The sequence below is a fragment of the Streptomyces niveiscabiei genome (assembly GCF_033794345.1).
In the GTDB taxonomy this organism is placed as follows: Bacteria; Actinomycetota; Actinomycetes; order Streptomycetales; family Streptomycetaceae; genus Streptomyces; species Streptomyces niveiscabiei.
In genome coordinates, this window is sequence record NZ_JARAYJ010000004.1 from 114,433 (window position 1) to 171,596 (window position 57,164).

The window sequence follows — 57,164 nt, forward strand, 5'->3', positions numbered from 1 at the left end:
CGGGCTTCCCGCTGCCGAGCCCGTCGGCCGTGTCGGCCAGCCCGTCGAGGTGCAGCCCCCGGGTCAGCGCGGCGGGAACGGCCACCGAGGCGACGGCGGCCACCATCGGCCCCGTACCCAGCGCCAGCAGCACCGCTCCGAGCGCCGCCGCGCACCCCCCGACCACGACCCCCACCAGCGGCGCCCAGGTCATTCCGCCGCGCGCGGCCTCCCGGTCCCACCGGGACACGCGAACCGGGATCACCGTCAGCGTGCCGAAGGCGAACCGCGGGCCGTGGAGGGGGAAACTGTCGGACATCGAGGGCATCGGCGCAGATTATCCGACGGTCGCACCGAGCCCCGCCCTCGACACCGGGCCCCACCGCCGACAGGGATGAAGTACGCACATGGGACATTGGCTGCAACGGAACATCGTGGAACCGGGCAAGCTCCCCCTCCTCCTGGCTCTCACGGCGTTCGTCCTGACGTTCCTCCTCACCCGCCTGGTGACCCGTCTGATCCGCGCGGGCAAAGGCCCGTTCGGCAACGTCAACGCGGGCGGCCTGCACATCCACCACGTCGTACCCGGCGTGGTCCTCACGGTCATCGGCGGCTTCGGCGCCATCGCGACCGGCACGCACGGCGCGGGCGCCTGCGCCGCGGCGGTCTGCTTCGGCACCGGCACGGGCCTGGTCCTGGACGAGTTCGCGCTGATCCTGCACCTGGACGACGTGTACTGGACGGAGGAGGGCCGCAAGAGCGTGGAGGTGGTCGTCCTGACGGCCGCCCTGGTCGGCCTGGTCCTCCTCGGCTACTCGCCCCTGGGCGTGGACGACCTCTCGAACGACGAGGTGGCGGGCAGGGGAGTGGCCCTGACGACGGTCGTCGTCAACTTCCTCCTCTCCCTGATCGCCCTCGCGAAGGGCAAGGCCCGCACGGCCGTCTTCGGCGTCATCGTCCCCGCGGTCGCCCTGATCGGCGCGCTGCGCCTGGCCCGCCCCAAGTCCCCCTGGGCCCGCCACTTCTACACCCGCCGCCCCCGCGCCAGAGCCCGCGCCGAACGCCGGGCGGAACGCGGCGACCGCCGCTGGTCACGCGTACGACGGTGCGTGGAGGAACTGGTGGGAGGCAAACCGGATCCGTCGTCACGGTGACGAGCGAGCGGACCCCCCGGCGGCTCGCCCCGCACGGCCCTCTCTCCCCACCACGCCCGCACCCCCACCAGCACCCCCACCGCGACGATCGCCGCCACGTGCTCCTTCCCCGCGAGGTTCGTCTTGACGGCCACCTCCACCAGCATCGCGAGCACGACCACCGCCCCGGTCACGTACGCCCGGTACCGCCACGCCAGACACACCGCGAGCCCCACGACGGCGGCCGACGGCCCCGTGTCGACGACCTTCGCGTCCGAGGCGGGCAGCCCCAGCACCGGCACATCGGGCCCCAGCGCGACACCCACGCGCGCGTACAGCGTCCCGGCGAGGGTCGCGGCGTACGCGACGGCCAGCGTCCGCCACCACCCCAGACAGATCTCCGCGAGCCCGAACACCAGCAGGATCTGGGCCAGCGCACCCCAGACCGGCAGGTCGAGCGCGGGGACGAAGAGGGAGAGCGGCGTACGGAGCAGGGCGAGGTACAGGGGGTCCCGCGCGCGGACCGCGCCGAGGTCCTGGACGACCTGGTACCCCCAGTCGAGGTTCTGCACGGCTTGCAGCACCGACGTCGTACAGACCGCGGCGACCGTCATCACCGGTACGGCCCACCGCCGCCGCACGGCGAGCCACAGCGGACCCCACTCGGTACGGGCCCACCGGACGAGGACGTTCATCGGCGGCCTCCCGGCAACCATCCCGGCACTTCCAAGAACCCCTCCGCCCGAGCAGACGCCAGCCCGATCCGGGGCAGGTCCGCGCTCTTCTCGAAGAGCAGGAACCGCGGCTCCCAGATCGGCCGGTACTTCGCGTTGGCCCGGTAGAGGGACTCGATCTGCCACCACCGGGAGCAGAAGCTGAGCAGGGACCGCCACAGCCGCAGCACGGGCCCGGCACCGAGCCGCGCCCCGCGTTCGAAGACGGACCGGAACATCGCGAAGTTGAGCGAGACCTGAGTGATCCCGATCTCCCCGCCCCGCCGCAGGAGTTCGATGACCATGTACTCCATCAGCCCGTTGTCGCTGCCGCGATCACGCCGCATGAGGTCGAGGGAGAGCCCGCGGGGGCCCCACGGCACGAAGGACAGCAGCGCCCGGGGCACCCCGTCCGCGTCGAAGCACTCGACGACCACGCACCGCCCGTCCCGGGGGTCCCCGAGCCTGCCGAGCGCCATGCTGAACCCGCGCTCGGTGTCCCCGTCCCGCCACGCGTCGGCCAGCCGTACGACCCCGGCCATCTCGGCGCCCGGAACCTCCTCGTGCCGCCGGATCCGCACGGTGTACCCAGCCCGCCGCACCCGGTTGTACGCCTGCCGCACGGTCCGCATCGCCCTGCCCTCCAGCGTGAACTCGTCCACCTCCACGATCGCCTCGTCCCCGAGTTCCAGCGCGTCGAGCCCGTGCCGCCGGTACACGTTCCCCGCCTCTTCCCCGGCCCCCATGACCGCCGGAATCCACCCGTGCGCCCGCGCTTCGTCGAGCCACGGCACAATCGCCCCCGGCCACGCCTCGGGATCTCCGAGCGGATCTCCTGAGGCCAGCGAAACACCCCCGACGACCCGATAGGCGACCGCGGCTTTGTACGTCGGCGACCACACGACGCTCTTTTCCCGGCGCAAGGAGAAATAGCCGAGCGAATCCCGCTCGCCATGCTTGTCGAGGAGTTCCCGGAGCCGTTTCTCGTCCTCGTGGTCCAGCGGATCGACGACCCGGCGGGAACGGAACGCGGCGTACAGCACGGCGAGCACGAGGACGGTGCTCATCCCGTTGACGGCGACATCGACCCAGGTGGGCGGCGCGACCCCCGACTCCTCGGCGGAGACCGACGCGAGCCGCAGGGTGCCGTACCACCACTGCTGCACGAAGCTGCCGCCCGCTGTGTCGGTGAGCGCGACCAGCCCTCCGGCCAGCAAAGACGCGCCCAGCAGCCCGCCCCCGCCGACCAGGGCCGCGAGCTTCGGGTTGGCCCGGTCGCCCTTGGCGTAGAACTCCCGCCGCCCGAGAATCAGCGCCACGACGAATCCGGCGGTGATCCCGTAGGAAACCCAATTCTGCGGACAACTCCGGACCTCGGGCAGCAGAATGGCCACCGAGAAAAGCAGCAGAAAAGCCCCGCTGAGCACCAGATTGAGAATCCAGGCGGCCCGCTTACGCCTCCGCGCCATCACGGCGAGAAACGTGGCGAAAACCCCGGAGGAAAACCCGGCGGTCAAGAGATACGGCGTGAAGAGATCCGCCTGATTGTGCTGCCGGACATCCTGCCCGAACGACACCCACACCCCACTGAGGAAGTTGACGAACGCAACCACCCGCAGATACCAGACGACAACAGCACCAGCCCGAACGCGTCCCATGCGTCGGGATGCTATGTCCCGTTATGCGCAAACCTGACGATCACCGCGCAAGGGCGCAGCCCGACCCGACGGGACTGCGCCCACCGCCCCTACGCCTCGGAAGCCTCCGGTTCCACGGCCTCGTCCGCAGGCTTCTCCTCGGCCCGCTCCTCAGCCTTCTCCGGCAACTCCGCGGCGAGCGCGGCGGCGGCCTGCACCAGCGGCAGCGCCAGCACACCCCCCGCACCCTCCCCGACCTGCACGTTCTGCTCCAGCAGCGGCTCCAGCGCCATCCGGTCGAGCGCCTTCGCCTGCCCCGGCTCCCCGGTCCTGTGCGCGGCCAGCCACCAGTCCGGCGCCCGGAAGGCGACACGCTGGCCCACCAGCGCACACGCGGCGACCACCACCCCGTCCAGCACGACCGGCAGCTTCCGCACGGCGCACTGGAGCAGGAACCCGGTCATCGCGGCGAGATCCGCGCCGCCCACGGTCGCCAGCAGCTGAAGCTGGTCCCCGAGCACCGGCCGGGCCCGCCGCAGCGCGTCCCGGATCGCCGCGCACTTCCGCATCCAGGCGAGGTCGTCGATGGCGAGCCCGCCACGCCCCGTCACGACCGAGGCGTCCGTCCCGCACAGCGCGGCGATCAGCACACCGGCCGCCGTCGTCCCGCCCACGCTCACATCACCCAGCACCACGAGGTCGGTCCCCGAGTCCGCCTCCTCGTCGGCGACCGCCACGCCCGCGCGGAACGCCGCCTCCGCCTCCTCCAGAGTCAGCGCGTCCTCGATGTCGATACGGCCGCTGCCCCGCCGCACCCGGTGCCGTACGACATCCGCCGGGAAGGCGTCCGGCTCGCAGTCCAGGGACATGTCCACGACCCGCACCGGGACCCCGGCGCGGCGCGCCAGCACGGAAACGGGGCGACCGCCCTCCAGGACCGCCCGCACCAGCTCGGCGGCGGTACCGGCCGGCCGCGAGGAGACGCCCAGTTCGGCGATCCCGTGGTCCCCGGCGAACAGCACGACCCGGGGGCGGTCGACCGGGCGCACCGGGACCACGCCCTGCGCCGCCGCCAGCCACTCACCCAGGTCGTCGAGGCGCCCCAGCGCACCGGGCGGCACGATCTGACGCTCACGCCGCGCCTCCGCGTCGCGCCGTACCCCGCCGTCGGGGCGCTCGATCAGATCGGTGAAGTCGTCGAGATTAAGCGAGCTCATTCGCCGAACAGTACCGGCCCCGGTCGAACAGTTTCCGCGCCACATCTCCCCGCCGGGGGTGCGGCGTCGTTGCACGCAAGATCGCCATCCCATACGTTCCGTTTCGCGAAGAATGTCGCCCACCGGGGAGCGCTCATGCCGGACGTCCAGGAACCACACAGCGCCGACTGCCCCTGGTGCGCCTCCAAACAGATCCGTACCGGGCGCCACGCCGGGTACGCCGAGTGCGCGGACTGCGGGCACGGTTTCCGTACGACGGCGGGTGCCGTACGGGGCCCCCTCCTGGACCGCGCCCTCGCCGCACGCACGACCCGGCGCCGCCTCCGCGCCACCGCCCACGCGATGACCCCGTTCCCGGAGCCCGAGAGCTGGCTGGACATCGGGACGGGAGACGCGGACTTCCCCCAGGCGGCCAAGGAACTCTTCACGTACACGTCCTTCGACGGGGTCGACGCGACGCCCCGCGTGGACCGGGCGCGCTCAGCGGGCCGCGTGGAGGAAGCGCACCGGGCCCTGGGACCCGCCCTCGACTCCCGCTACGACGTGGTCAGCGTCCTCCATCACCTGGCCCACGCCCCCGACCCCCGGGCCGAACTCTCCGCAGCCCTCCGCACACTCCGCCCCGGCGGCCACGCCCTCCTCGAACTCCCCGACCCCACATCCCCGAACCCCTGGCGCACCCCCCACCTCATCCCCCTGGAAAACCTCCGCACAGAACTGGAGACCCAGGGCTGCGAAGTCCTGACGGCGGACCGGCGCGGCGCACACATCCCGTACGACGTATCGACAACAGCGGCGCTACTCCTGACGCGTTACGTCCCACCCCGAACGCTGCCCCTAGCGAGCCCCCTGATGCTTCTGGCGACGGCGCTGGACCACACCCTCGCCCCGCTGCTGCGCCGCACCCGCTTCGCGAACACGTACAGGGTGATCGCGAGAAAGAGGAAGGGGGTGGCGTAGGGGAGTGCTTCGCCTGCGGCCCGGTGGGGCTCGCTCGCGCAGTTCCCCGCGCCCCTAAAAACACCGACGGTGACCGCGCATCGACACAGCCCCGCACCCTGGAAACTACCGTCACCGTAGGTTTTCTAGGGGCGCGGGGCTGTGTCGATGTGTGGCTCTGCCGCGTGGGCGCGACCAGTCCTCGCCGCGCTCGCAGCGGACAGCGACCCACGTCTTTTAGGGGCGCGGGGCTGTGTCGATGTGCGGCTCTGCCGCGTGGGCGCGACCAGCCACAGATCACCCGCAGCCGCCCCGCCCCCCTCAGCCCCGTAGGACCATCGCCTGGCCCGCCACCACCAGCACGACCTGTTCGCACTGCCCGGCCACCCCCGCGTTGAGCCTGCCCAGCTCGTCCCGGTATCTGCGGCCGGAAGCCGTGGCGGGCACGATGCCGGAGCCCACCTCGTTGGACACGAGGACCACTGTCCGCCGGGTTGCCCGCAGGGCCTCCAACAGCTCGCCTACCCGCTCGCGGAGTGCCTTCTCGCCCCCGTCCGCCCACACCGCGTCGTCCCACGCCCCGACGGAGTCCATCGTGTCGGTGAGCCACAGGGACAGACAGTCGATGAGCAGCGGCGGGCCCTCCTCGACGAGCAGCGGCACCAGATCGCAGGTCTCGGCGGTACGCCAGGAACCGGGCCGGCGTTCGCGGTGGAGGGCGACCCGGGAGGCCCACTCCGTGTCGCCGCCCCGGGTGCCGCCCGTCGCGACGTACAGGACGTCGGGGAACGCCTCCAGCCGGCGTTCCGCCTCGACGGACTTGCCCGAGCGCGCGCCGCCGAGGACGAGGGTGCGGCGGGGCACGTCGGGTACGTCCTCGTAGACGCCGACGGTGAGGGTCGTACCGTCCGGCACGGCCCGCGCCCCGACCGCGGCGAGCCGGCGCCGCAGCTCACGGCCGGGGGGAACGTCGTGGTCCAGGTGGACGGCGATCACATCGGTCGTGGCGCCGACCGCACCCACCGCCCGCAGCCGGGCCAGCGCGTCCGGCCGCCCCACGACGTCCAGCAGCACCATGTCGTACCGCTGCTCCCCGCCCTCCTCCAGCCCCGCGGGCGCCCCGCCGGGCGGCAGGTACAGCACCCGCTGGCCGTCGGTTCCGGTGACGGCGTACCCCGTACCCCCCGCGTCCATGGCGACGGCCCGCACCCGATGCCCGGTCAGCAGGGCCAACTCCCGCCCGTCGGGCACCCGTCCGGGCCGGGGGAGGCCGAGCGGCACCTCGACGGCGGGCCCGTCGTGGGGGTGGGACAGCAGCACCTGCCGCACCCCGCCGAGCGACTGCCCCGCACGGGCGGCGGCGAAGGCGGCACCGGGAGTGAGGTCGAGCAGCAGGGCCCCGTCGACCGACACGGACGTGGCCGCCCGGACCTCCTCCCCCAGGGACACGGCACACACCGCGCAAGCACAGTCGGGACGGGGAAGTCCCGCAGGGGCACCGGTACCGAGCAGAGTCAATTCCACGGATCGATTTTCACCCGAAGGGAAAGCGGACGCGCGACATGAGCGAAGGACTCGCGGGGTAACCGCCGACATCCTGAGGGCATCGCAACCCCGAAGCCCTCTACGACCGGCACCCCGAACCGCATACGCTGGGCCACCGGACCAAGATCAGACCCCGGTCACACCAGGAGGCGTACATGGCGGCATGGACGTGGCGGTTCGAGAAGGCCGACGGGACGGAGGTCCAACCCGCCGTGGAACCGGAGGAGTTCACCACGCAGGGGGACGCCGAGTCCTGGATCGGCGAGCAGTGGCAGGCCCTCGCGGACGGCGGCGCCGACCAGGTCCGCCTCTTCGAGGACACCACGGAGATCTACGGCCCGATGAGCCTGCACCCGGCAGGGTCCTGAGCCAGGGGAACCGCACCGCCCGGTGGGAACCCCTCACCGGGCGGTGCCCCGAACGGCTGTCAGCCCCGCACGCCGCACAGGTGGACGAGCGCGGCGACCCCCCGATAGGGATCCGTACGCCCGGCCCGCTCCTCGGCGGCGAGCAGCGGCCCCAGATCCTGCGGCACGACCGCGTCGTCGGGAGCCGCGTCCGTGAACACCCGGACCCCGTACCAGGCCTGGAGCGGCGCCCCGATCCCGGCGAGCGCGTCGGTCAGCGTCGCCAGCCGGTCCGCCCGTACGTCGAGCCCGAGCCGGTTCGTGTAGTCGACGGAGTCGAACGCGGCCTGCGCGGTGGCCCAGTCCCCGGAGAGCCCGGGCCGCATGGCGAGGGCGTCGCCGTTGCGGACGAGGAGCGACACCATGCCGCCGGGCGCCAGCATCCGCCCGAGCCCGGCGAGGAGCGCGTCGGGATCGGGAACGTACATCAGCACCCCATGACAGAGCACGATGTCGAAGCTGCCCGGCAGGAAGTGGACACCCGTCTCCCGCCCGTCGCCCTCTATGATCCGCACCCGCTCACGGATGCCCTCGGGCTCACGGGCCAGCGCCTCGCGCGCGGTGGCCAGCATCAGCGGATTCTGTTCGAGCCCGGTCACCTCGTGACCGAGCCGGGCGAGCCGCAGGGCCTGCGTACCCTGCCCCATCCCGACGTCGAGGACCCGCAGCCGCCGCCCGACGGAGTACCGCCCCGCTATCTGTTCGTCGAGCTGGCGTGCCACCAGTTCCTGTCGTACGACGTCCCGCAGCCCGCCCAGCCGGTCCAGCCAGGCCTCGGCCGCGTCCCCGGAGAACGACGGCGTGGCACTCAGAGCTTCGCACCCCGCTTGACCTGCGGCTTCGGCAGGCGGAGCCGGCGGACCTGGAGGGAGCGCATGAGGGCGTACGGGACGGCGCCCTTGTGGCGCTCCTCGGGGAAGCGGGCCGTGAGCTGCTTGCGCAGCCGGAAGGTGATCACGAACGAGTCGAGCACGATCAGCACGATCAGGACCAGCCACAGCAGCAGCGAGAGCGTCTGGAGCTCGGCGACGCGGACGATGCTCATCGCGAGGATGACGACGGCCATCGGCAGGAACGTCTCCGCGACGTTCAGCCGGGAGTCGATGAAGTCGCGGGTGAACTTGCGGACCTTGCCCTGGTCGCGGGCGGGCAGGTAGCGCTCGTCGCCACCGGCGAGAGCCTCGCGCTGCTTGTCCAGCGCGCGCCGCCGCTCTTCGCGCTGGCGCTTGGCCGCCTCCTTCCGCGTCATCGGCGTGTTGGAGACGCTGCGCCGCTGGGAGCGGGCCTCACTGCGCTTCGGCGTGGGCCGGCCCTTGGGGGCCTGCGGGTCTCGGGTCAGCTTGGAGTCGGTCGTCGGCGCCTCGTCGGCGACGGCGGCCTTCTCGTCCTTGGTGGCACGGCTACGGAACACAAAACCCAAGGGTAAGCGTTCCGGGCGCATGGACCCCAGTCGGGCGGGGAACGATCCGGCAACGCCGGTCGTCTTGTAAGCAAGGGGTTCACCTACTCCTTACGCCGGATCGGGGGCGGGCACAGTCGTCCTTGGGGAGGAGCGCATCCGTCCCGGAACAGTGCGTCAATGGAGGCAGGGCCCGTACTGTGGGTTCTGTCGCAGATCGTGAGCTGGAGTCTGTCAGAAGGGGGCGCGCGAAGCCCATGAGCGGTGTCATGAAGCGTATGGGGATGATCTTCCGCGCGAAGGCGAACAAAGCCCTTGACCGGGCCGAGGACCCGCGCGAAACCCTCGATTACTCGTATCAGAAGCAGCTGGAGCTGCTCCAGAAGGTCCGCCGGGGCGTGGCCGACGTCGCCACCTCCCGCAAGCGCCTCGAACTCCAGCTCAACCAGTTGCAGTCCCAGTCGTCCAAGCTGGAGGACCAGGGCCGCAAGGCGCTCGCCCTCGGCCGCGAGGACCTCGCCCGCGAGGCGCTGTCCCGCCGCGCCGCGCTCCAGCAGCAGGTCACCGACCTGGAGACCCAGCACTCCACGCTCCAGGGCGAGGAGGAGAAGCTCACCCTCGCGGCCCAGCGCCTCCAGGCCAAGGTGGACGCCTTCCGTACGAAGAAGGAGACCATCAAGGCGACGTACACGGCGGCCCAGGCCCAGACCCGCATCGGCGAGGCGTTCTCCGGCATCTCCGAGGAGATGGGGGACGTCGGCCTCGCGATCCAGCGCGCCGAGGACAAGACCGCGCAGCTCCAGGCCCGCGCGGGCGCGCTCGACGAGCTCCTCGCCTCGGGTGCCCTCGACGACCCCACCGGCCTCGCCAAGGACGACATCCAGAGCGAGCTGGACCGCCTCTCCGGTGGTACTGATGTAGAGCTGGAACTCCAGCGCATGAAGGCCGAACTGGCCGGGGGGCCGTCCGCCTCCCAGCAGGCCATCGAGGGCGGCGCCGGTCAGTCCCAGCCACAGCAGCAGTCACAGGACACCCCCCGCTTCGACAAGCAGTAGGGGTCACGCCAAGGAGGTCGTCATGATCGTACGGATCATGGGTGAGGGGCAGCTGGAACTCTCGGAGACCCACCTCCCAGAACTGAACAAGCTGGACGACGACCTCCTGACGGAACTCGAATCCGCCGACGAGCAGGCCTTCCGCCGGACCCTGACGGCCCTCCTGAACGAGGTCCGCCGCCTCGGCACCCCCCTCCCGCCCGACGCCCTGCACCCCTCCGACCTGATCCTCCCGGGCCCGGACGCGACCCTCGCGGAAGTCCGGGCCATGCTCAACGACGACGGCCTGATCCCCGGCTGACCCGTCACTTCCTCGCCCCCGGCGGCCTCTCCTCCCCGAACACCCACGGGGCCAGCACCACCAGCCACCCGTCCGGATCCTCGAAGAGGACCGCGCCGTGCTCGTCCCAGTAGGGGTTGGCCGGTGCCACCGGGGCGTGCCCGTGTTCCGCGAGCCGTGCCGCCGCCGCGGCCACCGCCTCCGGCCCCCGCAGGTACAGCACGAGCTGGTTCTCCGGGTGCGCCTCGGGGATGCGGGGCGACTCCCCGTACTGCAACAGCTCCATGTTCACGGGCGCGCCCGGCAACCCCAGCACGACCCCGTCGTACCCACTGTGCCCCCGCCACTCCGCGAGGACGGGCAACCCGAGAGCATCCCGGTAGAACACGAGGACGTCGTCGTAGTGAGCGGTGGGCCGGGCGAACCGGACGGCGCCGACGTCGAGATGGGAGGGCCAGGTGTGAGTCATGGGGGCATGCTCACATGCCCCGGCGGGACCCTGGATCGGACCACAGCAGTAACCGGCCGGGGGAGGGACCTAGGACTTACGGCACAGGCGCCCGGCTCGGACCTGGCCCTGGCCCGGAACGCGGCTCATCCCTGAACCGACTCGCACTTGGCCTCGGCCCGACTCGCGCCCGCCTCCCGGCCTCGGCCCGCGCCCGGCCCCGGCTTGTGCCCGTCTTCTGGCCTGGTTCGTGCCCGCTTCCTGGCCTGGTTCGCGCTCGGCCTTGGCTTGTGCCCGTCTTCTGGCCTGGTTCGTGCCCGCTTCCTGGCCTGGTTCGCGCCCGGCCTTGGCTTGTGCCCGTCTTCTGGCCTGGTTCGTGCCCGCTTCCTGGCCTGGTTCGCGCTCGGCCTTGGCTTGTGCCCGTCTTCTGGCCTGGTTCGCGCCCGCTTCCTGGCCTGGTTCGCGCCCGGCCTTGGCTTGTGCCCGTCTCCCGGCCCGGCTCGTGCCCGTCTCCCGGCCCGGCTCGTGCCCGGCTTCGGCCCGGCTCGCGCCCGCCTCCCGGCCTCGGCTCGCGCCCGGCCCCGGCTTGTGCCCGTCTTCTGGCCTGGTTCGCGCCCGCTTCCTGGCCTGGTTCGCGCCCGGCCTTGGCTTGTGCCCGTCTCCCGGCCCGACTCGCACTTGGCCTCGGCCCGACTCGCGCCCGCCTCCCGGCCTCGGCCCGCGCCCGGCCCCGGCTTGTGCCCGCCTCCTGGCCCGGCCCGTGCCCACCCCCGGGCCCGAAACGCACCCCCGCCCCCGAACCGGAACGCACCCCCGATGACGCTCCCCCCGCCCCCGCCGTACCTTGGCAGCGTGAGCACACGCACCCGTACCCTCGATCGAGCCCGCGGCGGTGTCAGCGCGCATCCTCTCGCCCTGGACGCGGCGATCGCGGCCGGGGTTCTCGTGTGCATGCTCGCCGGCAGCTTCGTGGAGCCGCACGGGGACCGGGGGGTGAGCTGGGGTGTCAGCACGCCTGATCCGTTGAGCCTCGTTCTGATGACGCTCGGCGCGATTGCGCTGATCTTCAGGCGCCGGGCCCCGATCAGGGTCCTCGCGGCGACGTCCGGCGTGTCCCTCGCCGAGTGTCTGACGGCCGGTGATCCGAGGGCACCCGTGGTGATGTCGGCCGTCGTCGCCCTGTTCACGGTCGCCGCGTCGACGGACCGCTCGACCACCCTGCGCCTGGGCGTCCTGACGGTCACGGTCCTCACCGGCGCCGCGATGCTGGCGGGCCCCCTGCCCTGGTACGCGCAGGAAAACCTCGGCATCTTCGCCTGGACCGGCATCGGGGCGACGGCCGGTGACGCCGTGCGCAGCAGGCGGGCGGTGGTCCAGGCGATCAGGGACCGGGCGGAGCGGGCGGAGCGCACCCGGGAGGAGGAGGCCCGCCGGAGGGTCGCCGAGGAGCGCCTGAGGATCGCGCGGGACCTGCACGACGTGGTCGCGCACCACATCGCCCTGGTGAACGTCCAGGCGGGAGTCGCGGCGCACGTCATGGACAAGCGCCCCGACCAGGCCAAGGAAGCCCTCGCGCACGTCCGCGAGGCCAGCCGCTCGGCGTTGAACGAACTCCGCGCCACCGTGGGCCTGCTGAGGCAGTCCGGCGACCCGGAGGCCCCCACGGAACCCGCCCCGGGCCTGGGCCGCCTGGACGAACTCGCGGACACCTTCCGCAACGCGGGCCTGAAGGTCGAGGTCGCGCGGGCGGACCAGGACACGACCCTCCCCGCGGCCGTGGACCTCGCCGCGTACCGGGTCATCCAGGAAGCCCTGACGAACGTTCGGAAGCACGCGGGAGCCGACGCGAAGGCGGAGGTCAGCGTCGTACGGGTGGGCCCGAACGTGGAGATCACGGTGCTGGACAACGGCGCGCCGCCCGCGGACCGGCCCGGGGAGACCGGCGGGGGCCACGGCCTGCTCGGTATGCGGGAGCGGGTCACCGCCCTGCGCGGGACCCTCACCACCGGCCCCCGTTACGGCGGCGGCTTCCGGGTCCATGCGATCCTGCCGGTCAAGACGACCAGCAAGGCGGAGAACTCCCTATGACACCGATCCGGGTCCTGCTCGCCGACGACCAGGCGCTGCTGCGCAGCGCGTTCCGCGTGCTCGTGGACTCGGAGCCGGACATGGAGGTCGTGGGCGAGGCGTCGGACGGCGCGCAGGCGGTACGCCTGGCGAAGGAGGAGCGCGCGGACGTCGTCCTCATGGACATCCGCATGCCGGGGACGGACGGTCTCGCGGCGACGCGGATGATCAGCGCCGACCCGGCGCTCGCGCACGTCAGGGTCGTGATACTGACGACGTTCGAGGTGGACGACTACGTCGTGCAGTCGCTGAGGGCGGGCGCCTCCGGCTTCCTCGGCAAGGGCAGCGAACCGGAGGAACTGCTCAGCGCGATCCGGGTCGCGGCGGGCGGCGAGGCCCTGCTGTCCCCGGCCGCGACGAAGGGCCTGATCGCGAGGTTCCTCGCACAGGGCGACGACGACCCGGGCGACCCGGTCAGAGCGGCCCGCCTGGAGGCACTGACCGTCCGCGAGCGCGAGGTCCTGGTCCAGGTCGCCGGGGGCCACTCGAACGACGAGATCGCGGAGCGGCTCGAAGTGAGCCCGCTGACCGTGAAGACGCACGTCAACCGGGCCATGGCCAAGCTGGGCGCCCGGGACAGGGCCCAACTCGTCGTCATCGCCTACGAGTCGGGCCTGGTACGCCCAAGGGTGGAGTGACGTTCGTACGGTCGTACTGCGGCCGGAGTATGCGGGGGATAAGGAACGGGACCTCGGGTCTACGAAACCGCCCCCGAGGATGAACCAGGGTTACCAGGGACCACTTCTGCCGCTCACAGGAGAGAGAACTCCCGCTTATGTCCTGGCTGTCCAGGTTCAGCCTCGCCCAACGCGCCCTGATCGGGCTGATGTCGCTGGTCGCGCTCGTCTTCGGGCTGATTGCGATACCCCAGCTCAAACAGCAGCTCCTGCCCACCATCGAACTGCCCATGGTGTCGGTGATCGCGCCGTACCAGGGCGCCTCTCCCGACGTCGTCGAGAAGCAGGTCGTCGAGCCGATCGAGAACAACCTCGAAGGCGTCGACGGCATCACCGGCGTCACCTCGACCGCGAGCGAGGGCAACGCCGTCATCATGGCGTCCTTCGACTACGGCAACGACACGAAGCGCATCGTCGCCGACGTCCAGCAGGCCGTGAACCGCGCCCGCGCGGGGCTCCCGGACGCCGTCGACCCGCAGGTCGTCGCGGGGTCCACGGACGACATCCCGACCGTCGTCCTCGCCGTCACCTCCGACAAGGACCAGCAGGCCCTCGCCGACCAGCTCGACTCGACGGTCGTCCCCGCGCTGCGGGACATCGACGGCGTCGGCCAGGTCGCCGTCACGGGCGTGCGCGACCTGAGGGTCACCGTCACGCCGGACGACGCGAAGCTCGCGGCGGCCGGACTGACCGTCCAGTCCCTGGCGCAGGCCCTCCAGGCGGGCGGCGTCACCCTGCCGGGCGGCTCCTTCGACGAGGCGGGCGCGAACCGGACGGTCCAGATCGGGGGCGGCTACACGTCGGTCCGGCAGATCGCGGATCTCCGTATCCCCGGTAAGTCCGTCAAAGTCAGCGACATCGCCGCCGTCCGCGAGGAGGAGGCCCCCGCCGACTCCATCACCCGCACCGACGGCAAGCCCAGCCTCGCCGTGACCGTCACCATGGCCCACGACGGCAGCGCGGTCACCATCTCCGACGCCGTCGAGGACAAGCTCCCCGCGCTGCGGGGGGACCTCGGCGCCGACATCACCGTCGTCAGCGACCAGGGCCCGGCCGTCTCCAAGTCCATCAAGGGCCTCACCACCGAGGGCGCGCTCGGCCTGCTCTTCGCGGTGCTCGTGATCCTCGTCTTCCTCGCGTCGGTCCGTTCGACGCTGGTCACGGCCGTGTCGATCCCGCTGTCCGTGGTCCTCGCGCTGATCGTCCTGTGGACCCGCGACCTGTCGCTCAACATGCTCACCCTCGGCGCGCTGACCATCGCGATCGGCCGTGTCGTCGACGACTCCATCGTCGTCCTGGAGAACATCAAACGGCACCTCGGCTACGGCGAGGAGCGCCAGGCGGCGATCCTGACGGCCGTCCGCGAGGTCGCGGGCGCGGTGACGTCGTCGACGCTCACCACCGTCGCCGTGTTCCTGCCGATCGGGCTGGTCGGCGGCATGGTCGGCGCCCTCTTCGGCTCCTTCAGCCTGACGGTGACGGCGGCCCTGCTCGCGTCCCTGCTGGTGTCCCTCACCGTCGTACCCGTCCTGTCGTTCTGGTTCCTGCGCGCCCCCAAGGGCACGCCCGAGGACGCCGCCGAGGCGCGCCGCGTCGCGGAGGAGAAGGAGGAGAACAGCAGGCTCCAGAAGCTGTACGTCCCCGTCCTGCGGTTCGCGACCCGGCGCCGGCTGCTCAGCGTGGCCATCGCCGTCGTCGTCCTGCTCGGCACGTTCGGCATGGCGCCGCTGCTCAAGACCAACTTCTTCGACCAGGGCGAGCAGCAAGTCCTCACCGTCAAGCAGGAGTTGAAGCCGGGTACGAGCCTGGCGGCCACCGACGCCGAGGCGAAGAAGGTCGAGGCGCTGCTCGCCAGGACCGAGGGCGTCAAGGACTACCAGGTCACCATCGGGTCCTCCGGGTTCCTCGCGGCGTTCGGCGGGGCGACCGACAGCAACCAGGCGTCGTACCAGGTCATGCTGGAGGACTCCGCGTCGTACGACGACGTCCAGAAGCGCGTCGAGGACGGTCTGAAGAAGCTCGACGGCGCCGGTACGGTCACCGTCTCCGCCGGGGACGGGTTCGGCGCGCAGGACCTCAGCGTCGTCGTGAAGGCGTCCGACGGGGACACGCTGCGCACGGCGTCCGAGGAGGTCCGCAAGGCGGTGGCGTCGCTGGACGACGTCACGGACGTCACGAGCGACCTCTCCCAGAGCGTCCCGCGCATCTCGGTGAAGGCGAACTCCGCCGCTGCCGCCGCCGGCTTCGACGACCAGTCCCTCGGCCTCGCCGTCGCCCAGGCGGTACGCGGTACGACGGCCGCCAAGGCCGTCCTCGACGACACCGAGCGCGATGTCGTGATCACCTCCGCGAAACCGGCGAAGACGCTGGCGGAGCTACGGGGTCTGTCGCTGGGCACGGTGAAGCTGGGTGACGTGGCGACGGTCCAGGTCGTCGACGGCCCGGTGTCCATGACCCGCATCGACGGTCAGCGCGCCGCGACGATCACGGCCAAGCCCACCGGCGACAACACGGGCGCCGTCAGCACGGCCCTGCAATCCAAGATCGACGCGCTGAAGCTCCCCGAAGGCGCCCGCGCCGAGATCGGCGGCGTGTCCTCGGACCAGGACAGCGCGTTCAAGAACCTCGGGCTGGCCATGCTGGCGGCCATCGCGATCGTCTTCATGCTGCTCGTCGCGACGTTCCGCTCATTGGCTCAGCCACTGATCCTCCTGGTCTCGATCCCGTTCGCGGCGACCGGCGCGATCGGCCTCCTCCTGATCACCGGCACCCCGATGGGCGTCCCCGCGATGATCGGCATGCTGATGCTCATCGGCATCGTGGTGACCAACGCGATCGTCCTGATCGACCTCATCAACCAGTACCGGGCTCAGGGGTACGGCGTGGTCGAGGCGGTCGTGGAGGGTGGCCGCCACCGTCTGCGCCCCATCCTCATGACGGCACTGGCAACGATCTTCGCCCTGCTCCCGATGGCCCTCGGGGTGACCGGCGAGGGCGGCTTCATCTCGCAGCCGCTGGCGGTCGTGGTGATCGGCGGCCTGATCACATCAACGCTGCTGACACTGCTCCTCGTCCCGACGCTGTACGCGATGCTCGAACTCCGCAAGGAGAGGCGGGCGGCGAAGAAGGCGGGCCCGGTGGCCGAGGAGACACCGGTGGAGGAGCCGGTGACCGTGTGACCCAGAAAGGGCCGGGTTCCCTCACGGGGCCCGGCCCTTTCGCACGCTCAGAGGAACTCGGAGGTCTCCAACTCGAACCCGAAGGGCTCGGGGAGGGGGAGGGGCTTACCGAAGGGCAGGGTGATGTGCTGGCGGTAGTCCTCGTTCTCCGGGTCGCTGAAGAGGGTGATGGAGGAGGTGTCGCGGTCGGTCAGGAGGTAGAGGGGGATGCCGGCGCGGGCGTAGCCGTGGCGCTTGGTCTCGCGGTCGGACCTGGGCTTGGTGGAGGTCACCTCCAGGACCATGGCGACACCGTCAGGAGGCATCCAAGGATCGGCTCCACGGTAGAGGCGCAGTGCCAGGGGCGCGAAGGTGCCGTCCGGAATCACGTGGTTCTTCGGAGCGCTGAACCCCAGCTTCAGCCCCTTGTTGCCGGAGAACTGCATGTCGACCCGCGATTTCCTGAGCACTTGGCTCACGATCAGGCCGATGTAGTCCTCATGGTCCCCGTCCGGCGGCGGCGTCACAACGATCTCCCCCTCGATCAGCTCTGCCCGGAAACCCTCCGGGGTGTCCAGGGCGAGGAAGCCTTCCAGCAGAACGTCTGCCTGCACGGACAGCTCATGGGCCATGGCAGTCATGTCACGTCCCTCCCTTTTCTGTCGCTCGCCAGACTGGGACACCGGAAGATCACCTGTCCAAGAGATCTGAGACCGTTCCCTCGATCGTGGCACACGACGACGTCGAGGGCACGCAACCGTCAACGTCCCTCCACGGGCACCCGGTCCCACGCCCCCCACGCTTTGCATATCCTGTGACCTCGAACTGCTCTGCGGGTGAGAGGTGAACGGGGAGGTGGCACTGCACGACGGCGACCCCAGGGAACTCGGCGGTTATCAGATCGTCGACCGGCTGGGTGCCGGGGGGATGGGGGTCGTCTACCGCGCGCGGTCCCGCTCCGGGCGTGAGGTCGCCGTCAAGGTCGTCCACGACCAGTACGCCGCCGACAGTGTGTTCCGCGCCCGTTTCCGCCAGGAGATCGCCGCCGCCCGCAAGGTCAGCGGCGCGTTCACGGCGGCCGTCGTCGACGCGGACCCGGACGCCGACCGCCCCTGGATGGCGACCCAGTACGTCCCGGGCCGCTCCCTCGCGGCCCGCGTCCGCGACGACGGCCCCCTGCGCGGGACCGAACTGCGCCGCCTGGCCCTCGGGTTGGTGGAGGCGCTGCGGGACATCCACCGCGCCGGGGTCGTACACCGCGACCTGAAACCGGCGAACGTCCTGATGGCCGACGACGGCCCCCGGGTCATCGACTTCGGCATCTCCCGCGCGGCGGAGAACCAGCAGCTCACCGAGACCGGCCACATGATGGGCACGCCCCCGTTCATGTCCCCGGAGCAGCTCACGGACGCGCGCACGGTCGGCCCGGAGTCGGACGTGTTCTCGCTGGCCGCGCTCCTGACGTTCGCGGCGACGGGCAAGGGCCCCTTCGACGCGGACAGCCCGTACATCGCGGCGTACCAGGTCCTCACCGACGCCCCGGACCTGTCCGGCGTACCCGAGGCCCTGCGCGAAACGCTGGTCCGCTGCCTGGCGAAGGACCCGAAGGAACGCCCCGCCCTCGACACGCTCGCCCCCGCCCTGGCGACGGCGTTGCCGGACGGCGACGGCCCCGACGAGATGCCGACGGTCCCGCACCGCCCCCCGAACCCGGTACCGACCCAGCTCCCCCCGGCCGCCCCGCGCCGCAGATCCCGCCGCCCGCCTCTGCTGGCGGGCGTGGCCGGTGCCCTGGTGATCGCGCTGGGCGTCTTCCTGGTCCCGCTGTTCAAGGAGGGCGGTACGGCGGACCAGAAGCCGAAGCCGTCCCCGTCCCCGACGCGCTGGGCGGCCGTACCCACCGGCTGGCGCCCCTGGCAGACGACCGTGTTCGCGACGGCCGGGGCAGGCGTGAAACAGGTGTCGAAGCCGAAGGCCGACGGCTACACGTACCCGTCCTGCGTCCTGGACACCGGCTCCGTCTACTGCGCGGGCAACAACACCCTCCCCGTCCGCGTCGACGCCACGACCGGCCGCATCCTCTGGCGTGTCGACCCCGGCACCCCGGTCGCCCGCTACGGCGCCGAGGTCATCGGCGTGCACGCCGGCGTCCTGCTCCTGCGCGAGAGCGTCGGGAACACGGACAACACCGACACGACGACCAGCGTCACCGCGTACGCCACCGCCGACGGCGCACGCCTGTGGACCCGCGGCCTCCAGGAGCGGTACGCGCCCCCGACCCTGTTCGGCGACCTGGTCCTCGTGGCGGACGGCGCGACGGTCACGGCCCGCGACCCGAGGACCGGCAAGGCCCGCTGGCGTACGACGCTCCCCACCGAGTACCGCTGCGAGTTCCGCGTCGGTTTCGCGGAGTGCACCAACTACCACACCGCGTCCGGCGCCGATCGCCTCCTCCTCTCCGTCGACGCGACCGACGGCACGACCCGCCGCCTGCGTACGGCTCCGCCGGTCAACTCCGAGTACACCGGTCTCCTGGACGGCCGTCCCGTGTACGTCGCGCTGCGCGAGGACTCCCGCTCCACGAAGGCCCTGGTCATCGACCTGAAGGCGGACACGGTCCGGACGACGGAACTGGCCCAGCCGCAGGACGGCAGCATGGCCCTGACGAACGGCGCCCTGACGTTCGCGACGTCCAGCGGCCGGGTGACGGCGGTGTCCCCCCTCACCGGCAAGCGCCTGTGGCAGACGGCGACCACCCTGGAACGCCCCGCGAAAGCCGTCCCCGACAGCCGGGGCTCCCTCTTCCTCGCGACCCCCACCGGCCGGGTGGCGGCACTGGACTCCCGTACGGGCGCGCTCCTGTGGGAGACGCACCCCCGGGTGACCGTCGAGAGCCTGCTCTCCGGCATGCCCACACGCCTGCTGCTCGACAAGGGCGCGCTCCTGGCCGTGGCCCCCGAGGGCACCCTCTTCGGCATCGACCCCGCGAACCCCGGCGCCTGACCCCGTCCCCCTCTGGCCGGAACAAGCCTCACCACCCACGCCCCGGCGTGCCACGCTCTTTGCCGTCAGTCCCGCACCACGTGGACCGGGCGGAAACGCTCCGGCGGCATGCCCGTTCCCGATGGTGCCGTCGAGCGACGCCCTGAGCCGCGGATTCCTCTTTCCCGACCAGAAAGCAGGGCACTCGCATGGGTAATCTCCGACGTCTGATGGCCTCCACCGCGCTCGCGGCCGTACTCGTCGCCGCACCGGGCCTCAGCCTGACCGCCCCGGCCACGGCAGCCCCCACGAAGACCGCCGCGATCCAGGTCTCCCCGTACGGCTCCTCCATCGGCTCCGCGAGAAACGCCGACGGCAGACTCGCCCTCTTCGGCACCAACAGCGCCGACAACATCTGGCACCGCGCCCAGACCAGCATCGGCGGCGCCTGGAACGCCTGGACCCAGTTCGACGGCGCCCTGCGCTCCATCGCCGCGGAGACCAACGCCGACGGCCGCATCGAGGTCTTCGGCGTCAACGGCGCGGGCCAGATCTGGCACCGCTCGCAGGTCACCCCCGGTGGCGCGTGGTCGTCCTGGGTCCAGTTCGACGGCGCCCTGACCTCCATCGCGGCGGCCCGCAACGCCGACGGCCGTCTCCAGATCTTCGGCTCCAACAGCGCGGGCCAGGTCTGGACGCGCTCGCAGACGTCGATCGGCGGCGCCACCTGGTCCAGCTGGGTCCAACTCGACGGCGGCCTGGCCCAGGTAGCGGCGGAAACCAACGCGGACGGCCGCATCGAACTCTTCGGCGTCAACAGCGCCGGCCAGGTCTGGCACCGCTCGCAGGTCACGCCGGGTGGCGCGTGGTCGTCCTGGGTCCAGTTCGACGGCGCCCTCGACTCGATCGCGGCGGCCCGCAACGCGGACGGCCGCTTGCAGATCTTCGGCTCCAACAGCGCGGGCCAGGTCTGGACGCGGTCCCAGGTGAGCATTGGCGGCGCGTGGTCGAGTTGGGTACAGCTCGACGGCGGCCTGACCCAGGTCGCGGCGGAGACCAACGCGGACGGCCGCATCGAGCTGTTCGGCGTCAACAGCATCGGCAACGTCTGGCACCGCTCGCAGAGCACACCGGGCGGTGCCTGGTCGAGCTGGGTCCAGTTCGACGGCGCGCTGAGGCCGTAACTCCCTGAGCTGGAGCGGGGGCAGTGCCGAGAGGGCACTGCCCCCGTCAGAACTCCCTTGCCCGATAGAACACGTGTGCGTACGCTGAGCCGACGCCGAGCGGACCCTGACCAGTTCCGCTCGCGCGTCGGGTAGTTGGCGACCGGGGGGCCGGTGTCGTCGGGGGCGGATTCCTCGGCGCGATGCCGTGTGTCGTTTTTTCGCGCCCCCTGTTCGCTTCGCCGTTAAGACGCGATGTGACCGGGGGTTTTGTGCGTTCCAGACCTGTTGCTTCTCTGCCTCGCAGACGTGGGTTGTCCACGCGGCTGACGCTGCTGCTGGGTGCCGCCGCGACGCTGGCGTCGCTGGTGGTGCGGCCCGAACTCGCCGTGGCCGATACGGCCGTGGCGAGTTCGAGTGACCGGCCGGACGACTGGTTCGAGACGACGGCCGCTGAGCAACTGCGGTTCGACCAGTGCCTGATGAACGACGCGGTGCGGCTGGGCGGTCGGCAGATGCACGACTTCGCGCAGAACGCGCTCAATCAGACGCCGGGGAAGCTGCGGGAACTCGCGACTCTGGACGGTGCTCATGACGGTCCGCTGAGGGAGGTGCACGAGAAGGACCAGGCCGCCGCGATACGCGATTCGCAGCGGCGGGGGACGGTCATGAGCGGCTGGGGGGTGCCTCTCAAGGGACTGGAGACCCCGGACGGGTTCGCCTCCAGCGCCGACTTCTACGACGTGCCGAGCACCGCGGAAGAGGGCGGTAACTTCTTCGAACGGACGGGAGTGGGCAACTGGTCCGGCATCCCTAACTGGGAGAGGACGTTCGACTTCTACGACCCGACTCCGGAGTTCGACGCGGCTACGGAGAAGGCCGTCAAGGATCTCGGTACTCCGCTGTACGGCAAGGAATCGCTTGGTGGGTGGAACCGTGCCTACTACGAGAAGCAGGCGTTCGAGTACCTGACCGACGGGTTCTACGGCCGTGGTGCCGACGACGCCCGGATCTTCCTCGCGTCCGGCGGCTGGCCCGCGACCGCCCCCGAGCCGGGGACGGCGGAGTACCGGATCGCGGTGGAGGACCTCAAGACCCGGTTCGCCGCGTGCACATGGCGTGACCCCATCGACCCGAACAAGACGTTGCGTGTGGTGGAGGACACCGCGGCGGCGGAGTGGCAGCAGGAGATCGCCTCCCAAGCGGTCCAGCGCAACCAGATCCTGACCGCCGGCCAGGATGCCACCCGGGCGCTGGTCACTGGCGCCGAGACGGTGGCCGACCTGCTGGGCCAGTCCTGGATCGCCGACCACCTGACCCGCTGGCAGGACTACTGGAGCCCCGGCGGTCTCGGGCCGATCGGGGACGACGGGCGGGTCGTCGTCCAGGTGGAAGCGGCCAAGGGCAAGTGCCTGGACGTCGCGAACGCGGGGAAAACGAACGGCACCCCCGTACAGATCACCACCTGCAACAAGAGCGTCGCGCAGAACTGGCAGCTCGTTCCCCACCGGGATGGGTACGCCCTGCTGAACTGGAACGCGGAGAAATGCCTGGACGTGTCGGGCAGCAACCCGGCCAACGGCACGAAGATCCAGGTCTACACCTGCAACAGCAGCCCGGCGCAGCAGTGGACGTTCGACATCCGCGCCGGGGGCGAACTGCGCAATGTCGTCACGGACAAGTGCCTGGACCTCGCGAACTTCACCAACGGAACCGACGCCCGCCTGTGGGCCTGCACGGGCGGCAACTCGCAGAAGTACCGGGTCGTCCCCATGGAGCAGAAAGGCAAGGTCCCGCCTGCGGCCCAGTTCGACCAGGCCAAGCGGGGCATCACGGCGGCTCAGGCACAGGCGAAGAAGCAACTAGCCGTCCTGAAAGCCCAGTTGGAGCCCGCCCGCAAGGCAGCCGCCGCGTCCGACGCCGCCGTCCAGGCCGCGTACGGCATCGCCGACGCCTCCGGCGCCCCGCGTGGCCGCGGCCTCCTGGCCGCCCAGCAGAAGGCACAGGTCACCAAGGGCGTCGTAGCCGCGCTGACGGCGTTGGTGAAGGCGGGCGAGACCGCCGAGGCGGCCACGCGTGCCTCCGGCGCTGACAGCAAGACCATCGCGCAACGGGCGCTGGCGCAGGCCGCGCAGTCGAAGGCAGAGTTCCGCAAGGAGGCCGCCCGCGTCGCCGAGTTGCAGGCGAAAGCAGCCTCGGACGCCGCGAAACTGCACCGCGACAACGCGAAGAAGGACAAGGAGACGGCCGAGGCGAAACTCGCCGTCGCGCTGAAGGCCGAGGGCAACGCGAAGGCCGCCGCAGCAGACGCGCACGCCAAGCGGCTCGCCGCCGAGGCGGAGGAGAAGACGGCCCTCGCGGAGCAGAAGAACGCCGCCGCGAAGCAGGCCGAGGCGAACCGGTTCAAGGAGACGGCCCAGACCGAGGCGGCCAACGCGCAGACGGCCCGCGATCAGGCTTCGGCCGCCGAGGCGACGGCATCCGCGCGCCGCGACGACGCGGTGAAGGCCCGAGACAACGCGAAGGCGAAACGCGACGACGCCTGGGAGGCGGAGCAGAAGGCCGACGCCCTGCGCGCGAAGGCGGACGCGAAGGAGGCGTACGCCCAGTCCCTGGATGCCGGTGACGCCGCGACCGCCGCCCGCACCGCCGCCGACGAGGCCGACCGTCACGCCGGGGACGCGGAAGCGGCGGCGGGCCGCGCCCGTACGGCCGCCGACGCGGCCACCCAGGCCGCAGCCGACGCCGACGCGGCAGCCACCCGCGCGGAGGCCGCCGCCAAGCGCTCCCGCGCGAACGCCGACGGCGCCCAGGCGGCGAAGCTGCGCGCCGACGCGGCGGTGAAGACGGCGACGTCGGCTGTCGCGGACGCCATCGAGGCAGCCCGGCACGCCGCCGAGGAGGCCGACGCGGCTGTCGCCCAGGCCGAGGCGGCGGAGACGCTGGCGCGCACGGCGAAGTCCGAGGCGAACGGGGCACGCGAGGAGGCCGCCAAGGCGCTCGCGGCGTCGGCGAAGGCGGCAGGCTTCGCGTACGTCACCGCCCAGGCCGCCGCCGACGCCGGCGCGGCTGCCGCCCAGGTCGCCGACCCCGCCAACGACGCGATCCAGATCGGCTCCGCCTACCAGGAGAAGGACTCGGTCGCCTCCCTGATCGTCCTGACCGGCCAGGCATCCAAAACGATCGCCGAACAACAGAAAGCCGTAGCCGACGCCCACGCCAAGAACGCCGCAGCCGAGGCCGCAGCGGCAAAGAACCTCGCGGACCAGGCGAAGGGCGACGCGAAACAGGCATACATCCACGCCGCTGGTGCCGCCGGACACGCCTCGACAGCCCGCGCCTACGCCAACGAGGCCCTCGGCTACTCGGCGGACGCGGCAAAGGCCGCCGCAGCGGCCTCCACGTCCCTGACCCGCACGATCGAGTACGACCGCCAGGCGACCGCGGACGCCTCCGCCGCCGACGCCGCTGCGGGCCGGGCGGAGGGATACGCCACCTCGGCCCGAGCCTCCGCCGACCAGGCGGCCCTCGACGCCTCCGCCGCACGGGCCGCCGCAGCTCAGGCCGAACAGGCAGCCAAGGAGGCCCGCGCCGCCGCCGACCGGGCGAACGTGGCCGCGACCGAGGCCGAACAGGCCGCGAAGGACGCGGACAAGTACGCCAAGGAGGCCCAAGAAGCGGCTGACTCCGCTGAACGGAAGGGCGCCAACGACCAGGTCAAGAACGGTGCCGGTACCGGTCTCGGCGGCATCTTCTACGTCGTCGACGAGAACGACGTCGAGGTCACCGACGCCAAGCAGGACAACCCCTGCGAGCTTCCGCCGGGCATCGGCACGAGCTGCACCGTCACCTTCACGTTCACGTTCGACGCGAAGGTCGACTTCTACCTGTGCACCAACCCGGATGTCCCCGCCACGGAATCAGGCTGCCCGACCGCCGACACGGTGTTCCTGTCCACCCAGCCCTACAAGGGCCTGACCAAGAAGGTGACTCGCACCTTCAGCCAGCTCGACATCCTCAAGGGCCTCATCGAGACCTACCTCACGATTGGCAAGGACCTGCTGGTCCAGGACTTCATCGACTGCTGGCACGGCAGCGCGGGGGGTTGTGCCTGGGCGGCATCGAACTTCATCCCCGGCAAGGCGTTCGAGAAGATCGCTGAAGGGATCCGAGCACTGGACGCGGCGATGCACACCGGAGTTGGTGTCGCGGACGCGTTCAAGGCGCTCAAGGCGTTGGACGGCATCGACCCGGCGACGCTGGCCAAGATCGAGGTAAGCGTGAACGCTTACGAGGACGTCATCACGACGTGCAAGGTCAACAGCTTCCCGGGTGACACTCTCATACTGATGGCCGACGGTACTCGCAGGGCGATCCGTGACGTAGGGGAAGGGGAGATGGTCATGGCGGCCGATCCCTTGACCGGACGGCTGTGGGCTGAACCCGTTACCGATACGTTCCAGCACAACACCGACCGACTGGTGACCATCAACCTGGTCGGGGGCAGCAGCCTGGAGACCACAGCCGGTCACAAGGTCCGCACCACCGAACGAGGATGGGTCCTCGCCTCCGAACTGCGTCCGGGTGACCGGCTGATCAGCCCGGACGGGACGCTCCACGCAGTCACAGACATGCGTGACCGATCCTCCCTTGCACCACGCCAGGTGTACGACCTCACCGTGGACGGCCTTCGCACGTTCTACGTGCGCACCAAGGGCGGCGAAGCGGCGGACGTGATGGTTCACAACTGTCTGAACCTGGGCGACGAGGACCTCAAGGCCCTGGAGAAGTACAAGGACGAGATCCACACACTGAAGGAGCACGTGAATCCGGACGTGAACAGGGCGTTCGCACTCGCCAGGCTGAAGGGCAGACCCAACACTGTCTGGACCAATCAGGACATTGCCCAGCAGGCCGTTGACCGGGTCGTGGGCGACTACTTCAGCAAGCGGGCCGCGAACGGCCAGAAGGTCTTCGACCACGAGAAATGGCAGAAGTTCCAGAACTGGGCGGCGAAGGCCAGAGATGGTGAGCAGTACCAGACCATCACCGGAACCTGGGACGCCTACCCCTCGCTGGGTAAGCGATATCACCCGGACGGAAGGACGATCGAGGATGCCGGCAACGAGGTCGTGGTGATCCTGATGAAGGTCAAAGGCCATAACGGCCAGGGCAAGTACGGATTCGTCGTCAAAACCGCATACCCGAAGTAGGGCACGATTCATGCAACAGGGCCGTTCAGCGTACGTCGAACTGGGTTACTCCGATGATTTCGGACTCACCGGCCTGGCAGAGCAGTTGAGCTCTCGCCCCGCTGCGGAGCTCCCCGCTGCGCTCGCGGTAGCCGCCGAGCTGGCGGACGGTTCCGACGGAGAGGACGCCGTGGAACTCGGGGAGGACGCCCGGCGTCTGCTGGACGCCCTGCTGCCGGAGGAGGTCCTTCGCACTGTGTGGCTGGCTGCGGTCGGCGGGGTTTTCGACCCGGCCGACCATGGCATGGACACCCGTGCCTGGCTGCGGACGGTGTCGGAGCTGGCCACGGACCGCCTCCGCCGGAACAGGCGCTCTTACACCCCGCCTCCGGTCCGGCCAGTGCGGGACGAAGACCTGTGCGGGGAAATCGTGGCCGAGGTGCGCGCGCTGAGCGCGGATCTGGGCCGTGTCTCCGCCGCGTCGGACCTCGCCGCAGATCTGGAGCTGGTGGTTGTGCTGGCCGACGCCGATGTCGGCTTCCGGCTCTTCCTGCGAGCTTTGAAGACGCACTCCGCGCGCGTCTCGAAGGAGCGTTACGACAGGTTTCTCGGGCTCGGCGAGCGGCTCGGGTACCACGTCGCGGTAGTCCGGGACGGTCTCACCGTCGACTGGCCACCGATCGACACTACGCACCGTCAGACGTCGTGGGACTTCGGGTTCTCCCGGCTCGCCGGAAAGGCTCACCAGGACTGGCGTCCCGAAGCGGCTGCGGACGAGGTCCACATGGTCGCTGACGCGGACGAGCCCCATCAGTCCCCGGGTACGTCGGCCGCTCTGTTGCTGGAGGATGCGCTCCGACTGTTGCGCTCCCCGTTGCCCGACGACGTGATCACCGAGTTGTGGATCGCCGTATCGGATGCGGCACTTCGCATCGACGGACGCGACTGGTTGCGGCTGATCACGACCGTGTGCGAAGAACGGCTGCGGGAAGTCGCCCCCGCGTACACCCCTGTGATCCCGCCCGCTCGAACAGACCTGACGGACACGGTGCTGGCTGAGCTGAGGGAGATCGCGCTCGTAGTGGGAGACAAGGCCATCAGCCCCTACTGGCAACCCCTTCCAGCCGCGAACGCCATGACCGCACTGGAACAGGTCATCGAACGGGTCGATCCTGATCTCGGGTTCCGGCTCTTTCTGCGCGTGCTGTGGACGCTGTCCGTGCGGATCACGCGGGAGCAGTACCAGCGGTACGAGGCGATCGGTGAGCGGTTCGGGTACGGCGAGTACCACGTCAATGACGTTGAGGGCCTCGTCGAATAGACGGTTGCGAACGGCCGGGTCCCACGCGCTTACGGGACTCGGCCGTTCGTTCTCGGCTATGCCTTGAGGGAGCGGACGAACGCGTCCCAGACCGGCGTTGGGACAGTGAGCGTGGGGCCGCCGGGGTTCTTGCTGTCGCGGATCGGGACGAGGTTGGGGAGGTGGTCGGCGACCTCGACGCATTCGCCGCCGTTGGTGTTGCTGTAACTGCTGCGGCGCCAGCGGGTGTTGAGCGGCGGCATGGAATCCCCTAAGACTTGAGGGAACGGACGAACGTGTCCCAGGCGAGGGTTGGGACAGTGAGCGCGGGGCCGTGAGGGTTCTTGCTGTCGCGGATGGGGACGATTCCAGGGAAGTCCTCAGCGATCTCGACGCAATTCCCCCCGTTGGTGTTGCTGTAGCTGCTCCGGCGCCAACGGGCCGTGCTCAGCTCGGGGGTGTGTCGCATGTCTAGTAGTCCTCCATCGCCTGTTGGATCAACTCCGCCGAGGCGGCCATCGGCAGGGCGTTGGCGCGCAGTACCTCGTACTGGCGACGCCACTTCTTCACCGAGTCCTGGTCCTCGTAGAGACGACCGACCTCGATGCCCTCTTCGTAGGCCATGGTGGAGCCGTTGGGAAGGGTCAGCAGGGTCAAGGAGCCACCCATCAGCGAGTGCGGACCCGAACTGAAAGGCAGCACCTGGACCTTACTGTCCGAAGTATCCACCTGTTCGAGCAGGTGGGCCAGTTGGTTGCGCATGCACTCCCGGCTCCCGACCTGCCGCCGGAGGATGGATTCGTCGATGATCGCCCAGCGCATGGGACGTTGAGGCGTGTGCAGGCGGTCCTGCCGGGACAGCCGACCGGTGACGCGTTCCTCGATCTGCTCCGAGGTCAGATCCTCTTGGACCCTGAGCAGGCCGTGGGCGTACTCCCTGGTCTGCATCAGCCCGGGAATGATCTGCAACTCGTAGTTCTCAATTGCCTCCGCCCGCGCCTCGAAGTCCATGAACCTCTGGTACTGGTCGGGGTGGGCCTCACGCCGCGCCAACTGGTACAGGGTGCAGTACTTGTCCCCTGTCCCGAATGCCGCGTCCAGGTGCGGCGGAAGATCCGGCGGCGGCATCAACTCCGCAGTCTCGATCCGCGCCAACGTGCTCTTGCTGGATGCCACGATGCCCGCGAGCTGGACGAGCGACATGCCGGCGCGCTCGCGGTCGCGCCGCATCTCCGCTCCGAAGTAGTGCCGCGCTGACAGGAAAGGGGTCAGCTCCTGTGGCGTGAACGTCATTGTTCGAACCCTCTCTTTCAACCGGTGTCCCATTCCCAACGGCGGGACCGGAAAGCCGGGTTGGAGTTTCCGCCGGACAGCAATGATGGTGGCACAGAAGGTGATCCTGCGAAGGAAAGAGAGAAAAGAACGTGCGAGATTCGAGTGGACGTCCGATGCGGCTCCTGCCGTGGGTCTCGGACAAGGGCATGCCGTGTTACCTGAGCACGGACAACCCGGAGAGCAGGATGAGCCGGCTCGCGGACAGGGTGGAGGCCGAACTCCTGGACTCCGCGAGGGACGTACTGGGCCACGCGAAGGACCTGTTGCGCGACTCGGCCCCCAAGTACAGGGAGTTGGCCTTCGCCGGGAAGCAGCTCGCCGCCGCGCTGGAGGACGCGCTGAGGGTCGCGAAGAGCCGTGGGGGACGGCTGAACCCGGAGGAATAGCGGAATCGTTGGCCAAAGCTCATGGCCCACAAAAGGAAACGCACAGGGCGCCCCCTCGATAACCACCGAGAGAGCGCCCCGCGTACTGCGCGATAAAGACGTTTACGGCAGCGCCAGCATCCGCTCCAACGCCACCTTCGCGAACTTCTCCGTCTCCTTGTCGACGGAGATCTGATTGATCAGCTTCCCTGCGGCAAGGGACTCCAGCGTCCACACCAGATGCGGCAGATCGATCCGGTTCATGGTCGAGCAGAAGCACACCGTCTTGTCGAGGAAGACGATCTCCTTGCCCTCGGACGCGAACCGGTTGGCGAGCCGCCGGACGAGATTCAGCTCCGTACCGATGGCCCACTTGGAACCGGCCGGCGCAGCCTCCAGCGCCTTGATGATGTACTCGGTCGAACCGACGTAATCAGCCGCAGCCACGACCTCGTGCTTGCACTCGGGGTGGACGAGGACATTCACGCCGGGGATCCGCGCCCGCACATCCTCCACGGACTCCAGCGAGAAGCGCCCGTGCACGGAGCAGTGCCCCCGCCAGAGGATCATCTTCGCGTCGCGCAGCTGCTCGGCGGTGAGCCCGCCGTTCGGCTTGTGCGGGTTGTAGACGACACAGTCGTCGAGGGACATCCCGAGGTCCCGGACGGCGGTGTTGCGCCCGAGGTGCTGGTCGGGAAGGAAGAGGACCTTCGCCGAAGGACGCTGCTCGAAGGCCCACTCCAGCGCCCGCTGGGCATTGGACGACGTACAGATCGTCCCGCCGTGCCGCCCGGTGAACGCCTTGATGTCGGCGGACGAGTTCATGTACGAGACGGGTACGACCTGCTCGGCGACCCCGGCGTCCGTGAGCACGTCCCAGCACTCGGCGACCTGCTCCGCCGTGGCCATGTCGGCCATCGAGCACCCGGCGGCGAGGTCGGGAAGGACGACCTTCTGGTCGTCGGAGGTGAGGATGTCGGCGGACTCGGCCATGAAGTGGACGCCGCAGAACACGATGTACTCGGCTTCCGGCCGAGCGGCGGCGTCCCGCGCGAGCTTGAAGGAGTCGCCCGTGACGTCGGCGAACTGAATGACCTCGTCGCGCTGGTAGTGGTGGCCGAGGACGAAGACCTTGTCGCCGAGCTTCTCCTTGGCCGCGCGGGCCCGCTCGATCAGGTCGGGGTCGGACGGCGAGGGCAGGTCGCCGGGGCACTCGACGCCTCGCTCGCTCCGGGGGTCGGCCTCGCGGCCGAGCAGCAACAGGGCGAGCGGAGTCGGCTGTACGTCGAGCTCCGTGGTCTGGGCGGTGGTCACGGCACGCACCCTTTCTACTTTTCGTCGATCTGACGTTATCTATGATAACGCGATTAGTGTCACTTTGACGATGGTCATAGCGTCGATGTGACGTGAATCCCTGCGGGCACCCCGATACCCCCGCCGAGGCATTTTCCGTGCCGCGAGGCATGTGCGAGCATGAAGAAGAAACGTCAGACCCGGAATGAATCCGGGACCCCGTCGGTTGCAACCGTCGGCAAGCAGTCTCCGTACAACCCGGGAGAGATGTAGATGTCCGTATCGGACGAGACCAGCACCGCCACCGACGGCATCATCCTGAGTGACGCCGCCGCGGCCAAGGTGAAGGCCCTGCTCGACCAGGAAGGCCGGGACGACCTCGCGCTGCGCGTCGCCGTCCAGCCCGGTGGCTGCTCGGGCCTGCGCTACCAGCTCTTCTTCGACGAGCGCTCGCTCGACGGCGACGTGGTCAAGGACTTCGACGGCGTCAAGGTCGTCACCGACCGCATGAGCGCCCCGTACCTGGGCGGCGCGTCCATCGACTTCGTCGACACCATCGAGAAGCAGGGCTTCACGATCGACAACCCGAACGCGACGGGTTCCTGCGCCTGCGGCGACTCGTTCAGCTAAGCGGTACGAAAATGGCGGCACCCCCTGAAGAAGGGGGCGCCGCCATTTTTCCGTACGCGCCTACCGCACCGTTTCCGGCAGCCGCGCCCCGGGCTTCACGATCGGGATCGCGGCCCCGTCCGACCCCACGACCTTCCGGTCACCCAGCGCCTTCTCCAGCTTCACCGTCCGGTCGTACTCCTTGGCGATCATGATGCAGACCTTGTCCTGCCACGGCGTCTCCGTCACGGTGACGGTCACCTGCGCGGCCGTCTCCTTCGCGCTCACGCTGTAGTCCCCGCACACCCCGCCCGTGAACCGCACGGTCAACTCGTCGCCGGAGGCGGTGTATCCGTCGACCTTCACGTTCCGCGGCAGCGACCTGCCCGGCGAGGACGGTGCCGGAGTCGCCTCCCCGGCAAGGTACTTGGGGTCGACCGCCGGATAGCTCACGACGTACGGCGTCGCCGCGTCCACGGTGAACAGCCAGGACGGCACGAGGAGTTGCTTCCCCCGCGAGGTGTGCGCGGCGAGCCCGAACGCCGCCCCCGACACCTTCGCGACCGACTGCTCAGGCCCCTCGGCCGTCGTCCCCTTCCGGCACGGCTGCTCCAGCCGGTCCTTCAGCGGCACGGGCTCCGCGCAGCCGCCGATGCCCATCCGATGCGTGGTCCCCTGGGCCGAGTTGAGCAGCTCAAGCGTCCGCGCCGCGCTCAGCACCGGGTACGACGCACCCTTCTCCGGCGCCGCCAACTGCCCCGTGCCGCTGACGACTTCACCCTGGCCGCTCACGGTGATCCCGGTCGTCCAGCCGTTCGTGGGCAGCTTGTCCAGCACGGGGTCCGCGTTCACGACCCGCTGGGCGCCGGCCGTCTGGCTCGCGTCCACCTTCGCGTCGTCCTGGCCGACGGCCTTGAGCACGGGCTCGGCGGCGTCCTCGGCCGCCGCCTCGCTCACCGGGTCGACCGTCGTGCCCATCGGCTGCTTCGCGCAGGTCGTGATGCCGGGGCAGTTGTCCGTGCCGGGGGAGTAGCGGATGTACGTCCACATGCCGGGGGCGGTGCGGTTGACGCGCAGGACCGGGCCCGTGCCGTCCTGGCCGCCGCCGACCCGCCAGGCGGGGCCCTCCACGACGGGGGTCCCCTCGACGCCGAGTGCCTTCGCGAGGCGCGTGACCTCCGACTGGTCCACATCGCCGGTCGCCCAGTAGACAGGCGCGGACGTCGGGCCGTCGGGGAGAGTGCCGGTCGCCCGGTACGTCGTCCCGTACGGGTTCGGCTCGCCGGGCGCGATGCCGTTGCCGCCTCCGGTGGACGGCGCGCTGTACCCGTCCAGCGCGAGGTTCGGCGGGGGAGCGCCGTCGCCGTCGGAGTCGCTCTGCGCGGGGACCCCGGCCGCCTTCTCGCCGTCCGGCCCGGCCGAGGCGTTCGAGGCGATCAGCGCACCGCCGGCCCCGACCAGCAGAACAGCGGCGGCGGCGATGGACACGACCAGCGCGGAGGGCCGGCGCCTACGGGGGGCGCCGATGACGTGTACGTCACCGTCGACGTCCCCCGCGTCGCCGCCGGACACCTCCTCGACGGGCCCCAGACGCCGGATGCCCCCGGTGTCCTCGACCACGACATCGTCGTCCGGCGTGGCGGCGCGGGCCTCTTCGCCGGGTGCCTCCTCGACCGGGCCGAGCTTGCGGATACGGCCGTCGTCGTCCTCGGCCTTGGTGAGCGACACCGTCCTGCCGTCCGCTTCCACCTCGGCCTCGGCTTCCTCGGCCTCCGGCTTCCCGGACCCGGCCCTCGTCCCGTCCGCCTCGGTCTCCGCCTTCGCCGTCGTCTTCTCCGGCGTCGGGGTCTCCTCCGGCGTCGGTGACGCGGTGCCGTCGTGGTCGGGTCGCTCGGTGTTCACCGCATCGCTCCTTCTGCTGCGCAACTGTTCCGTGGGGGCGGCAGGCGGGGCGTACCCCACCTCCCCTTTACGGGGGACAGCGATGGGACGCAGCGGGGGAGCGCACGGTTCCCCTCGGACGCGCCCCGGATCAGTCGCCGTACTCCGGCATCGCGTCCAGCAGCCGCGCGGAGGCCGCCGGGACGCGCACCCCGTGGATGCGCGACGGCGAGATCGGCAGGTCGGAGCCCTTCTCGGGAGCGGCCCAGTGGGGGACCATACGAGCACAGTCCCCGCGCAGCTCCGCGAGGCCGCCCTCGAAGTCCGCAGGAGCCGTTGTCAAGGACCGTTCGAAAGTTGTCATGGCGGCACGGTAGGCATGAGTGGCCTCGCCGGGAAAGATCTACTATCGGGTAGTTTCGCCCGCTTCTGTGGTCTCACCCGAACGGGTAGCGTGAACTGTCATTTCGCCTCCCCCTCTGGAGAGACCCCGCCGTGCGCATCGCAGTCACCGGCTCCATCGCCACCGACCACCTCATGACGTTCCCCGGCCGCTTCGCCGACCAGCTCGTCGCGGACCAACTGCACACGGTCTCGCTCTCCTTCCTCGTGGACCAGCTGGAGGTCCGCAGGGGAGGCGTCGCCGCGAACATCGCCTTCGGCATGGGCCTGCTCGGCACGGCCCCCGTCCTCGTCGGCGCGGTCGGCTCCGACTTCGCGGAATACCGTGCCTGGCTGGACCGGCACGGCGTCGACACCCAGTGCGTGCACATCTCCGAGACCCGGCACACCGCCCGCTTCGTGTGCACCACCGACGCCGACCACAACCAGATCGGCTCCTTCTACGCCGGCGCGATGAGCGAGGCGCGGTTCATCGAGCTGAAGGCCGTCTCCGACCGCGTCGGCGGCATCGACCTCGTCTCCATCGGCGCGGACGACCCCGAGGCGATGCTCCGCCACACGGAGGACTGCCGGACCCGGGGCGTCCCCTTCGCCGCCGACTTCTCCCAGCAGATCGCCCGCATGGACGGCGCCGAGATCCGCGAACTCCTCGAAGGCGCCACGTACCTCTTCTCCAACGAGTACGAGAAGGGCCTCATCGAGTCCAAGACCGGCCTCTCCGACGCCGAGATCCTCGCGAAGGTCGGCCACCGGATCACCACCCTCGGCGCGCGCGGCGTCCGCATCGAGGCCGTCGGCGAGCCCGTCATCGAGGTCGGCGTCCCCGAGGAGGAGCGCAAGGCCGAACCCACGGGCGTCGGCGACGCCTTCCGCGCCGGGTTCCTGTCCGGGCTCGTCTGGGGCGTCTCCAAGGAGCGTGCCGCACAGGTCGGCTGCATGCTGGCGACCCTCGTCATCGAGACGGTGGGCACGCAGGAGTACACGCTGGAGCGGGGCCACTTCCTGGAGCGCTTCGCCAAGGCGTACGGGGAAGAGGCGGCGGCGGAAGTTCGGGTCCACCTGAGCTGAGCGGAAGGAAGGGCGTTCACTTGATCCGGCGGATCACGTACGCCCTTCCTTTTTCCCGGGGTTCCTCCCCCACGTACTCGTGGCCCGTCATCTCGCACCACGCGGGAATGTCCAGGCGGGCCGCCTCGTCGTCCGCCAGGACCGTCACGACCGCCCCCACCGGCACGTTCCTGATCGCCTTCGCCAGCTCGATCACCGGAATCGGGCACCGCTTCCCCAGCGAGTCGACGACCGTCCCCTGAACCGGTGTCACCTCCGCCCCCAGCTTCTCCCGCACCCCCGCCACCACCCCCGGCAGCACATCGAGGAACCTCTCCACGTCCGCCTCCGCCACGCCCGCCGGCAGGGACACGCGTACGTTCCCCTCGCTCAGCACCCCCATCGCCTTGAGGACATGGCTCGGCGTCAACGTGTCGCTCGTGCACGACGACCCCGAGGAGACGGCGAACCCCGCGCGGTCCAGCTCATGGAGGAGCGTCTCGCCGTCGACGTACAGACAGGAGAACGTGACGATCCCCGGCAGCCGCCGCTCGGGATCGCCCACGACTTCGACGTCGGGTACGAGCCGGGCGACCCGTTCCCGGATCCGCGAGGTCAACTCCCGTACCCGCACGGCCTCGACGGCGGCGTCAGCCCGCACGGCCCGCAGCGAGGCGACCGCCGCGACGACGGCCGGCAGGTTCCCGAACTCCTCATCCTCCCGAGGCGCGAACCGCACCCCCTTCCGCACGGCAAGCACCCCCACACCGGCGGGACCACCCCACTTCCGGGCACTGCCGGTCAACACGGACCACCCCTCCGGCACATCCCCCCACCCCAAAACCTGAGCCGCATCCACCAACAACGGCACGTCCCCACACACCTCAGCCACCTCACCCACCGGCTGCACAGTCCCCACCTCATGATTGGCAGCCTGCAAACAGGCCAACGCGGTATCCCCCCGCAGAGCCTCCCGATACCCCTCGACACCGACGGCACCCAACCGCCCTACAGGCACCTGGGTGACCTCCCCGTCCCACTGTTCGGCCACATGGAGCACGGAAGAATGCTCGACGGATGACACGATCAGGTGAGCCCCCACGCGCCGCCTCCCCGCCAACACGCCCGCCATACCCACCTGTACGGCCCGAGTCCCGGACGAGGTGAACCGAACTTCATCGGCCCGACACCCAATGGCTTCGGCAGCGGCCTCCCGAGCGGCATCAAGCAGAACCCGGGCTTTCCGCCCTTCCCGATACAACTTCCCAGGATCAGCCCACCCGTCCTCCAAAGAGGCCAACAGAGCCTGACGAGCGACGGGATGAAGCGGAGAACCGGAAGCGGCGTCAAAGAAAGGCACCGGCCCACGCTATCGCCGATAGGGGCGCGGGGAACTGCGCGAACAGCCACAACGGACCCGCAGCCGCCAAACCAGCGAACCACCCGAGTTAGAAGGCACCCCTCCCCGCGAACCCTCGAAGAGCGTCGGCTAGGGTTTGGTCCGCATAAACATCCAAACCCCTGCCCGACGCAGGGCGGCGCCCGGCCACCGACCACCGACGGAGTCAGGCCGCAGCCAACCCGCGCGGGCGAGACTCTCGGGAAGGCGCTACGTGAGTCCCAACGGCTCCGACCGCTCGCCGCGGCGCCCGATGCGGCGGAAGCTGCTCCAGGCATTGACCGCGGGCCTGGTCCTGGCGACCGCCACCGGTTGCACATCTAAGGACTTCCCCCGCCTTGGTATGCCCACCCCCACGACGGAAGAGGCTCCGCGGATCCTCTCCCTGTGGCAGGGGTCCTGGGCGGCAGCGCTGGTTACCGGCGTGCTGGTGTGGGGCCTGATCCTGTGGAGTGCTTTCTTCCACCGGCGCAGCCGCACCAAGATCCAGGTACCGGCGCAGACGCGTTACAACATGCCCCTTGAGGCGCTGTACACGGTCGTACCGATCGTCATCGTCTCGGTCCTGTTCTACTTCACGGCGCGGGACGAGTCGAAGCTCCTCAGCCTGGAGAAGAAGCCGGACGTCACGGTCAACGTGGTCGGGTTCCAGTGGAGCTGGTGCTTCAACTACATCGAGAACGTGCCCGGTTCCACCGGCGACGCGAAGACCGACGAGAACCTGGACGCGATCCCGGACCGGTTCAAGAAGGACTTCCCCGCGGACGCGGGCGGCGTCTACACCTGCGGTGTCCCCGGTGAGCGGAACCCGCAGACCAACAACCCCGGCCCGACCCTCTGGCTCCCCAAGGGCAAGACGGTCCGCTTCGTGCTGACTTCCCGTGACGTCATCCACTCCTTCTGGGTGGTGCCGTTCCTGATGAAGATGGACGTCGTCCCGGGCCACACCAACGCCTTCCAGGTGACCCCCAACAAGGAGGGCACCTTCCTGGGCAAGTGCGCCGAGCTCTGCGGCGTCGACCACTCCAGGATGCTGTTCAACGTGAAGGTCGTCTCTCCTGAGCGCTACGAGCAGCACCTCAAGGAACTCGTAGAGAAGGGGCAGACCGGTTACGTTCCCGCGGGTATCGAGCAGACCACCCACGAGAAGAACCGGGAGACGACAAACCTGTGAGCATCCTCAACGAACCCCAGGGTGCCGAGGCCGACTCGTACGAGAACGAGCTGCCGGTCCGGCGCAAGCAGCCCGGCAACGTCGTGGTCAAGTGGCTCACCACCACTGACCACAAGACGATCGGGACGCTGTACCTCGTCACGTCGTTCGCGTTCTTCTGCATCGGCGGCGTCATGGCGCTGCTGATGCGCGCCGAACTGGCCCGCCCGGGCCTCCAGCTCATGTCCAATGAGCAGTTCAACCAGGCGTTCACGATGCACGGCACGATCATGCTGCTGATGTTCGCGACGCCGCTCTTCGCGGGCTTCGCGAACTGGATCATGCCGCTCCAGATCGGCGCCCCCGACGTCGCCTTCCCGCGGCTGAACATGTTCGCCTACTGGCTGTACCTGTTCGGCTCGCTCATCGCCGTCGGCGGCTTCCTCACCCCGCAGGGCGCGGCCGACTTCGGCTGGTTCGCCTACAGCCCGCTGTCGGACGCGGTCCGCTCGCCGGGCGTCGGCGCCGACATGTGGATCATGGGTCTGGCCTTCTCCGGCTTCGGCACGATCCTCGGCTCGGTCAACTTCATCACCACCATCATCTGCATGCGCGCGCCGGGCATGACCATGTTCCGCATGCCGATCTTCGTGTGGAACGTGCTGCTGACGGCCGTTCTGGTCCTGCTGGCCTTCCCGGTCCTGGCGGCGGCGCTGTTCGCGCTGGAGGCGGACCGCAAGTTCGGAGCGCATGTCTTCGACGCCGCGAACGGCGGCGCCTTGCTATGGCAACACCTCTTCTGGTTCTTCGGCCATCCAGAGGTGTACATCATCGCGCTACCGTTCTTCGGCATCATCTCCGAGGTCATCCCGGTCTTCTCCCGCAAGCCGATGTTCGGCTACATGGGCCTGGTCGGCGCGACCATCGCCATCGCCGGTCTCTCGGTGACGGTGTGGGCGCACCACATGTACGTGACCGGCGGGGTACTGCTGCCGTTCTTCTCGTTCATGACGTTCCTCATCGCGGTGCCGACCGGTGTGAAGTTCTTCAACTGGATCGGCACGATGTGGAAGGGCTCACTGTCCTTCGAGACACCGATGCTGTGGGCCACCGGCTTCCTGATCACCTTCACCTTCGGTGGTCTGACCGGTGTCATCCTCGCCTCGCCGCCGATGGACTTCCACGTCTCCGACTCGTACTTCGTGGTGGCCCACTTCCACTACGTCGTCTTCGGCACGGTCGTCTTCGCGATGTTCTCCGGCTTCCACTTCTGGTGGCCGAAGATGACGGGCAAGATGCTCGACGAGCGCCTCGGCAAGATCACCTTCTGGACGCTGTTCATCGGCTTCCACGGCACGTTCCTCGTCCAGCACTGGCTGGGCGCCGAGGGCATGCCGCGCCGGTACGCCGACTACCTCCACGCCGACGGCTTCACCGCGCTGAACACGATCTCCACGATCAGCTCGTTCGTCCTCGGTCTGTCGATCCTGCCGTTCTTCTACAACGTGTGGAAGACCGCCAAGTACGGCAAGAAGGTCGAGGTCGACGACCCGTGGGGCTACGGCCGTTCGCTGGAGTGGGCGACCTCCTGCCCGCCGCCGCGGCACAACTTCCTCACCCTGCCGCGGATCCGCAGTGAATCCCCGGCGTTCGACCTGCACCACCCGGAGATCGTCGCGCTCGAACAGCAGCAGCTCGAGCACGCGCACGCCGGGGCCATCGCGGGCGGCAAGGAGGCCGGCAAGTGAAGGTCCAAGGCAAGATGTTCATCTGGCTGAGCGTCTTCGTCCTCGCCATGGCGGTCGTCTATGGCGTGTGGTCGAAGGAGCCGGCCGGTACGACCGCCCTCTTCCTCGCGTTCGGCCTGTGCATCATGGTCGGCTTCTACCTCGGCTTCACGGCCAAGCGGGTCGACACGGGAGCGCAGGACAACAAGGAGGCGGACGTCGCGGACGACGCCGGCGAGCTGGGCTTCTTCAGCCCGCACAGCTGGCAGCCGCTGTCCCTGGCCGTCGGCGGCGCCCTCGCCTTCCTGGGGGTCGCGGTCGGCTGGTGGCTGCTGTACTTCTCGGTGCCGCTGCTCCTCGTCGGGCTGTGGGGCTGGGTCTTCGAGTACTACCGCGGTGAGAACCGCACGCAGTAGCACCACCGCTGTGCCGTCGAGGCCGGACACTCCGTCAGGAGCGTCCGGCCTCACGCTTTCGCCGCACACCGGGTAGCTCGTACGAGTGACTCGGCGCGCAGGGTCGGCGTGCCGTTCCTAGCGTGAAGCCATGACCCACCCGAACCGTACGACGCCCCGCCCCGCCACAGTCGTCCGCTGCGCCCTGCTGGTCAGCGCTCTGGTCGCGGGCGCCGCCGCCTGCGGCTCGGGCGGCGGACACCCGCTCGCCTCACGGCCGTACGACGCGACCGGCCAGGTCGTGTTCGCCGGGCTCCCCGGCGACGGGCGCAAGGCCGACCCCGACAAGCCGCTGGAGATCACCGTCAAGGACTCCGAGGGGCCCCTCACGGACGTCACCGCCGTCGACGCCACAGGACGCTTCGTCGCGGGCGAACTCGCCGCCGACGGGCGCCGGTGGCACTCCACGGAGCCGCTGGCCGCGAACGCCCACTACACGGTCCGCGTGAGCACCGAGGACGACGACGGGGCGCCCGGCCGCCGCGTCCTCACCTTCGACACAGGGGCGCCGGTCTCCAAGAAGCGCCTGGAGGTCACCTTCGGCCCCGACGCCGGTACGTACGGCGTCGGCCAGCCCATCACCGCCACGCTCAGCCGGCCCGTCAAGGACCCCGCGCAGCGCGCTGTCGTCGAGCGGGCCCTCAAGGTCGACTCCACGCCCTCCGTGCCGGGCGCCTGGCACTGGGTCGACTCCAAGGAACTCCACTACCGCCCCAAGGACTACTGGCCCGCCCAGGCCCGCATCCGCGTCCACAGCCACCTCGACGGCATCAAGATCGGCGACCGGCTCTGGGGCGCGAAGACACCGGACCTGAACCTGAAGATCGGCGACAAGGTCGTGGCCGTCACCGACGCGTCGTCCCACTGGATGACCGTCTACAAGAACGGCGAGGAGATCAACTCCATCCCCGTCACCACCGGCAAGCCCGGCTTCGAGACCCGAAACGGCGTCAAGGTCGTCCTCGGCAAGGAGTACAACGTCCGCATGCGCGGCACGACGGTCGGCATCTCCGCCGGCTCCTCCGAGTCCTACGACCTCTCCGTCTACTACGCCACCCGCGTCACCTGGTCCGGCGAATACGTCCACGCCGCCCCCTGGTCCGTCGACTCCCAGGGCTCCGCCAACGTCTCCCACGGCTGCACCGGCATGAGCACCGGCAACGCCGCCTGGTTCTACGAGAACGTCCGCGAGGGCGACGTGGTCAAGGTCATCAACAGCTACGGCGACGACATGGAACCCTTCGGCAACGGCTTCGGCGACTGGAACGTCACCTGGAAGAAGTGGCAGGAGGGAAGCGCGTTGACGACGAAGAAGGGCCCACAGGGGGACACGTCAAGATTGCAGCCGACGATGGTGTGACGTACCTAGGGGCGCGGGGCTGTGTCTATTAGCGGCTCCGCCGCAGGGCGCGAGCAACCACACACGACCGGCACTCGCGCACCCACAGAACCCCCCGCCCCCTCAGGCGCTCTGAAGCCGCCCCTGCCGCAGCAGAGACGCCAGCGCCCCCGCGAACTCCACCGGCTCCACCGGAAGCGTCACAGCCCCGTCCGCACGGCTCCACGTGGCCAGCCACGCGTCCTGGGGCCGCCCCATCAGCACCAGCACCGGCGGGCAGTTGAAGACCTCGTCCTTCAACTGACGGCACAGCCCCATGCCCCCCATGGGCGCGGCCTCACCGTCGAGGATCACGACGTCGATGCCGCCCTTGTCCAACTCCCGCACAACCGCCGGAGCCGTCGCACACTCCACAAAGCTCACCAACGGAGTGTCAGGCGCGGGCCGGCGGCCGGTCGCCAGCCTCACCTGCTCCCGCGTGTTCGCGTCGTCGCTGTAGACCAGCACCGTGGCGGTCGGCTGCATCGTTCCTCCGTGACTTCGGCGACATTGGCGTCGTACGGAAAGGCCCATCCGGCCGGATGCTACTCCCCGATACGCCCCGCTGAACACCACGTCAACACCGGTTCGGCGGGCGGTGACACTCCGAACGGCACCCCCCGGAGTGAGGGCGGGATAAGCGACCGACATAATGTCGGTCGTGGCGACAGCAACGACAGCAGAAACCGGGCACGCGCACCCGTCGGTCAACCGGCCGAACCTCACCAGCGTCGGAACCATCATCTGGTTGGCATCCGAGCTGATGTTCTTCGCGGCCCTCTTCGCGATGTACTTCACCCTCCGATCGGTGACCGGTCCGGATCACTGGAAGGAGATGGCGTCAGCCCTGAACTTCCCGTTCTCGGCGACGAACACCACCATCCTGGTGCTCTCCTCCCTCACCTGCCAGCTCGGCGTCTTCGCCGCGGAGCGCGGTGACGTGAAGAAGCTCCGGGGCTGGTTCATCATCACGTTCGTGATGGGCGCGATCTTCATCGGCGGCCAGATCTACGAGTACACCGAGCTGGTCAAGCACGAGGGCCTCTCGCTCTCCTCGGACCCCTACGGCTCGGTGTTCTACCTGACCACCGGCTTCCACGGTATGCACGTGACGGGCGGCCTGATCGCCTTCCTCTTCGTACTCGGCCGTACCTACGCGGCCAAGAAGTTCACGCACGAACAGGCGACCGCCGCGATCGTCGTGTCCTACTACTGGCACTTCGTCGATGTCGTCTGGATCGGCCTTTTCGCGACGATCTACATGATCAAGTAGCCGGGCCGCATCCCGCCCGCGTTATCGCAACGCACATCCCAGACGCACCGACACCGAAGATCCTGACACCGGGGTAATCCGTGAAAAAGCTCTCCGCACGACGACGCCATCCCATGGCGGCGCTCGTCGTCCTACTCCTCGCGCTGGCGTGCACGGGGGGGCTGTACGCCGTGTTCGCGCCCGCAGACAGGGCGAAGGCCGACGAAACCGCCCAGTCCCTCACCATTGAGGAGGGGAAGAAGCTCTATGCCGTCGGCTGCGCCAGCTGCCACGGCACCGGCGGTCAGGGCTCCTCGGACGGTCCGAGCCTGGTCGGCGTGGGCTCCGCCGCCGTCGACTTCCAGGTCGGCACGGGCCGTATGCCGGCCGCGACCTCCCAGGGCGCGCAGGTGCCCCGCAAGAAGGTCATCTACACGCAGGCGCAGATCGACCAGCTCGCCGCGTACATCTCCTCCCTGGGCGCGGGCCCGACCGTCCCGACGAAGGCGGAGTACGGCCCCGACGGCGCCGACATCGCCAAGGGCGGCGAACTCTTCCGCACCAACTGCGCGCAGTGCCACAACTTCACCGGCAAGGGCGGCGCCCTGACGAAGGGCAAGTTCGCGCCGACGCTGGAGGGCGTGGACCCGAAGCACATCTACGAGGCCATGCAGACCGGCCCGCAGAACATGCCGTCGTTCGGCGACGGGACGCTCTCGCCGCAGAACAAGAAGGACATCATCGCGTACCTGAACGCGGTCAACGGTGACGAGACCGTGAACCCCGGCGGCCTGGAGCTGGGCGGCCTCGGCCCGGTCAGCGAGGGCCTGTTCGCCTGGATCTTCGGCCTCGGCGCGCTCGTCGCGGTCGCCGTCTGGGTCGCCGCTCGGACCGCAAAGGCCAAGAAGTCATGAGTAGCCAAGACATTCCAGAAGAGAACCTGCCGGCAGAGCAGGATCACGCGCACGGCGCGGTAGGCGTCGCGGACGAGCAGAACCCGTTCGCCGACCCCGGTCTCCCGCCCCACGAGCACCGCATCCAGGACATCGACGAGCGGGCCGCCAAGCGCTCCGAGCGCACGGTCGCCCTGCTGTTCACGGTCTCGATGCTGGCGACCGTCGCCTTCATCGCCTCGTACGTGGCGATCCCGCACGACAAGTCGATCTACGTCTTCCCGATCGGTCACCTCAACGCGCTGAACTTCGCGCTGGGCCTGACCCTCGGCGTCGCGCTGTTCTCCATCGGCGCGGGCGCGGTCCACTGGGCCCGCACCCTGATGTCCGACGTGGAGATCGCCGACGAGCGCCACCCGATCGAGGCGTCCCCCGAGGTCAAGGCCAAGGTCCTGGCCGACTTCAAGCAGGGCGCCAAGGAGTCCGCGCTCGGCCGCCGCAAGCTGATCCGCAACACGATGTTCGGCGCGCTGGCCATGTTCCCGCTCTCCGGCGTCGTCCTGCTGCGCGACCTCGGCCCGCTGCCCGGCACCAAGCTGCGCACCACGCTGTGGGCCAAGGGCAAGCTGCTCGTCAACATGAACACGAACGAGCCGCTGCGCCCCGAGGACGTCGCGGTCGGGTCGCTGACCTTCGCCAAGCCCGAGGGCCTGGAGGAGCACGACCACGAGTTCCAGACGGAGATCGCCAAGGCGGCCCTGATGATCATCCGGATCCAGCCGGAGAACATCAAGGACAAGCGCGAGCTCGAGTGGTCGCACGACGGCATCGTGGCCTACTCGAAGATCTGCACCCACGTCGGCTGCCCGATCTCGCTGTACGAGCAGCAGACGCACCACGCGCTCTGCCCCTGCCACCAGTCCACCTTCGACCTCTCCGACGGCGCCCGGGTGATCTTCGGCCCCGCCGGCCACGCCCTGCCGCAGCTGCGCATCGGCGTCAACGACGAGGGCTACCTTGAAGCGCTCGGCGACTTCGACGAGCCCGTCGGTCCTTCGTTCTGGGAGCGCGGATGAGCACCACGACCACCAAAGAGGAGTCCCGCGAACGCGGGAAGGCACCGGCCGGCGAGCGCGTCGCCGACTGGGCCGACGGCCGGCTCGGGATCTACTCCCTTGCCAAGGCCAACATGCGCAAGATCTTCCCCGACCACTGGTCGTTCATGCTGGGCGAGATCTGCATGTACAGCTTCATCATCATCATCCTCACGGGTGTGTACCTGACGCTGTTCTTCCACCCGTCGATGAACGAGGTGGAGTACCACGGCAGTTACGTCCCGCTCCAGGGACAGCTGATGAGTGAGGCGTTCGCCTCGACCATGCACATCTCGTTCGAGGTGCGCGGCGGTCTGCTCATCCGGCAGATCCACCACTGGGCGGCGCTGATCTTCGTCGCCGCGATGATGATCCACATGATGCGCGTCTTCTTCACGGGCGCGTTCCGCAAGCCGCGCGAGGTCAACTGGCTGTTCGGCTGGCTGCTGCTGGTGCTGTCGCTGTTCACCGGCTTCACCGGCTACTCGCTCCCCGACGACCTGCTGTCGGGTACCGGTGTGCGGTTCATCGAGGGCGTGCTGCTGTCGATCCCGGTGGTCGGCACGTACCTGTCGTTCTTCATCTTCGGCGGGGAGTTCCCCGGCGGCGACTTCGTGGCCCGCTTCTACTCGGTCCACATCCTGCTGCTGCCGGGCATCATGCTCGGCCTGATGGTGGCCCACCTGATCCTGGTCTTCTACCACAAGCACACGCAGTTCGCGGGTCCCGGCAAGACGAACAACAACGTCGTCGGCATGCCCCTGCTGCCCGTGTACATGGCGAAGGCCGGCGGGTTCTTCTTCCTGGTCTTCGGTGTCATCGCGGTCATCGCGGCCGTGGCGCAGATCAACCCGATCTGGGCGCTCGGCCCCTACCGGCCCGACCAGGTGTCGACCGGCGCCCAGCCCGACTGGTACATGGGCTTCGCCGAGGGTCTCGTCCGTGTGATGCCGGGCTGGGAGATCAACTTCGCGGGCCACACGCTCGTCCTGGGCGTGTTCATCCCGATCGTGATCTTCCCGCTGGTGCTCGTCGCCATCGCCGTCTACCCCTTCATCGAAGCCTGGGTCACCGGCGACAAGCGCGAACACCACATCCTGGACCGGCCGCGCAACACCCCGACCCGCACCGGGTTCGGTGTGGCCTGGCTGACCGCGTACTTCGTGATGCTGATCGGCGGTGGGAACGACCTCTGGGCCACCCACTTCCACCTCTCCATCAACGCGATCACCTGGTTCGTCCGGATCGGCTTCTTCGTCCTCCCCGTCCTCGCGTTCATCGTCACCAAGCGGATCTGCCTCGGCCTCCAGCGCCGCGACAAGGACAAGGTGCTGCACGGGCGCGAGACCGGCACGATCAAGCGGCTCCCGCACGGTGAGTTCATCGAGATCCACGAGCCGCTCAGCCAGGAGCAGCTGCACACGCTCACCGCGCACGAGCAGTACGAGCCCGTCGCGATCGGCGCGACCACCGACGAGAACGGGGTCAAGCGCAAGGTCAAGGGCTCGGAGAAGCTCCGCGCCAAGCTCAGCGAGTCGTACTACGGCGAGGACAGCCAGATCGCCAAGCCGACCGTCGAGGAGTACAAGGAGATCACGAGCGGCCACGGCCACCACTGATCCCAGCCAGTCAGCTGTAACGCCACAGAAGGCCCCGTCCGAACCCCGGACGGGGCCTTCGCGCTGCCCGTGGCTGGATAGGGTGTGCAGAGACTTTCCCTACGACTCTCAGGAGCGGCTTCATGAGCGCTGTGACCCCCGCTGGAGGCGACACCGCGGCGGGCCGTTCCTGGCCCTCCGTCCTCAACGCGCTGCTCTCCGGGCACGATCAGAGCGCCGACGCGACCGCCTGGGCCATGGACCGCATCATGCGCGGCGAGGCCACGGACGCGCAGATCGCCGGGTTCGTGGTGGCGTTGCGGGCCAAGGGGGAGACGGTCGAGGAGATCACCGGGGTCGTGCGGGCGATGTACGAGCACGCCAACACGATCGAGGTGTCCGGCCGTACGGTCGACATCGTCGGGACCGGCGGGGACGGCGCGAAGACGGTCAACATCTCGACGATGTCGGCGCTGGTCGTCGCCGGCACGGGCGCGAAGGTCGTCAAGCACGGCAACAGGGCGGCGTCCTCGTCGTCGGGCGCCTCGGACGTCCTGGAGAAGCTCGGCGTCAACCTGGAGCTGACGCCCAAGCGGGTCGCGGAGGTCGCCGAGCTGGCGGGCATCACGTTCTGCTTCGCCGTCAAGTTCCACCCGGCGCTGCGTCATGTCGCCGCCGCGCGCGGGCAGTTGGGCATCCGCACGGTCTTCAACGCGCTCGGCCCCCTCACGAACCCGGCGCGCGTGAAGTCCCAGGCGGTGGGCGTGGCCGACCCCCGCATGGCCCCCATGATCGCGGGCGTCCTGGCGGACCGGGGCAACTCCTCCCTGGTCTTCCGGGGGGACGACGGCCTGGACGAACTGACGACCACGGCGACGTCCCGGGTCTGGGTGGTCCGCGACGGCAAGGTCACGGAGGAAACCTTCGACCCCCGGGACGTGGGCATCGACCTGGTCCCCATCGAGGCCCTGCGGGGCGGCGACCCCTCGTACAACGCCGAGGTGGCCCGCAACCTGCTGAACGGCGAGCAGGGCCCCGTCCGGGACGCGGTCCTTCTCAACTCGGCGGCGGCTCTGGTGGCCCTCAACCCGGGCACGGGCACCCTCGCCGGCCAGCTCCGGGACGGCATGGCGAAGGCGGCGGAGTCGATCGACTCGGGGTCGGCGAAGAGGACGCTGGACCGCTGGGTGATGGCGACGAACGAGTAGGTGTTCCGCGATCCGGACAGAACTTGCGCCTCCGCGATCACTTCATCTACTTTCTGAACCAGGTCATGAGTGACAGTCATGAGGCCCCGGCCGACTGTCCGGCAACCCTCCGTCCGTGGCGGGGTGCCCCGGGTGAAGACCAGGCCGTGGGCAGCGAGGTCCTCGGCAAGCGCGGACCCTCCTGACGCCGGGGGTCCTGGTCGTCGAGGAGTTGTGCAGTGTCCGTCACCCTTGCCCCCGTTCAGCCCGTCTGCGCCCCCCTGGACGTCCTGGGCCGAGACGTCACCGTCCCCCTGGTCACCGGCGGCGAGGTCACGTACGCGGCCCTCGACTACGCGGCCAGCGCCCCGGCGCTTCAGCGTGTGTGGGACGACGTCGCCGCGTACGCCCCGTACTACGGCAGTGTCCACCGGGGCGCCGGCTACCTCTCCCAGCTCTCCACGGACCTCTTCGAGGCCGCGCGCAGGACGGTCGCGGAGTTCCTGGACTGCCGCGAGGACGACGAGCTGGTCTTCACGCGCTCGACGACGGACTCCCTGAACCTGCTGGCCCGCGCGGTCCCCGCGAACTGCCAGGTGTACGTCTTCGAGACGGAGCACCACGCGTCGCTGCTCCCCTGGCAGCACCGGGACGTGAAGTACCTGGACGCCCCCCGCACCCCCGAGGACGCGGTGGCGACGCTCGGCCGGGCCCTCGCCGCGCGGGACACCTCGGCGCCCGCCCTCGTCTGCGTGACCGGCGCCTCGAACGTCACCGGCGAGCTGTGGCCGGTCCGTGAGCTGACGGCGACGGCGCACGCGCACGGCGCGCGGATCGTCCTGGACGCGGCGCAGCTCGCCCCGCACCACCCGGTGTCGGTGAAGGACCTGGACGTCGACTGGGTCGCGTTCTCCGGCCACAAGCTGTACGCCCCGTTCGGCGCGGGCGTCCTCGCGGGCCGTACGGACTGGCTGCGCGCGGCGGAGCCGTACCTCGCGGGCGGCGGCGCCAGCCGCAGGGTGAGCCGCGCGGCGGACGGCTCGGTCGAGGTGGAGTGGCACGAGAACGCGGCCCGCCACGAGGCCGGCTCACCGAACGTGATCGGCGCCTACGCCATCGCGTCCGCGTGCAAGGCGCTGACGGAGGAGGGCTTCGGCAACCTCGTCGCCCGTGAGCGCCACCTGATCGCCAAGGTCCGCGCGGGCCTCGCGGACGTCCCCCAGGTCCGCGTCCTGTCCCTCTTCGGCGACGACGCCCCCCGCGTGGGCGTCCTCTCCTTCGTGGTCGACGGCTGGAACAGCTCCCACTTCGCCGCCGCCCTCTCCGCGGAGTACGGCATCGGCGTGCGCGACGGCCTGTTCTGCGCGCACCCCCTCGTCAACCACCTGCTGGGCGCGACGGCGACGCGGGCGGGGGAGTGCGGCGAGGCGACGTCCCTGAACGCGATCCGGGTGAGCTTCGGCGCGGGCACGCCCGACGAGCACGTGGACCGCTTCGTCAAGGCGGTACGCGAACTGGTGACGCTGGGCGCGAAGTTGACGTACCGCACGGAGAACGGCCGCTGCGTGCCGGCCAACGCCTGATTACGAGTCGAGGCCGATCGCGAACGCGGCCTCCAGGTCGTGCTGGGAGTACGTGCGGAACGCGACGTGCGTGTCCGTCGCCTCCACGCCGGGGATCTTGCTGATCCGGCCGGGGATGACGTCGGCCAGGTCCTCGTGCTCCCGCACCCGGACCATCGCGACGAGGTCGTACGTCCCGGTCACCGAGAACACCTCGCTGACGCTCTCCAGGGAGGCGATCTCCTCGGCGATCTCCGGAATCCGGTCCACGCTGGTCTTGATCAGGACGATCGCGGTGATCACGGCTGGTTCTCTCCCTCGGGGGCGGGTACAGAGGCGGCCCCAACTGTAGTCGTACGGGTGAATCGCGCCCACGCGTACAGGAACCCCAGCGTGAAGCCGACGACGTGGGCGAGGTAGGCGACGCCGGGGCCGTCGGAGGCGTGGTTCGCGGCGAGCCACTGGAGGGCCGCCCAGAAGGGGAGGACCAGCCAGGCGGGGAAGCGCAGGGGGAGGAAGAAGAGGAACGGCAGGAGACTGGTGACGCGCGCCCGGGGGAAGAGGTAGAGGAAGGCCCCGAGGACGGCCGAGATCGCTCCGGACGCCCCCACGAGGGACTGTGCGGAGCCGGCGTGGGCAGCCGCGTACCCCAGGAGGGCGAGGCAGCCGCAGCCGGTGTAGAAGAGGGTGAACTCCACGCGCCCCATGCGTTCCTCGGTCATCGCCCCGAAGACGTAGAGGAAGAGCATGTTGCCGAGCAGATGGACCCAGCCGCCGTGCACGAACAGGGCGGTCAGCGGGGTGAGCGCGGCCCGCGCCGACCCCTCGAAGAGGTCGGCGGGCACGACCCCCCAGCGGTGGTAGTACGCCCGCTGCGCCGCGACGAGCGCCTCGCCGGAGCCGTACGAGGGATTCAGCCCCGACGCGGGCCCGAGGACGAAGACGGCGCAGCACAGCGCGATCAGCCCGTACGTCACCGGTGCGGCGGGTCGCCACCTGTCGATCATGGCTACAGAGCATGACGCAACCGGATACAACGGCCCATATCGCCTCGCCGTCGCGGACAGGCGGGCGGCGGGTCCCCGCCAGGCCGTAGGGTTACGGCCACACGCACCGGGGCACGCCCCCGGCGCACGGCCCAGAAAAGGAGCGGACGGTTCCGATGCCGGTTACCCTGCCGACCGCCACCACCCGGTGGCGCTGCACCCTCTGCGGAAACCTCACCCGGTTCGACGTGACCCGTTCCTCGAAGGTCGTCGAGTACGTCCACCTCGACCTGGCCGGAGAGCCGAAGGTCGAGGAGCGCGAGGTGGTCAGTGAGACCATCGAGTCGGTGCGCTGCCGCTGGTGCAACGCAGTCGATTCGGTGGAACTCGTGGACAGGCCGGGCGCCGACTCCTGAGAGGGAGCGGCCCCGCACGGCAAGTGGGGTGTGACGGATGGCGGAGACCACGGGCGAGCCGGGCGACGGCGCCGCCGAGGTGCTCGACCGCCCCCTGCCCGACGGGGTGCGCCGCAGGGTCGTGCAGATCGTGTCGGACGGCTTCGGCGGCCTGACCCTCGGCGAACTGCCCGCACAGCTGCGGCAGTACGCCCGGTTCGCGCCGAACCGCCGGACCAAGTTCGCCGGCAACGCGATGGCCTCAGCGCTGGAGACCGACGCGCTGTTCCGCCAGCGCATCGGGGAGAAGCTCAGAGAGGCCCAGCCGGAACTCACCGGCGCCCTCGACTCCGGTTCGCCGCCCCCGGCCGCCGACCCGCTGGACGTGGCGGCGGCGGCCTACGTGCTGCGCCCCACCGGCTGGGTCAAGCTCGTCACCGCCGCCGGCGAGGAGGCCCAGCGCGCCGACGCCGAACGCGCCGACGAGGAGAGCCGCGCCGAACTGGAGCGCCTGCGCGCGGAGTTGGCGCACGCCCAGGGCCAGGTCAAGACCGAGACCGAGCGCCTGCGCCAGGAACTCGACGCCGCCCGGCGGGAGGCGGAGGCCGCGCACCGCAAGCTGCGCTCCGCCCTCAGCGACGTCAAGCGCGGCGAGGCCGCCCAGCGCAAGCTCCAGGGCGAGATCGAGGCCGTACGCGCCGAGGCGGGCACCCAGGTCTCCGCCGCCGAGAGCGAGACGCGGCGCCTCAAGGCGCGGCTCGGCGAGGTCGAGGCCGCCCTGGAGGCCAGCCGCCGCGCCGCCCGCGAGGGCCGCAGCGTCGAGGACATGCGCGTACGGCTCCTGCTGGACACCGTCCTCGAAGCCACCCAGGGCCTGCGCCGCGAACTCGCCCTGCCCCCCGTCTCCGTACGGCCCGCCGAGACCGTCGACGCCGTCGAACCCGGCCGGATGACGCCGAAGGACATCGCCGCGCGCGCCCTGTCGGAGCACGATCCGGCCATTCTCGATCAGCTGCTCGCGCTGCCCCAGGCGCACCTGGTGGTCGACGGCTACAACGTCACCAAGACCGGCTACCCCCAGATGCCGCTGGAGAAGCAGCGGCTGCGCCTGCTCGGCCAGCTCTCCGCGCTCGCCGCGCAGACCGGCGCCGAGGTGACCTGCGTCTTCGACGGCGCCGAACTCGCCGCGCCCGTCCTGCTCGCACCGCCCCGGGGCGTCCGCGTCCTGTTCTCGAAACCCGGCGTCACCGCCGACGAACTCATCCGCCAGCTGGTGCGCGCCGAGCCGCCCGGCAGACCCGTCATCGTCGCCTCCACCGACCGGGAGGTGGCCGACGGCGTCGCCAAGGCCGGGGCGCGGCCGGTGGCTTCGGCGATGCTGCTGAAGCGGCTGTCCTGAGCCCGCTGCCTGTACGCAGGGTCAAGTCGGCGTCACTGCTTGTTGGTTGAAGGCAAATTATGCGTTGCGCGACCGCTTTTTTACGCCACGGGATTTGAACTGATCACACTTGTGTCACTAGGGTCACGGTTCGAACCTCCGCGCGAGAGAAGGAGCCCGTCTCCGTGGCGTCCCACCGTCGACCCAAGCCGCCGTCCCGCACCCGCGTGACGCTGCTGACCACCGCGGCTGCCGCGGCCGTCGCCCTCAGCGCCAACTCCGCGAACGCGGCACCGAGCGAGAAGCCGACGAAGGACGAGGTCAAGTCGAAGGTCGACAAGCTCTACGAGGAGGCCGAGCAGGCCACCGAGGCCATGAACGGCGCCGAGGAGAAGGCGGGGAAGCTCCAGAAGGAGATCTCCACCATCCAGGACAACGTCGCCCGTGGCCAGGACGAGCTGAACAAGCTGCGCGACTCCATAGGCCTGGCGGCTGCCGCCCAGTACCGCACGGGGAACATCGACGCCTCCGTCCAGCTCTTCCTCTCCTCCGACCCGGACAGCTTCCTGGACCGCGCCTCCACCCAGGACCAGCTCAGCGCCCAGCAGGTCGAGGCGCTGAAGAAGATCCAGGAGAAGCAGCGCCAGCTCGCCCAGCAGCGCGCCGAAGCCTCCGAGAAGCTCGCCGACCTCTCCTCGACCCGCGCCCAGCTCGCCAAGAAGAAGCGCGAGGTGCAGGGCAAGCTCTCCGACGCGCAGAAGCTCCTCAACTCCCTCACCGCCGCCGAGAAGGCCGCGCTGAACGAGCAGGAGACCCGCGCCAGCCGGGACGCCGGTGAGCGCGTCGACCTCGGGAACGTCCCCGCCGGGTCCGGCCGCGCCGCCGCCGCGTTCGCCGCCGCGCAGTCCCAGCTCGGCAAGCCGTACAGCTTCGGCACGGCCGGTATGGCCACGTTCGACTGCTCCGGGCTCACCTCCTGGGCCTACGCGCAGGCCGGCGTCACCATCCCGCGCACCTCCGAGTCCCAGGCCAACGCCGGGACCCGGATCTACAACGTCAACGACCTGCGCGTCGGCGACCTCGTGATCTTCTTCAACGACCTCCACCACGTCGCGCTGTACGCGGGCAACGACACCGTCATCCACGCGCCGCGCACCGGGACCGTCGTACGGTACGAGTCGATGAGCACCATCGGCGGGCCGTTCATGTTCGGCGTCCGCATCTGACGCCGCGAGCCGTGCGACACACCCCGACGCACAGCCCCCCGAACGAGTGGATTCCCGGCCTCCTCGCTGACCGTCCGTCCCGGCCATGACCTGCGTCTGGGCCGGGACGTCACCGTCCGTGTCCGGTCCGGGTCTTTGAGCACCCCCTTCCCCCGGGGCTACTGTCTGCCGCGTTTCCTCGTCCGTCAGCGGAAGGAGTGCGGCTTCCCGTGGGGTCCCATCGCAGCGTTGCACCGGCGTCCGGGTTCAACAGGGGGGCGGGTGCGGCGCTGTGCGCGCTGTCCGCCGCGGCGGCTGCCCTGGGGGTGGTCCCCGCCGCCCACGCCGCGCCCTCCGGCGACACCCGGGCCGAGGTCGACCGGCTGTACACCGAGGCCGAGCAGGCCACCGAGGCGTACAACAAGGCCGACGAGCGGGCCGACCGGCTGCGTCACGAGGTCAGCGGCGCGCAGGACGCCATCGCCAGGCAGCAGGAGCGGATCAACTCCATGCGGGAGCGGCTCGGCGCGCTCGCCGGGGCGCAGTACCGGGCCGGTGGGCTCGATCCCTCCATCGCGCTCCTCTTCTCCGACGATCCCGACGAGTACCTCGACAAGGCCGCCACCCTCGACCGGCTCACCGTCCACCAGGCCGGGCAGCTGCGTGAACTCCAGTTCGCCATGCGGGAGCTGGCCCAGGAGCGGGCCGAGGCGGCCGGGAAGCTCGGGGAGCTGGAGAAGAGCCGCAGGGCCGTCGCGTCCCACAAACGGACGGTCGAACGGAAGCTCGCGCGGGCCCGGGAGCTGCTGAACGCCCTCTCGCCGTCCGAACGCGCCGACTACGACCGTGTCTCCCGGTCCGGCCGCGAGGACATGCCCTTCCTCGGCGGCGGCCAGGCGTCCTCGGCCCGTGCCGCGGCGGCGGTGGCGGCGGCGCGCTCCGCGCTGGGGCGGCCCTACGTGTGGGGGGCCAGCGGGCCCTCCGGGTTCGACTGCTCCGGGCTCATGCAGTGGTCCTACGGCCAGGCGGGCGTCTCGCTGCCGCGGACCTCCCAGGCACAGGCCCATGCCGGGCGGCGGGTGCCGCTGTCGCAGGCCCAGCCGGGGGACATCGTGACCTATCGGTCCGACGCGAGCCATGTGGGCATGTACGTCGGGAACGGCCAGGTGATCCACGCGCCGTATCCGGGCGCGCCGGTCCGGTACGACCCGGTGGGGATGATGCCGGTGTCCTCGGTCACCAGGCCGTAGGCCCTGCGGATTCGCCTTCTTGCCGTCGCCCGTACGATCGTTCCGATGGCTGGTGCGAGGCGGGTGCTGTGGTCGGGGGCGATAGCCCTGTGTCTGCTTGCGGTGGGATGCAGCGGCGGCGGTGGGGGGAGTTCCACTCGGGCCGAGGTGCAGGCCGCTCTTGATCGGCGGGCCTCCGTGGTGCTGGGGCGGGAGGGGAACACGTACGACGTTCCGTTCGCGCAGTGGTCGTACCGGCTGGGGTCCGTCGACGCCGCCGGGGATCGGGCCACCGCCGATGTGCAGCTCAGTTATCGGGTCCAGGGGTACGACTCCGTGCCTGTCGTCGCCGAGCGGGTGGTGCGGCTGGGGCGGGACGCGGGGGGTGTGTGGTCGGTGGTGTCGGAGGGACCGGGGGACGGGGCCGGGGAGCAGCTGTGGGACCAGGGGCGGGTGAGTGTCGTGCGGGGGACGCACAGTCTGGTGCTGGGGGTGGGGGAGTCCGGCGACCGGCTGCGGAGCTTCGCCGATCTCGCCGACCGGGCCGTGCCCGCCGTGTCCGACGCCTGGGGGACCGGCTGGGCGCGGAAGGTCGTCGTCGTGGTGCCGGCCTCGCTGGAGGGCATGGCCGGGCTGCTGGGGTCGTCCGTCGACTCGTACCGGGGGATCGCGGCCGTCACCACCGGCGAGACCGGGGGGCGTGCGCCCGCCGACCGGATCGTCGTCAACCCGGAGGCGTACGGGATGCTCGGCGAGGTCGGCCGGCAGGTCGTGCTCACGCACGAGACCACCCACGTCGCGACCCGCGCCCACACCAACGCGGCGACCCCCCTGTGGCTGTCCGAGGGGTACGCGGACTGGGTCGGGTACCGGGGGACCGACCGTACGCCGGACCAGGCCGCCCCCGAGCTCCAGAGCGCCGTCGACGAAGGCCACGTTCCCGCCGCGCTGCCCGCCGACTCCGACTTCGGCTTCGGCGGCGACGCCACCCGTCTGGCCCAGGCGTACGAGGGCGGCTGGCTGGCGTGCCGGATGATCGCCGGGCGGTGGGGTGAGGAGAGGCTCGACGCGTTCTACAAGGCCGTCGGGGCCCACGGAAAGCGGGCCGGGGCGGTGGAAGGGGCCCTGGGGAGCGTCCTGGGGGTGACGCTGGAGGAGTTCACGCAGGACTGGCGGACGTACGTGAAGGAACAACTGGCGAGCTGAGTCGCACGCCCCTTGCGCACGCCGCTTGGTACGCCCCTCCGTACGCCGCTGAAGCTCACGCCCCTCCCAACTCCCCCAGCGCCTCCCGCAGCCACCCCCTCTCCGCCTCCCTCGTAGCCCGCGCCACCCTCAGCATCCCCGAACGGAACAGATCCCCGGTGTCCTCGGCCCGCACCCCCACCTCACCCTCGTAGAAGAAGCTCGTCGGCACCTCCAGGAACTCCAGCCGCCGGCGCGTCAACCGTGCTGTGCCGGTGTGTGGCGCTCGGGGCGGGGCTGGTCGTCCTGCGCCGCAAGGCCCCCTCGGGGGCGGGTGCCGCACCCCGGCGCGTTCTCGCCGTAGGGCTCCCCATGGCCCTCGACTTCACCGTCCGGCAGACCGGCGGCCTCGTCCTCGTCGCCGTCGTCGCGCGGATCGGGGTGACGGCGGTGGCCGCGTACGGGATCGCGTACAAGGTGCTGTACGTCGCGACGATGGCGTTCTACGCGGTACGGCAGGCCGCCGCGATCCACACGGCGTACACCGGTGAGGCGAGGGCGACCGGGCGGGCGGCGGTGAAGGTCGCCGGAGCGGTGGGGGTCGTGGCCGCTGGGGTGTTCGCGGTCGGGGCGCCCTGGATCATGGCCGCGTTCGGGGCGGGGGAGGAGGTCGCGGCGGACGGTGTTCTGTTCCTGCGCTGCGTCGGGCCGTACCTCGTGCTGATGGCCGGGGTCATCGCGCTGGGCGGGGTGTTCGAGGCGGGCGGGGGCGGGACCGTGGGGGTGACTGTCGTTGGGACGGCCGTTCAACTGCCCTTGGTGTACGGGCTGTCGGGGTTCGGGCTGGCCGGCGTCTGTGCCGCGCTGGCCGGGGCGATGGCCGTGCAGGGGGGTCTGTTGTTCAGGAGGGGACTTTCGCTCGGGTCGGCTGGGCCGGGAGCGGGAGTGGCTTTGGGCGGGGTGAGGTCGAGCGCCACAGGCGGGCGCAGGCGGTGAGGGCGGCGGTGATGAGGAGGCCGTTGCGGATGAGGAGGAGGGCGATGCCGAGGGGGGTGCTCTCGACGACGTCGTCGAAACGGACCGGGAACTCGGCCACCGTGACGCCCGCCGCGACCAGCGTCAGTGTCGCCGGGAGGCCCATGCGGCTGCCCCGGAAGCAGAGGCAGACGGCCGCCGTACCGATCAGCCAGACCAGGTACTGCGGGCTGATCACCCGGCTGGACAGCGTGAAGAGGAGGACGGCGGTGAAGGCCGCGTCCGCCGGGGTGTGGACCGAGTAGCGGCGGGCCATGAGCCGCCACAGCAGGAGCCAGCCGAAGGCCACGGACGTCAGGAACAGGGCGGCCGTGCTCACCGCTTCGACGCCGGGGCCGGTGAACTCCAGGGAGCCGTAGACGAAGCGGACCTCGCCGTGCCAGCCGAAGTGCCGGGCCACGTGGAAGACCAGCGCGCCCAGCGACTCGACCTCCGTGCCCCGGTCGCGCTGGGAGGTGACGAAGGAGAAGGCGCCGGGGACGAAGGCGCTCGCGGCGAGGAGGAGGGCGGTGGTGAGGGCTGCCGCGAGCCATGTCCCGCGCCGGGCGACCCCGGCCAGCAGCAGGGCCGGCCACACCTTCAGGAGGGCGCCGAAGCCGATCAGCGCGCCCATCACGCGGGGGCGCCGGGCGCCCGCGACGAGGGCGGCCACCGCCACGGCGGTCACCAGGATGTCGTACCGCGAGTAGACCGTCGGGCCGAGGAGGGGGACGCCGGCGACCCACACCCACACGCCTCTCCGGGTGCGGCCGGGGCGGTGCGCGGCGTTCAGGAGCAGCGTCAGGACGGCCAGGTCGGCGGCGAAGGCCAGGAGGAAGAACGCGGACGCGTAGTCGAGGAACGGGAGCAGGGCGGGGGCGAGGATCGGGAGCGCGGCGGCGGGCGGGTACTGCCAGGTGACGTCGTGCGGGGGGAACGTGCCGGTGCGCAGGATCTCGTACCAGGCCCGGTAGATCACCGAGACGTCCGTCGTCACGTCGGGGCCCGGGAAGGGGAGGATCCCGTACACGGACAGGAGCAGGAACAGCCGGGTGACACCCCAGGTGACCAGCGGTCCGGTCAACGGCGTCGTCTTCACCTTTGCCCCTGTTCGTCCAGAATTCGTCCAAGATCGGCATGTGGGGCACATCCTGCACCGCGGGACTGTGGGAGAGCCACGAAGCGGGGCCGGGGAGCCGGTCCGTTACAGTCGGCCGCGATGCACAAGACCCTCATCGTGACCAACGACTTCCCGCCCCGGCCCGGTGGCATCCAGGCGTTCCTCCACAACATGGCGCTGCGTCTCGACCCCGCCGACCTCGTCGTCTACGCGTCCACGTGGAAGCGTGGCCGCGAGGGCGTCGAGGCGACCGCCGCCTTCGACGCCGAGCAGCCCTTCACGGTCGTCCGGGACCGTACGACGATGCTGCTGCCGACGCCGGGGGCGACGCGGCGGGCGGTGTCGTTGCTGCGCGAGCACGGGTGCACGTCCGTGTGGTTCGGCGCGGCGGCTCCGCTGGGCCTGATGGCGCCGGCGCTGCGGAGGGCGGGCGCGCGCAGGCTCGTCGCCACGACCCACGGGCACGAGGCGGGGTGGGCCCAACTGCCGGTCGCCCGGGGGCTGTTGCGGCGGATCGGGGACGCGACGGACACGGTCACCTATCTGGGCGAGTACACGCGGTCGCGGATCGCCGGGGCGCTGTCGGCGGAGGCGGCGGCGCGGATGGTCCAACTGCCGCCGGGGGTGGACGAGAAGACGTTCCATCCGGGGTCGGGGGGGACGGAGGTCCG

Annotated in this window: 51 protein-coding genes, 1 pseudogene and 1 riboswitch (2 of these 53 only partly in view); of the genes and pseudogenes, 32 read left to right on the forward strand and 20 right to left on the reverse strand. The window is 70.2% G+C overall.

Features of this window, described 5'->3' with window-relative positions:
* Positions 1 to 307 carry the 5' end (the start) of an adenosylcobinamide-GDP ribazoletransferase gene (locus PV682_RS06815; RefSeq protein ID WP_319725066.1) on the reverse strand. The gene continues 476 nt to the left of window position 1, outside the view, so 307 of the gene's 783 nt are visible here — the first part of the coding sequence; its start codon is at positions 305 to 307; the stop codon falls past the left edge of the window.
* A gap of 79 nt (positions 308 to 386) precedes the next feature.
* Between PV682_RS06815 and PV682_RS06820 the strand changes: the two genes are divergently transcribed.
* A complete protein-coding gene (locus PV682_RS06820) occupies positions 387 to 1,133 on the forward strand; it encodes a hypothetical protein (protein ID WP_319725068.1) in 747 nt (248 codons plus the stop codon).
* Between the two features lie 670 nt (positions 1,134 to 1,803).
* On the opposite strand, the gene PV682_RS06830 is transcribed toward PV682_RS06820, so the two are convergent.
* Positions 1,804 to 3,483, reverse strand: coding sequence for a phosphatidylglycerol lysyltransferase domain-containing protein (locus tag PV682_RS06830; RefSeq protein ID WP_319725070.1), 1,680 nt, complete (start codon positions 3,481 to 3,483; stop codon positions 1,804 to 1,806).
* 89 nt (positions 3,484 to 3,572) lie between these two features.
* On the reverse strand, positions 3,573 to 4,679 hold the full coding sequence (gene cobT, locus PV682_RS06835) for a nicotinate-nucleotide--dimethylbenzimidazole phosphoribosyltransferase (RefSeq protein ID WP_319725072.1): 1,107 nt from the start codon (positions 4,677 to 4,679) through the stop codon (positions 3,573 to 3,575).
* Between the two features lie 135 nt (positions 4,680 to 4,814).
* Here cobT and PV682_RS06840 point away from each other — a divergent pair, with 135 nt between their 5' ends.
* Complete coding sequence (locus PV682_RS06840) at positions 4,815 to 5,639, forward strand: class I SAM-dependent methyltransferase (protein ID WP_319725073.1); 825 nt, start codon at positions 4,815 to 4,817, stop codon at positions 5,637 to 5,639.
* Positions 5,640 to 5,939: 300 nt separating this feature from the next.
* Here the strand turns inward: PV682_RS06840 and PV682_RS06845 are convergent, their stop codons facing one another.
* A complete protein-coding gene (locus PV682_RS06845) occupies positions 5,940 to 7,142 on the reverse strand; it encodes a bifunctional adenosylcobinamide kinase/adenosylcobinamide-phosphate guanylyltransferase (RefSeq protein WP_319725074.1) in 1,203 nt (400 codons plus the stop codon).
* A gap of 176 nt (positions 7,143 to 7,318) precedes the next feature.
* On the opposite strand from PV682_RS06845, the gene PV682_RS06850 reads away from it, so the two are divergent.
* Entirely contained in the window at positions 7,319 to 7,531 is a 213-nt protein-coding gene (locus PV682_RS06850) for a hypothetical protein (RefSeq protein WP_055723876.1), read from the forward strand.
* 59 nt (positions 7,532 to 7,590) lie between these two features.
* Here PV682_RS06850 and PV682_RS06855 read toward each other — a convergent pair whose 3' ends face one another.
* Together PV682_RS06855 and PV682_RS06860 are read right to left on the reverse strand one after the other, a co-directional pair.
* Positions 7,591 to 8,292, reverse strand: coding sequence for a class I SAM-dependent methyltransferase (locus PV682_RS06855; protein ID WP_319725076.1), 702 nt, complete (start codon positions 8,290 to 8,292; stop codon positions 7,591 to 7,593).
* Between the two features lie 86 nt (positions 8,293 to 8,378).
* Positions 8,379 to 9,011: a DUF3043 domain-containing protein gene (locus PV682_RS06860; protein ID WP_079057139.1), complete on the reverse strand. Its 633-nt coding sequence runs from the start codon at positions 9,009 to 9,011 to the stop codon at positions 8,379 to 8,381.
* A 215-nt stretch (positions 9,012 to 9,226) separates the two neighbouring features.
* On the opposite strand from PV682_RS06860, the gene PV682_RS06865 reads away from it, so the two are divergent.
* On the forward strand, positions 9,227 to 10,024 hold the full coding sequence (locus tag PV682_RS06865; protein WP_319725078.1) for a PspA/IM30 family protein: 798 nt from the start codon (positions 9,227 to 9,229) through the stop codon (positions 10,022 to 10,024).
* A gap of 22 nt (positions 10,025 to 10,046) precedes the next feature.
* Positions 10,047 to 10,325: a PspA-associated protein PspAA gene (gene pspAA / locus PV682_RS06870; RefSeq protein WP_319725080.1), complete on the forward strand. Its 279-nt coding sequence runs from the start codon at positions 10,047 to 10,049 to the stop codon at positions 10,323 to 10,325.
* Between the two features lie 4 nt (positions 10,326 to 10,329).
* Here pspAA and PV682_RS06875 read toward each other — a convergent pair whose 3' ends face one another.
* Complete coding sequence (locus tag PV682_RS06875) at positions 10,330 to 10,773, reverse strand: VOC family protein (RefSeq protein ID WP_319725082.1); 444 nt, start codon at positions 10,771 to 10,773, stop codon at positions 10,330 to 10,332.
* A gap of 795 nt (positions 10,774 to 11,568) precedes the next feature.
* On the opposite strand from PV682_RS06875, the gene PV682_RS06880 reads away from it, so the two are divergent.
* The 3 genes from PV682_RS06880 (at position 11,569) to PV682_RS06890 (ending at position 16,735) form a co-directional block, all read left to right on the forward strand.
* Positions 11,569 to 12,840, forward strand: a complete 1,272-nt coding sequence (locus PV682_RS06880; protein ID WP_407705615.1) for a sensor histidine kinase — start codon at positions 11,569 to 11,571, stop codon at positions 12,838 to 12,840.
* Entirely contained in the window at positions 12,837 to 13,517 is a 681-nt protein-coding gene (locus PV682_RS06885) for a response regulator transcription factor (RefSeq protein WP_319725086.1), read from the forward strand. Before PV682_RS06880 ends, PV682_RS06885 begins: the two co-directional genes overlap by 4 nt.
* A 137-nt stretch (positions 13,518 to 13,654) precedes the next feature.
* On the forward strand, positions 13,655 to 16,735 hold the full coding sequence (locus tag PV682_RS06890) for an efflux RND transporter permease subunit (RefSeq protein WP_319725088.1): 3,081 nt from the start codon (positions 13,655 to 13,657) through the stop codon (positions 16,733 to 16,735).
* Positions 16,736 to 16,782: 47 nt separating this feature from the next.
* Here the strand turns inward: PV682_RS06890 and PV682_RS06895 are convergent, their stop codons facing one another.
* Positions 16,783 to 17,355: a Uma2 family endonuclease gene (locus tag PV682_RS06895; protein WP_319725090.1), complete on the reverse strand. Its 573-nt coding sequence runs from the start codon at positions 17,353 to 17,355 to the stop codon at positions 16,783 to 16,785.
* Between the two features lie 214 nt (positions 17,356 to 17,569).
* On the opposite strand from PV682_RS06895, the gene PV682_RS06900 reads away from it, so the two are divergent.
* The 4 genes from PV682_RS06900 to PV682_RS06915 all read left to right on the forward strand — a co-directional run bounded on the left by PV682_RS06900 (position 17,570) and on the right by PV682_RS06915 (position 27,372).
* Complete coding sequence (locus PV682_RS06900) at positions 17,570 to 19,717, forward strand: protein kinase domain-containing protein (RefSeq protein WP_319725092.1); 2,148 nt, start codon at positions 17,570 to 17,572, stop codon at positions 19,715 to 19,717.
* Positions 19,718 to 19,905: 188 nt separating this feature from the next.
* Positions 19,906 to 20,880, forward strand: coding sequence for a tectonin domain-containing protein (locus PV682_RS06905; protein WP_319725094.1), 975 nt, complete (start codon positions 19,906 to 19,908; stop codon positions 20,878 to 20,880).
* 461 nt (positions 20,881 to 21,341) lie between these two features.
* Entirely contained in the window at positions 21,342 to 26,072 is a 4,731-nt protein-coding gene (locus PV682_RS06910; RefSeq protein ID WP_407705619.1) for an RICIN domain-containing protein, read from the forward strand.
* 10 nt (positions 26,073 to 26,082) lie between these two features.
* A complete protein-coding gene (locus PV682_RS06915; protein ID WP_319725098.1) occupies positions 26,083 to 27,372 on the forward strand; it encodes a hypothetical protein in 1,290 nt (429 codons plus the stop codon).
* A 56-nt stretch (positions 27,373 to 27,428) separates the two neighbouring features.
* Here PV682_RS06915 and PV682_RS06920 read toward each other — a convergent pair whose 3' ends face one another.
* From PV682_RS06920 to PV682_RS06930, 3 genes are read right to left on the reverse strand one after another with little or no spacing between them, the layout of a single operon-like run.
* On the reverse strand, positions 27,429 to 27,614 hold the full coding sequence (locus PV682_RS06920) for a DUF397 domain-containing protein (protein WP_319725100.1): 186 nt from the start codon (positions 27,612 to 27,614) through the stop codon (positions 27,429 to 27,431).
* An 8-nt stretch (positions 27,615 to 27,622) separates the two neighbouring features.
* A complete protein-coding gene (locus PV682_RS06925; protein ID WP_319725102.1) occupies positions 27,623 to 27,820 on the reverse strand; it encodes a DUF397 domain-containing protein in 198 nt (65 codons plus the stop codon).
* A gap of 2 nt (positions 27,821 to 27,822) precedes the next feature.
* Entirely contained in the window at positions 27,823 to 28,644 is an 822-nt protein-coding gene (locus PV682_RS06930; RefSeq protein WP_319725103.1) for a helix-turn-helix domain-containing protein, read from the reverse strand.
* Between the two features lie 155 nt (positions 28,645 to 28,799).
* On the opposite strand from PV682_RS06930, the gene PV682_RS06935 reads away from it, so the two are divergent.
* On the forward strand, positions 28,800 to 29,072 hold the full coding sequence (locus PV682_RS06935) for a hypothetical protein (RefSeq protein WP_319725105.1): 273 nt from the start codon (positions 28,800 to 28,802) through the stop codon (positions 29,070 to 29,072).
* Between the two features lie 102 nt (positions 29,073 to 29,174).
* Here the strand turns inward: PV682_RS06935 and nadA are convergent, their stop codons facing one another.
* Positions 29,175 to 30,365: a quinolinate synthase NadA gene (gene nadA, locus PV682_RS06940; protein ID WP_319725107.1), complete on the reverse strand. Its 1,191-nt coding sequence runs from the start codon at positions 30,363 to 30,365 to the stop codon at positions 29,175 to 29,177.
* A 252-nt stretch (positions 30,366 to 30,617) separates the two neighbouring features.
* Between nadA and PV682_RS06945 the strand changes: the two genes are divergently transcribed.
* Complete coding sequence (locus PV682_RS06945) at positions 30,618 to 30,974, forward strand: iron-sulfur cluster assembly accessory protein (RefSeq protein WP_046727393.1); 357 nt, start codon at positions 30,618 to 30,620, stop codon at positions 30,972 to 30,974.
* A gap of 60 nt (positions 30,975 to 31,034) precedes the next feature.
* On the opposite strand, the gene PV682_RS06950 is transcribed toward PV682_RS06945, so the two are convergent.
* Together PV682_RS06950 and PV682_RS06955 are read right to left on the reverse strand one after the other, a co-directional pair.
* Entirely contained in the window at positions 31,035 to 32,855 is a 1,821-nt protein-coding gene (locus tag PV682_RS06950; RefSeq protein ID WP_319725113.1) for a hypothetical protein, read from the reverse strand.
* Between the two features lie 130 nt (positions 32,856 to 32,985).
* Positions 32,986 to 33,198, reverse strand: coding sequence for a hypothetical protein (locus PV682_RS06955; RefSeq protein WP_055720979.1), 213 nt, complete (start codon positions 33,196 to 33,198; stop codon positions 32,986 to 32,988).
* Positions 33,199 to 33,329: 131 nt separating this feature from the next.
* Between PV682_RS06955 and PV682_RS06960 the strand changes: the two genes are divergently transcribed.
* On the forward strand, positions 33,330 to 34,304 hold the full coding sequence (locus tag PV682_RS06960) for a carbohydrate kinase family protein (RefSeq protein WP_319725116.1): 975 nt from the start codon (positions 33,330 to 33,332) through the stop codon (positions 34,302 to 34,304).
* Positions 34,305 to 34,320: 16 nt separating this feature from the next.
* Here PV682_RS06960 and PV682_RS06965 read toward each other — a convergent pair whose 3' ends face one another.
* Entirely contained in the window at positions 34,321 to 35,643 is a 1,323-nt protein-coding gene (locus tag PV682_RS06965) for a cysteine desulfurase/sulfurtransferase TusA family protein (RefSeq protein WP_319725118.1), read from the reverse strand.
* A gap of 253 nt (positions 35,644 to 35,896) precedes the next feature.
* On the opposite strand from PV682_RS06965, the gene ctaC reads away from it, so the two are divergent.
* The 4 genes from ctaC to PV682_RS06985 all read left to right on the forward strand — a co-directional run bounded on the left by ctaC (position 35,897) and on the right by PV682_RS06985 (position 40,377).
* Positions 35,897 to 36,856 (forward strand): aa3-type cytochrome oxidase subunit II, encoded by a 960-nt coding sequence (ctaC, locus tag PV682_RS06970; protein WP_319725120.1) that lies wholly within the window; start codon positions 35,897 to 35,899, stop codon positions 36,854 to 36,856.
* Complete coding sequence (gene ctaD, locus PV682_RS06975; protein WP_319725122.1) at positions 36,853 to 38,583, forward strand: aa3-type cytochrome oxidase subunit I; 1,731 nt, start codon at positions 36,853 to 36,855, stop codon at positions 38,581 to 38,583. The genes ctaC and ctaD overlap by 4 nt, the downstream gene beginning before the upstream one ends.
* Positions 38,580 to 38,978 carry a cytochrome c oxidase subunit 4 gene (locus PV682_RS06980; protein ID WP_319725124.1) on the forward strand — a complete coding sequence of 133 codons (399 nt, stop codon included), beginning with the start codon at positions 38,580 to 38,582 and terminating at the stop codon, positions 38,976 to 38,978. Before ctaD ends, PV682_RS06980 begins: the two co-directional genes overlap by 4 nt.
* 130 nt (positions 38,979 to 39,108) lie before the next feature.
* Entirely contained in the window at positions 39,109 to 40,377 is a 1,269-nt protein-coding gene (locus PV682_RS06985; protein ID WP_319725126.1) for a L,D-transpeptidase, read from the forward strand.
* A gap of 102 nt (positions 40,378 to 40,479) precedes the next feature.
* Here PV682_RS06985 and PV682_RS06990 read toward each other — a convergent pair whose 3' ends face one another.
* The gene (locus PV682_RS06990; RefSeq protein ID WP_319725128.1) at positions 40,480 to 40,881 is read right to left on the reverse strand and encodes a response regulator; all 402 of its coding nucleotides are present in this window, start codon (positions 40,879 to 40,881) and stop codon (positions 40,480 to 40,482) included.
* 166 nt (positions 40,882 to 41,047) lie between these two features.
* Here PV682_RS06990 and ctaE point away from each other — a divergent pair, with 166 nt between their 5' ends.
* From ctaE to PV682_RS07020, 6 genes are all read left to right on the forward strand, one after another.
* The gene (gene ctaE, locus PV682_RS06995) at positions 41,048 to 41,668 is read left to right on the forward strand and encodes an aa3-type cytochrome oxidase subunit III (RefSeq protein WP_055722353.1); all 621 of its coding nucleotides are present in this window, start codon (positions 41,048 to 41,050) and stop codon (positions 41,666 to 41,668) included.
* Positions 41,669 to 41,748: 80 nt separating this feature from the next.
* On the forward strand, positions 41,749 to 42,561 hold the full coding sequence (gene qcrC, locus PV682_RS07000; RefSeq protein WP_319725130.1) for a cytochrome bc1 complex diheme cytochrome c subunit: 813 nt from the start codon (positions 41,749 to 41,751) through the stop codon (positions 42,559 to 42,561).
* On the forward strand, positions 42,558 to 43,616 hold the full coding sequence (qcrA, locus tag PV682_RS07005; RefSeq protein ID WP_319725132.1) for a cytochrome bc1 complex Rieske iron-sulfur subunit: 1,059 nt from the start codon (positions 42,558 to 42,560) through the stop codon (positions 43,614 to 43,616). The genes qcrC and qcrA overlap by 4 nt, the downstream gene beginning before the upstream one ends.
* On the forward strand, positions 43,613 to 45,253 hold the full coding sequence (qcrB, locus tag PV682_RS07010) for a cytochrome bc1 complex cytochrome b subunit (RefSeq protein WP_319725134.1): 1,641 nt from the start codon (positions 43,613 to 43,615) through the stop codon (positions 45,251 to 45,253). The genes qcrA and qcrB overlap by 4 nt, the downstream gene beginning before the upstream one ends.
* Before the next feature lie 122 nt (positions 45,254 to 45,375).
* Positions 45,376 to 46,440, forward strand: coding sequence for an anthranilate phosphoribosyltransferase (trpD, locus tag PV682_RS07015; RefSeq protein ID WP_319725136.1), 1,065 nt, complete (start codon positions 45,376 to 45,378; stop codon positions 46,438 to 46,440).
* A 61-nt stretch (positions 46,441 to 46,501) separates the two neighbouring features.
* Positions 46,502 to 46,618: riboswitch (SAM riboswitch) on the forward strand.
* A gap of 40 nt (positions 46,619 to 46,658) precedes the next feature.
* Entirely contained in the window at positions 46,659 to 48,002 is a 1,344-nt protein-coding gene (locus PV682_RS07020) for an aminotransferase class V-fold PLP-dependent enzyme (RefSeq protein WP_319725138.1), read from the forward strand.
* On the opposite strand, the gene PV682_RS07025 is transcribed toward PV682_RS07020, so the two are convergent.
* Positions 48,003 to 48,284 (reverse strand): Lrp/AsnC family transcriptional regulator, encoded by a 282-nt coding sequence (locus tag PV682_RS07025; protein WP_055722347.1) that lies wholly within the window; start codon positions 48,282 to 48,284, stop codon positions 48,003 to 48,005.
* On the reverse strand, positions 48,281 to 48,988 hold the full coding sequence (locus PV682_RS07030; RefSeq protein ID WP_319725141.1) for a rhomboid family intramembrane serine protease: 708 nt from the start codon (positions 48,986 to 48,988) through the stop codon (positions 48,281 to 48,283). The genes PV682_RS07025 and PV682_RS07030 overlap by 4 nt, the downstream gene beginning before the upstream one ends.
* 155 nt (positions 48,989 to 49,143) lie before the next feature.
* Here PV682_RS07030 and PV682_RS07035 point away from each other — a divergent pair, with 155 nt between their 5' ends.
* The 5 genes from PV682_RS07035 to PV682_RS07055 all read left to right on the forward strand — a co-directional run bounded on the left by PV682_RS07035 (position 49,144) and on the right by PV682_RS07055 (position 54,380).
* Positions 49,144 to 49,383, forward strand: a complete 240-nt coding sequence (locus PV682_RS07035) for a hypothetical protein (RefSeq protein ID WP_055722345.1) — start codon at positions 49,144 to 49,146, stop codon at positions 49,381 to 49,383.
* 37 nt (positions 49,384 to 49,420) lie between these two features.
* Positions 49,421 to 50,761, forward strand: a complete 1,341-nt coding sequence (locus tag PV682_RS07040; protein ID WP_319725144.1) for an NYN domain-containing protein — start codon at positions 49,421 to 49,423, stop codon at positions 50,759 to 50,761.
* Positions 50,762 to 50,925: 164 nt separating this feature from the next.
* Positions 50,926 to 51,966, forward strand: coding sequence for a C40 family peptidase (locus PV682_RS07045; RefSeq protein WP_319725146.1), 1,041 nt, complete (start codon positions 50,926 to 50,928; stop codon positions 51,964 to 51,966).
* Positions 51,967 to 52,175: 209 nt separating this feature from the next.
* Entirely contained in the window at positions 52,176 to 53,195 is a 1,020-nt protein-coding gene (locus PV682_RS07050) for a C40 family peptidase (protein WP_319725148.1), read from the forward strand.
* 45 nt (positions 53,196 to 53,240) lie between these two features.
* The gene (locus tag PV682_RS07055; protein WP_319725150.1) at positions 53,241 to 54,380 is read left to right on the forward strand and encodes a hypothetical protein; all 1,140 of its coding nucleotides are present in this window, start codon (positions 53,241 to 53,243) and stop codon (positions 54,378 to 54,380) included.
* Between the two features lie 55 nt (positions 54,381 to 54,435).
* Here PV682_RS07055 and PV682_RS07060 read toward each other — a convergent pair whose 3' ends face one another.
* Complete coding sequence (locus PV682_RS07060; RefSeq protein WP_319725152.1) at positions 54,436 to 54,621, reverse strand: hypothetical protein; 186 nt, start codon at positions 54,619 to 54,621, stop codon at positions 54,436 to 54,438.
* On the opposite strand from PV682_RS07060, the pseudogene PV682_RS07065 reads away from it, so the two are divergent.
* Positions 54,597 to 55,355: pseudogene (locus PV682_RS07065) on the forward strand (MATE family efflux transporter); the annotation flags it as partial. The gene PV682_RS07060 and the pseudogene PV682_RS07065 sit on opposite strands and share 25 nt — an antisense overlap.
* On the opposite strand, the gene PV682_RS07070 reads toward PV682_RS07065, so the two are convergent.
* On the reverse strand, positions 55,261 to 56,472 hold the full coding sequence (locus tag PV682_RS07070; RefSeq protein WP_319725154.1) for a glycosyltransferase 87 family protein: 1,212 nt from the start codon (positions 56,470 to 56,472) through the stop codon (positions 55,261 to 55,263). The pseudogene PV682_RS07065 and the gene PV682_RS07070 sit on opposite strands and share 95 nt — an antisense overlap.
* A gap of 120 nt (positions 56,473 to 56,592) precedes the next feature.
* Between PV682_RS07070 and PV682_RS07075 the strand changes: the two genes are divergently transcribed.
* Positions 56,593 to 57,164: the 5' portion of a glycosyltransferase family 4 protein gene (locus tag PV682_RS07075; protein ID WP_319725156.1), read on the forward strand. Its footprint extends 571 nt past the window's final position; the window shows 572 of its 1,143 coding nt (coding positions 1-572); it begins with the start codon at positions 56,593 to 56,595; its stop codon lies beyond the right edge, outside the window.

Coding starts and splice junctions, on each gene's coding strand:
- PV682_RS06820 (WP_319725068.1), top strand. CDS start 387: ATGGGACATTGGCTGCAACGGAACATCGTGGAACCGGGCAAGCTCCCC.
- PV682_RS06830 (WP_319725070.1), bottom strand. CDS start 3,483: ATGGGACGCGTTCGGGCTGGTGCTGTTGTCGTCTGGTATCTGCGGGTG.
- cobT (WP_319725072.1), bottom strand. CDS start 4,679: ATGAGCTCGCTTAATCTCGACGACTTCACCGATCTGATCGAGCGCCCC.
- PV682_RS06840 (WP_319725073.1), top strand. CDS start 4,815: ATGCCGGACGTCCAGGAACCACACAGCGCCGACTGCCCCTGGTGCGCC.
- PV682_RS06850 (WP_055723876.1), top strand. CDS start 7,319: ATGGCGGCATGGACGTGGCGGTTCGAGAAGGCCGACGGGACGGAGGTC.
- PV682_RS06860 (WP_079057139.1), bottom strand. CDS start 9,011: ATGCGCCCGGAACGCTTACCCTTGGGTTTTGTGTTCCGTAGCCGTGCC.
- PV682_RS06865 (WP_319725078.1), top strand. CDS start 9,227: ATGAGCGGTGTCATGAAGCGTATGGGGATGATCTTCCGCGCGAAGGCG.
- pspAA (WP_319725080.1), top strand. CDS start 10,047: ATGATCGTACGGATCATGGGTGAGGGGCAGCTGGAACTCTCGGAGACC.
- PV682_RS06875 (WP_319725082.1), bottom strand. CDS start 10,773: ATGACTCACACCTGGCCCTCCCATCTCGACGTCGGCGCCGTCCGGTTC.
- PV682_RS06880 (WP_407705615.1), top strand. CDS start 11,569: ATGACGCTCCCCCCGCCCCCGCCGTACCTTGGCAGCGTGAGCACACGC.
- PV682_RS06885 (WP_319725086.1), top strand. CDS start 12,837: ATGACACCGATCCGGGTCCTGCTCGCCGACGACCAGGCGCTGCTGCGC.
- PV682_RS06890 (WP_319725088.1), top strand. CDS start 13,655: ATGTCCTGGCTGTCCAGGTTCAGCCTCGCCCAACGCGCCCTGATCGGG.
- PV682_RS06895 (WP_319725090.1), bottom strand. CDS start 17,355: ATGACTGCCATGGCCCATGAGCTGTCCGTGCAGGCAGACGTTCTGCTG.
- PV682_RS06905 (WP_319725094.1), top strand. CDS start 19,906: ATGGGTAATCTCCGACGTCTGATGGCCTCCACCGCGCTCGCGGCCGTA.
- PV682_RS06910 (WP_407705619.1), top strand. CDS start 21,342: ATGAACGACGCGGTGCGGCTGGGCGGTCGGCAGATGCACGACTTCGCG.
- PV682_RS06915 (WP_319725098.1), top strand. CDS start 26,083: ATGCAACAGGGCCGTTCAGCGTACGTCGAACTGGGTTACTCCGATGAT.
- PV682_RS06920 (WP_319725100.1), bottom strand. CDS start 27,614: ATGCCGCCGCTCAACACCCGCTGGCGCCGCAGCAGTTACAGCAACACC.
- PV682_RS06925 (WP_319725102.1), bottom strand. CDS start 27,820: ATGCGACACACCCCCGAGCTGAGCACGGCCCGTTGGCGCCGGAGCAGC.
- PV682_RS06930 (WP_319725103.1), bottom strand. CDS start 28,644: ATGACGTTCACGCCACAGGAGCTGACCCCTTTCCTGTCAGCGCGGCAC.
- PV682_RS06935 (WP_319725105.1), top strand. CDS start 28,800: ATGCGGCTCCTGCCGTGGGTCTCGGACAAGGGCATGCCGTGTTACCTG.
- PV682_RS06945 (WP_046727393.1), top strand. CDS start 30,618: ATGTCCGTATCGGACGAGACCAGCACCGCCACCGACGGCATCATCCTG.
- PV682_RS06955 (WP_055720979.1), bottom strand. CDS start 33,198: ATGACAACTTTCGAACGGTCCTTGACAACGGCTCCTGCGGACTTCGAG.
- PV682_RS06985 (WP_319725126.1), top strand. CDS start 39,109: ATGACCCACCCGAACCGTACGACGCCCCGCCCCGCCACAGTCGTCCGC.
- PV682_RS06990 (WP_319725128.1), bottom strand. CDS start 40,881: ATGCAGCCGACCGCCACGGTGCTGGTCTACAGCGACGACGCGAACACG.
- ctaE (WP_055722353.1), top strand. CDS start 41,048: ATGTCGGTCGTGGCGACAGCAACGACAGCAGAAACCGGGCACGCGCAC.
- qcrA (WP_319725132.1), top strand. CDS start 42,558: ATGAGTAGCCAAGACATTCCAGAAGAGAACCTGCCGGCAGAGCAGGAT.
- qcrB (WP_319725134.1), top strand. CDS start 43,613: ATGAGCACCACGACCACCAAAGAGGAGTCCCGCGAACGCGGGAAGGCA.
- trpD (WP_319725136.1), top strand. CDS start 45,376: ATGAGCGCTGTGACCCCCGCTGGAGGCGACACCGCGGCGGGCCGTTCC.
- PV682_RS07030 (WP_319725141.1), bottom strand. CDS start 48,988: ATGATCGACAGGTGGCGACCCGCCGCACCGGTGACGTACGGGCTGATC.
- PV682_RS07035 (WP_055722345.1), top strand. CDS start 49,144: ATGCCGGTTACCCTGCCGACCGCCACCACCCGGTGGCGCTGCACCCTC.
- PV682_RS07040 (WP_319725144.1), top strand. CDS start 49,421: ATGGCGGAGACCACGGGCGAGCCGGGCGACGGCGCCGCCGAGGTGCTC.
- PV682_RS07055 (WP_319725150.1), top strand. CDS start 53,241: ATGGCTGGTGCGAGGCGGGTGCTGTGGTCGGGGGCGATAGCCCTGTGT.